Annotated in this window: 51 protein-coding genes (2 of these 51 cut by a window edge); 37 read left to right on the forward strand and 14 right to left on the reverse strand. The window is 45.0% G+C overall.

Annotation, left to right across the window (positions count from 1 at the left end; genetic code table 11):
• The 7 genes from ACFQ3J_RS02905 to ACFQ3J_RS02935 all read left to right on the forward strand — a co-directional run.
• Positions 1-243: the end of a 3-hydroxyacyl-CoA dehydrogenase family protein gene (locus tag ACFQ3J_RS02905; protein WP_251581070.1), read on the forward strand. The gene continues 627 nt to the left of window position 1, outside the view; 243 of the gene's 870 nt are visible here — the last part of the coding sequence; its start codon lies beyond the left edge, outside the window; its stop codon occupies positions 241-243.
• Entirely contained in the window at positions 240-1,445 is a 1,206-nt protein-coding gene (locus ACFQ3J_RS02910; RefSeq protein WP_091157981.1) for an acetate/propionate family kinase, read from the forward strand. Before ACFQ3J_RS02905 ends, ACFQ3J_RS02910 begins: the two co-directional genes overlap by 4 nt.
• Positions 1,446-1,486: 41 nt before the next feature.
• Positions 1,487-2,782: an asparagine--tRNA ligase gene (gene asnS / locus ACFQ3J_RS02915; RefSeq protein ID WP_091157980.1), complete on the forward strand. Its 1,296-nt coding sequence runs from the start codon at positions 1,487-1,489 to the stop codon at positions 2,780-2,782.
• A 17-nt stretch (positions 2,783-2,799) separates the two neighbouring features.
• Positions 2,800-3,507, forward strand: coding sequence for a DnaD domain-containing protein (locus ACFQ3J_RS02920; protein ID WP_091157978.1), 708 nt, complete (start codon positions 2,800-2,802; stop codon positions 3,505-3,507).
• A 187-nt stretch (positions 3,508-3,694) separates the two neighbouring features.
• A complete protein-coding gene (locus ACFQ3J_RS02925) occupies positions 3,695-4,231 on the forward strand; it encodes an RNA polymerase sigma factor (protein ID WP_251581072.1) in 537 nt (178 codons plus the stop codon).
• Positions 4,224-4,676, forward strand: a complete 453-nt coding sequence (locus ACFQ3J_RS02930; RefSeq protein WP_251581073.1) for a hypothetical protein — start codon at positions 4,224-4,226, stop codon at positions 4,674-4,676. The genes ACFQ3J_RS02925 and ACFQ3J_RS02930 overlap by 8 nt, the downstream gene beginning before the upstream one ends.
• 20 nt (positions 4,677-4,696) lie before the next feature.
• Positions 4,697-5,974: a multi-tm2 domain protein gene (locus tag ACFQ3J_RS02935; protein WP_244533213.1), complete on the forward strand. Its 1,278-nt coding sequence runs from the start codon at positions 4,697-4,699 to the stop codon at positions 5,972-5,974.
• Between the two features lie 140 nt (positions 5,975-6,114).
• On the opposite strand, the gene proC is transcribed toward ACFQ3J_RS02935, so the two are convergent.
• The 3 genes from proC to proB all read right to left on the reverse strand — a co-directional run bounded on the left by proC (position 6,115) and on the right by proB (position 9,490).
• Positions 6,115-6,975 (reverse strand): pyrroline-5-carboxylate reductase, encoded by an 861-nt coding sequence (gene proC, locus ACFQ3J_RS02940; protein ID WP_251581074.1) that lies wholly within the window; start codon positions 6,973-6,975, stop codon positions 6,115-6,117.
• Positions 6,976-7,065: 90 nt separating this feature from the next.
• On the reverse strand, positions 7,066-8,313 hold the full coding sequence (locus tag ACFQ3J_RS02945) for a glutamate-5-semialdehyde dehydrogenase (protein ID WP_251581075.1): 1,248 nt from the start codon (positions 8,311-8,313) through the stop codon (positions 7,066-7,068).
• Positions 8,314-8,383: 70 nt separating this feature from the next.
• A complete protein-coding gene (gene proB / locus ACFQ3J_RS02950) occupies positions 8,384-9,490 on the reverse strand; it encodes a glutamate 5-kinase (protein ID WP_251581076.1) in 1,107 nt (368 codons plus the stop codon).
• A gap of 536 nt (positions 9,491-10,026) precedes the next feature.
• Here proB and ACFQ3J_RS02955 point away from each other — a divergent pair.
• Positions 10,027-10,872 carry a carbon-nitrogen family hydrolase gene (locus ACFQ3J_RS02955; protein ID WP_091157970.1) on the forward strand — a complete coding sequence of 282 codons (846 nt, stop codon included), beginning with the start codon at positions 10,027-10,029 and terminating at the stop codon, positions 10,870-10,872.
• Between the two features lie 248 nt (positions 10,873-11,120).
• Here the strand turns inward: ACFQ3J_RS02955 and ACFQ3J_RS02960 are convergent, their stop codons facing one another.
• Positions 11,121-11,273 carry a hypothetical protein gene (locus ACFQ3J_RS02960; RefSeq protein ID WP_251581077.1) on the reverse strand — a complete coding sequence of 51 codons (153 nt, stop codon included), beginning with the start codon at positions 11,271-11,273 and terminating at the stop codon, positions 11,121-11,123.
• 26 nt (positions 11,274-11,299) lie between these two features.
• Positions 11,300-12,214 carry a LysR family transcriptional regulator gene (locus tag ACFQ3J_RS02965; RefSeq protein ID WP_251581078.1) on the reverse strand — a complete coding sequence of 305 codons (915 nt, stop codon included), beginning with the start codon at positions 12,212-12,214 and terminating at the stop codon, positions 11,300-11,302.
• 188 nt (positions 12,215-12,402) lie between these two features.
• Here ACFQ3J_RS02965 and ACFQ3J_RS02970 point away from each other — a divergent pair, with 188 nt between their 5' ends.
• The 22 genes from ACFQ3J_RS02970 (at position 12,403) to ACFQ3J_RS03075 (ending at position 42,686) form a co-directional block, all read left to right on the forward strand.
• The gene (locus ACFQ3J_RS02970) at positions 12,403-12,735 is read left to right on the forward strand and encodes a DUF3889 domain-containing protein (RefSeq protein WP_251581080.1); all 333 of its coding nucleotides are present in this window, start codon (positions 12,403-12,405) and stop codon (positions 12,733-12,735) included.
• Positions 12,736-12,912: 177 nt separating this feature from the next.
• A complete protein-coding gene (gene leuC, locus ACFQ3J_RS02975) occupies positions 12,913-14,334 on the forward strand; it encodes a 3-isopropylmalate dehydratase large subunit (protein ID WP_091157966.1) in 1,422 nt (473 codons plus the stop codon).
• A gap of 59 nt (positions 14,335-14,393) precedes the next feature.
• Entirely contained in the window at positions 14,394-14,996 is a 603-nt protein-coding gene (gene leuD, locus ACFQ3J_RS02980) for a 3-isopropylmalate dehydratase small subunit (RefSeq protein WP_091157964.1), read from the forward strand.
• 320 nt (positions 14,997-15,316) lie between these two features.
• Positions 15,317-16,708, forward strand: a complete 1,392-nt coding sequence (locus ACFQ3J_RS02985) for an N-acetylmuramoyl-L-alanine amidase family protein (RefSeq protein ID WP_251581082.1) — start codon at positions 15,317-15,319, stop codon at positions 16,706-16,708.
• Positions 16,709-16,852: 144 nt separating this feature from the next.
• Positions 16,853-17,521, forward strand: coding sequence for a GerMN domain-containing protein (locus ACFQ3J_RS02990; RefSeq protein ID WP_244533212.1), 669 nt, complete (start codon positions 16,853-16,855; stop codon positions 17,519-17,521).
• Between the two features lie 30 nt (positions 17,522-17,551).
• Complete coding sequence (locus tag ACFQ3J_RS02995) at positions 17,552-20,275, forward strand: S-layer homology domain-containing protein (protein WP_251581083.1); 2,724 nt, start codon at positions 17,552-17,554, stop codon at positions 20,273-20,275.
• A gap of 89 nt (positions 20,276-20,364) precedes the next feature.
• Positions 20,365-21,069 (forward strand): endonuclease III, encoded by a 705-nt coding sequence (gene nth / locus ACFQ3J_RS03000; protein WP_379292278.1) that lies wholly within the window; start codon positions 20,365-20,367, stop codon positions 21,067-21,069.
• A gap of 17 nt (positions 21,070-21,086) precedes the next feature.
• Positions 21,087-21,356 carry a hypothetical protein gene (locus ACFQ3J_RS03005; protein ID WP_047911189.1) on the forward strand — a complete coding sequence of 90 codons (270 nt, stop codon included), beginning with the start codon at positions 21,087-21,089 and terminating at the stop codon, positions 21,354-21,356.
• Positions 21,357-21,550: 194 nt separating this feature from the next.
• The gene (locus tag ACFQ3J_RS03010; RefSeq protein ID WP_251581084.1) at positions 21,551-25,261 is read left to right on the forward strand and encodes a dynamin family protein; all 3,711 of its coding nucleotides are present in this window, start codon (positions 21,551-21,553) and stop codon (positions 25,259-25,261) included.
• A gap of 263 nt (positions 25,262-25,524) precedes the next feature.
• On the forward strand, positions 25,525-27,300 hold the full coding sequence (locus ACFQ3J_RS03015) for an ABC transporter ATP-binding protein (protein ID WP_251581085.1): 1,776 nt from the start codon (positions 25,525-25,527) through the stop codon (positions 27,298-27,300).
• Positions 27,293-29,146 (forward strand): ABC transporter ATP-binding protein, encoded by a 1,854-nt coding sequence (locus ACFQ3J_RS03020; RefSeq protein WP_251581086.1) that lies wholly within the window; start codon positions 27,293-27,295, stop codon positions 29,144-29,146. The genes ACFQ3J_RS03015 and ACFQ3J_RS03020 overlap by 8 nt, the downstream gene beginning before the upstream one ends.
• A 134-nt stretch (positions 29,147-29,280) precedes the next feature.
• Positions 29,281-30,468 carry a formate-dependent phosphoribosylglycinamide formyltransferase gene (gene purT / locus ACFQ3J_RS03025; protein WP_251581087.1) on the forward strand — a complete coding sequence of 396 codons (1,188 nt, stop codon included), beginning with the start codon at positions 29,281-29,283 and terminating at the stop codon, positions 30,466-30,468.
• The gene (locus tag ACFQ3J_RS03030) at positions 30,458-30,922 is read left to right on the forward strand and encodes a GNAT family N-acetyltransferase (protein ID WP_091157951.1); all 465 of its coding nucleotides are present in this window, start codon (positions 30,458-30,460) and stop codon (positions 30,920-30,922) included. The genes purT and ACFQ3J_RS03030 overlap by 11 nt, the downstream gene beginning before the upstream one ends.
• Positions 30,923-31,238: 316 nt before the next feature.
• Positions 31,239-31,991, forward strand: a complete 753-nt coding sequence (locus ACFQ3J_RS03035; protein WP_251581088.1) for a CAP domain-containing protein — start codon at positions 31,239-31,241, stop codon at positions 31,989-31,991.
• A 390-nt stretch (positions 31,992-32,381) separates the two neighbouring features.
• Positions 32,382-33,242 carry a GDSL-type esterase/lipase family protein gene (locus ACFQ3J_RS03040; RefSeq protein ID WP_091157948.1) on the forward strand — a complete coding sequence of 287 codons (861 nt, stop codon included), beginning with the start codon at positions 32,382-32,384 and terminating at the stop codon, positions 33,240-33,242.
• Positions 33,232-34,197 carry an ABC transporter ATP-binding protein gene (locus tag ACFQ3J_RS03045; RefSeq protein ID WP_251581089.1) on the forward strand — a complete coding sequence of 322 codons (966 nt, stop codon included), beginning with the start codon at positions 33,232-33,234 and terminating at the stop codon, positions 34,195-34,197. The genes ACFQ3J_RS03040 and ACFQ3J_RS03045 overlap by 11 nt, the downstream gene beginning before the upstream one ends.
• Positions 34,190-35,179 carry an ABC transporter permease gene (locus ACFQ3J_RS03050; RefSeq protein WP_091157814.1) on the forward strand — a complete coding sequence of 330 codons (990 nt, stop codon included), beginning with the start codon at positions 34,190-34,192 and terminating at the stop codon, positions 35,177-35,179. The genes ACFQ3J_RS03045 and ACFQ3J_RS03050 overlap by 8 nt, the downstream gene beginning before the upstream one ends.
• A gap of 273 nt (positions 35,180-35,452) precedes the next feature.
• Complete coding sequence (gene parE / locus ACFQ3J_RS03055; protein ID WP_091157812.1) at positions 35,453-37,420, forward strand: DNA topoisomerase IV subunit B; 1,968 nt, start codon at positions 35,453-35,455, stop codon at positions 37,418-37,420.
• A 12-nt stretch (positions 37,421-37,432) separates the two neighbouring features.
• On the forward strand, positions 37,433-39,886 hold the full coding sequence (gyrA, locus tag ACFQ3J_RS03060) for a DNA gyrase subunit A (RefSeq protein WP_251581090.1): 2,454 nt from the start codon (positions 37,433-37,435) through the stop codon (positions 39,884-39,886).
• A gap of 205 nt (positions 39,887-40,091) precedes the next feature.
• Positions 40,092-40,523, forward strand: coding sequence for a MarR family winged helix-turn-helix transcriptional regulator (locus ACFQ3J_RS03065; RefSeq protein WP_091157807.1), 432 nt, complete (start codon positions 40,092-40,094; stop codon positions 40,521-40,523).
• A 204-nt stretch (positions 40,524-40,727) separates the two neighbouring features.
• Positions 40,728-41,162, forward strand: coding sequence for a MarR family winged helix-turn-helix transcriptional regulator (locus ACFQ3J_RS03070; RefSeq protein WP_091157805.1), 435 nt, complete (start codon positions 40,728-40,730; stop codon positions 41,160-41,162).
• A gap of 9 nt (positions 41,163-41,171) precedes the next feature.
• The gene (locus ACFQ3J_RS03075) at positions 41,172-42,686 is read left to right on the forward strand and encodes a DHA2 family efflux MFS transporter permease subunit (protein WP_091157802.1); all 1,515 of its coding nucleotides are present in this window, start codon (positions 41,172-41,174) and stop codon (positions 42,684-42,686) included.
• A 63-nt stretch (positions 42,687-42,749) separates the two neighbouring features.
• On the opposite strand, the gene ACFQ3J_RS03080 is transcribed toward ACFQ3J_RS03075, so the two are convergent.
• On the reverse strand, positions 42,750-43,472 hold the full coding sequence (locus ACFQ3J_RS03080) for an RluA family pseudouridine synthase (protein ID WP_251581092.1): 723 nt from the start codon (positions 43,470-43,472) through the stop codon (positions 42,750-42,752).
• 4 nt (positions 43,473-43,476) lie between these two features.
• Positions 43,477-44,340: a class I SAM-dependent methyltransferase gene (locus tag ACFQ3J_RS03085; RefSeq protein WP_251581094.1), complete on the reverse strand. Its 864-nt coding sequence runs from the start codon at positions 44,338-44,340 to the stop codon at positions 43,477-43,479.
• A gap of 196 nt (positions 44,341-44,536) precedes the next feature.
• Here ACFQ3J_RS03085 and ACFQ3J_RS03090 point away from each other — a divergent pair, with 196 nt between their 5' ends.
• Together ACFQ3J_RS03090 and ACFQ3J_RS03095 are read left to right on the forward strand one after the other, a co-directional pair.
• Positions 44,537-44,953 carry a hypothetical protein gene (locus ACFQ3J_RS03090; RefSeq protein WP_139236982.1) on the forward strand — a complete coding sequence of 139 codons (417 nt, stop codon included), beginning with the start codon at positions 44,537-44,539 and terminating at the stop codon, positions 44,951-44,953.
• Between the two features lie 394 nt (positions 44,954-45,347).
• A complete protein-coding gene (locus ACFQ3J_RS03095; RefSeq protein ID WP_251581096.1) occupies positions 45,348-45,947 on the forward strand; it encodes a hypothetical protein in 600 nt (199 codons plus the stop codon).
• A gap of 11 nt (positions 45,948-45,958) precedes the next feature.
• On the opposite strand, the gene ACFQ3J_RS03100 is transcribed toward ACFQ3J_RS03095, so the two are convergent.
• Entirely contained in the window at positions 45,959-47,416 is a 1,458-nt protein-coding gene (locus ACFQ3J_RS03100) for a 4-hydroxyphenylacetate 3-hydroxylase family protein (protein WP_091157791.1), read from the reverse strand.
• A 198-nt stretch (positions 47,417-47,614) separates the two neighbouring features.
• Here ACFQ3J_RS03100 and ACFQ3J_RS03105 point away from each other — a divergent pair, with 198 nt between their 5' ends.
• Complete coding sequence (locus ACFQ3J_RS03105; protein ID WP_251581663.1) at positions 47,615-48,310, forward strand: Crp/Fnr family transcriptional regulator; 696 nt, start codon at positions 47,615-47,617, stop codon at positions 48,308-48,310.
• A gap of 143 nt (positions 48,311-48,453) precedes the next feature.
• On the opposite strand, the gene ACFQ3J_RS03110 is transcribed toward ACFQ3J_RS03105, so the two are convergent.
• On the reverse strand, positions 48,454-49,248 hold the full coding sequence (locus ACFQ3J_RS03110; protein ID WP_251581098.1) for a hypothetical protein: 795 nt from the start codon (positions 49,246-49,248) through the stop codon (positions 48,454-48,456).
• 548 nt (positions 49,249-49,796) lie between these two features.
• Here ACFQ3J_RS03110 and ACFQ3J_RS03115 point away from each other — a divergent pair.
• A complete protein-coding gene (locus ACFQ3J_RS03115; protein WP_251581100.1) occupies positions 49,797-51,401 on the forward strand; it encodes a thioredoxin domain-containing protein in 1,605 nt (534 codons plus the stop codon).
• 74 nt (positions 51,402-51,475) lie between these two features.
• On the opposite strand, the gene ACFQ3J_RS03120 is transcribed toward ACFQ3J_RS03115, so the two are convergent.
• The 5 genes from ACFQ3J_RS03120 to ACFQ3J_RS03140 all read right to left on the reverse strand — a co-directional run bounded on the left by ACFQ3J_RS03120 (position 51,476) and on the right by ACFQ3J_RS03140 (position 54,051).
• Positions 51,476-51,754 (reverse strand): YxcD family protein, encoded by a 279-nt coding sequence (locus tag ACFQ3J_RS03120; protein WP_091157782.1) that lies wholly within the window; start codon positions 51,752-51,754, stop codon positions 51,476-51,478.
• Positions 51,755-51,759: 5 nt separating this feature from the next.
• A complete protein-coding gene (locus ACFQ3J_RS03125; RefSeq protein WP_091157779.1) occupies positions 51,760-52,239 on the reverse strand; it encodes a hypothetical protein in 480 nt (159 codons plus the stop codon).
• A 96-nt stretch (positions 52,240-52,335) separates the two neighbouring features.
• Positions 52,336-52,893 (reverse strand): PadR family transcriptional regulator, encoded by a 558-nt coding sequence (locus tag ACFQ3J_RS03130; protein ID WP_251581102.1) that lies wholly within the window; start codon positions 52,891-52,893, stop codon positions 52,336-52,338.
• 206 nt (positions 52,894-53,099) lie between these two features.
• A complete protein-coding gene (locus ACFQ3J_RS03135) occupies positions 53,100-53,675 on the reverse strand; it encodes a beta-class carbonic anhydrase (protein ID WP_091157775.1) in 576 nt (191 codons plus the stop codon).
• Positions 53,676-53,709: 34 nt separating this feature from the next.
• The gene (locus ACFQ3J_RS03140; protein ID WP_251581104.1) at positions 53,710-54,051 is read right to left on the reverse strand and encodes an iron-sulfur cluster biosynthesis family protein; all 342 of its coding nucleotides are present in this window, start codon (positions 54,049-54,051) and stop codon (positions 53,710-53,712) included.
• A gap of 162 nt (positions 54,052-54,213) precedes the next feature.
• Here ACFQ3J_RS03140 and ACFQ3J_RS03145 point away from each other — a divergent pair, with 162 nt between their 5' ends.
• The 3 genes from ACFQ3J_RS03145 to ACFQ3J_RS03155 form a co-directional block, all read left to right on the forward strand.
• Complete coding sequence (locus ACFQ3J_RS03145; RefSeq protein ID WP_251581106.1) at positions 54,214-55,731, forward strand: carboxypeptidase M32; 1,518 nt, start codon at positions 54,214-54,216, stop codon at positions 55,729-55,731.
• 187 nt (positions 55,732-55,918) lie between these two features.
• Complete coding sequence (locus ACFQ3J_RS03150; RefSeq protein WP_251581108.1) at positions 55,919-56,923, forward strand: ABC transporter substrate-binding protein; 1,005 nt, start codon at positions 55,919-55,921, stop codon at positions 56,921-56,923.
• Between the two features lie 31 nt (positions 56,924-56,954).
• Positions 56,955-57,671 carry the 5' portion of an ABC transporter ATP-binding protein gene (locus tag ACFQ3J_RS03155; RefSeq protein ID WP_251581110.1) on the forward strand. 57 nt of this gene lie beyond the right edge of the window, so 717 of the gene's 774 nt are visible here — the first part of the coding sequence; the start codon lies at positions 56,955-56,957; the stop codon falls past the right edge of the window.

Genomic DNA, 57,671 nt, shown 5'->3' on the forward strand with positions numbered 1-57,671 from the left:
TCGGCTGAGGATATCGATCAAGCAGTTCGGATTGGATACAAATTCCAACACGGTCCATTTGAAATGGCTGACCGCTTTGGCCTCGATTCCGTTCATGCAGCCCTTGACAGCATGTTCCGTGAATTTGGTGAACTGAAATACAGACCTTCCACTATACTTAAGAAAATGGTTCGCGCTGGGCAACTGGGTGTTAAGACGGGCGAAGGCTTCTTCAAGTACGACAAGGATGGTGACCGGATATGAAAGTACTAGTTATTAATGCGGGAAGTTCTTCCCTGAAGTATCAAGTGTATGACATGACTGACGAGTCTGTTCTTGCAAAAGGTTTGGTTGAGCGGATCGGTATGGATTCTTCCATCCTTACACATAAGCCGACAGGCAAAGAAGAAGTGACCGAAGTAAGCGAGATTCTTGAACATACGACAGCGATCCGCAAAGTATTGGACAAGCTCGTACATGCTGAGCATGGAGTATTGTCTTCAATTGAAGAGATTCAAGCTGTTGGACATCGTGTTGTACATGGCGGCGAATTCTTTAATGAGTCTGCCCTCGTAACAGATGAAGTCAAAGCTAAAATCCGTCAATTGATTGATCTGGCACCGCTTCACAATCCGGCTGCGATCATGGGTATCAATGCCGCTGAATCTAATATGCCTGGTGTACCGCAAGTGGTCGTATTTGATACAGCATTCCATCAAACCATGCCAGAATCTGCGTATCTATATGCGATTCCACGTGTACTGTATAACAAGTACAAGGTTCGTCGTTACGGAGCACATGGTACGTCCCATTACTATGTTAGCCAAATCGCTGCAGAATTCTTGGAGCGTCCGATCGAAGACATGAAGATCATTACCTGCCATGTAGGTAACGGGGGAAGTCTTACAGCAGTTCAAAATGGCGTGTCTGTCGATACATCAATGGGAATGACCCCATTGGAAGGGCTTATGATGGGTACGCGCAGTGGAGATCTTGACCCTGCGATAGTTCCATATGTTATGAACAAAGAGGATTTGACGCTGAACGAAGTGAATTCGATGCTTAACAAGCATAGCGGACTGCTTGCCATCTCTGGAATCAGCAGTGACATGCGTGAAATTACAGAGGGTATGGAGAACGGAGATCCGAATTCTACACTTGCATTCAACATGTATGAATATCGTCTCCGCAAATACATCGGTTCCTATGCTGCGGCAATGAATGGAGTAGATGTTATTGTCTTCACAGCAGGGGTTGGAGAGAACTCTGTAATCCTTCGTCAAAGAGTTCTGGAGCAATTGACTTATCTGGGTGTAGAGCTTGACGAGGAGCTGAACAAGATTCGTTCTGGAGAGCCTCGCCGTATTTCTACTGCGAATTCCAAAGTCGAAGTCTTGATCATTCCGACGAATGAAGAGCTTGTTATTGCTCGCGACACGAATCGTATTGTAGAAGCTTCCAAGTAACATCGAAATTAGAATTTTAATAGAACGGGGAGAGATAAGACATGAGCACAAAGAGCGACATTCGCCATGTCAGTCAGCACGTTGGAGAAGCGGTAACGATCGGTGCTTGGATTAACAATAAGCGCTCCAGCGGCAAAATACAGTTTTTGCAACTTCGGGACGGTACGGGCTATATCCAAGGGGTTGTCGTAAAAAGCGAAGTTTCTGAGGAAATCTGGAATAACGCGAAGAGCCTGACTCAGGAAAGCTCACTATATGTAACAGGTGTGATTCGCGAGGAGCCACGAAGTCAATCCGGATATGAGATGACCGTGACGGATATTGAAATCATTCATCTAACGGAGAACTATCCGATTACTCCAAAAGAGCATGGGGTTGACTTCCTTATGGATCATCGCCATCTGTGGCTTCGTTCTTCCAAGCAGCGTGCGATTATGATTATCCGTGCGGAGATCATTCGTGCGGTTCAGGAGTATTTTGATACGAACGGATTTACGATCGTCGATCCTCCGATTCTGACGCCTTCTTCTGCAGAAGGAACAACGAATCTATTTCATATCAAATATTTCGATGAGGATGCATATTTAACGCAGAGCGGTCAGCTCTACATGGAAGCTGCAGCGATGGCGCTTGGTAAAGTGTATTCCTTCGGACCGACATTCCGTGCAGAGAAATCCAAGACACGCCGTCATTTGATTGAATTTTGGATGATTGAACCGGAGATGGCCTTCGTAGATCATGAAGAAAGTTTGCGTATCCAGGAGCAATTCATTTCCCATGTAGTTCAGTCCGTAGTGAAGAACTGCCGTACAGAGCTGGAAAGTATTGGACGTGATGTTTCCAAGCTGGAGAATGTTACAGCTCCATTCCCGCGGATCACATATGATGATGCAATTCATTTCCTTCAAGGAGAAGGCTTTGATATTCCTTGGGGTGAAGACTTTGGTGCACCGCATGAGACTGCGATTGCAGAGAAGTATGACAAGCCTGTATTTATTACGCATTATCCGGCTGGAATCAAAGCATTCTATATGAAGCCAGATCCAAATCGGCCTGAGGTTGTTCTATGCGCCGATATGATTGCTCCTGAAGGTTATGGAGAGATCATTGGGGGCTCCCAGCGGATTGATGATCCGAAGCTGATGGAAGAGCGCTTTGAGGAGCATAATCTCTCCCGGGAAGCCTATCAGTGGTACTTGGATCTTCGCACGTACGGCTCAGTGCCTCACTCCGGATTCGGTCTTGGACTTGAGCGGACGGTAGCTTGGATTTGCGGACTTGATCATGTTCGTGAAACGATTCCGTTCCCACGGATGCTGTATCGTCTATACCCTTAAGTCCAGGAGGAATGTGAATGAGCGAACCTAGCGTAGGAACTTGGGCGGACGGTGTCGCTTACGGCATGGCAATGGGAAGCGTCCAGCTTCCCTATGCACTGCTTCGTTATCATGCCCGACTGGGATTATCAGAAGGAGAAATGCTGCTTATACAGCATTTGCTTGGATTTCAGCAGGTGGAAGGAAATGAATTTCCAACACTTCAAGAGCTGGCCGATCGAATGGGCATCATGCCCGATGAAGTAGCTAAACGGCTTCAGCGGCTCATGAAGGAAGGATTTATCCGGATTGATGAGGGCATGGATGCGGTGCAAGACATTCAGTATGAACGATATAATCTGATTGGATTATATACCATATTGGCTCAGTGTTTGTCAGATGATCGAACAGCTGCTCTTCCGAAGTCATCTGTTCGCAGCCGCTCTATGGAGAATGCCTTGAATCCGTCTGCTGAAGAACATGAGGAGAAGAACATCTTCCGTATTTTTGAGAAGGAATTCGGTAGACCCTTATCTCCAATGGAGCTTGAACGGATTTCCAGCTGGTTGGATCAAGATCGTTATCCTGATGAATTAATTCTGCTGGCGTTAAAAGAAGCGGTGTTTGCCGGCAAAGTCCACTTTACGTATATCGACCGTATATTGCTTGAATGGAGCCGCAACCGGGTTAGAACTCCACAGGATGTTAAGGCTTATGCAGCTCGTTTCCGCAATGGAGGCCGTTAATCAAGTTGTTTATAGAGATAGGCATTCCTTATTTTGAGGGGTGTCTATTTTTGTTGCAATACTTCAGAATAACAACCATAGAGAAATAAATGGTATAAATCATTTTTCTTAATACATGCAGGGTTAAATAAATAGCGGTCGTCTATTAAAGTGGGGAAGGAGGAGAGAAGCCATTGATGAAGCAAGTTTGATCGATCAAATATTGAAGGGCGACCATGCCAAGTTTCGCGAAATTATTGACCGCTATGGCAGGCATGTATATCAGGTAACTTACTCCGTGCTTCACCAGGCACAGGATGCGGAGGACGCAGCACAAGAAGCGTTTATTCAAGTCTTTAAATCTCTCCCCCAGTACCGATCAGAAGGATTCAAGACATGGATCACCCGCATTGCTCTACATAAGGCAATTGATGCAAAAAGAAAATTGAATCGTAGGGAGGCGGAAGTGATCGTCCGTGAGAATGAGGTTGGTCAAATTATTGATCACCAGGCAGATATTATACATCAGCTGTTAAAGAAGGAGAGAAGAGAAACTCTTCTTCATAAGATATCTTCTCTTCCGCCTCAGCATCGTGATATTATTGTTGATTTCTATCTGAAAGAAAAAAATTATGAACAAATTGCAGAAGAATCACAAATCGCAATAAAAACAGTAGAATCCAGACTGTATCGGGCACGTCAGTGGATTAGATCGCATTGGAAGGAGGGATCATGGCGTGAATAAACAAGAACATCAGGACTGGAAACGATATATTCAAGGCGAATTGCCGGACTACGAGCGTGAAGCCATGGACAAACGGCTGCTTGAGGATAGTGAAGCTCTTGAGGCTTATATGGCAGTCCTTGAACAAATCTCAGACGCAAGGCTTCATGATGCAGAAGTTTTTGAGAAGCAAGTGATGAGTCATATTGAGCGTGAGTACAAGAAAGTACAAACAAGTTCTAGTCGCAAAACCATCCAGTTTAGAAAATGGTTGAATAACAAGCTGGTCCATTATACCCTTGCCGCCTCCATTACGATGCTGTTCTTATCTACAGGCATATTTGACCGATTGTTACCCGGACAGCTAAACGTAGATTCAAGCGTTAAACCGCCATACAGCGAACAAATGGTGAAGAAAGCAACCCATTGGCTTGATGAAATTAAACCTGACCCATACAAAAATTAGATGTGAAAGGAATGAAGGATGTGCAGCAAGATCGCAGCAAGCTGCTGGCTTTTCTGCTTAACATGGTACCTGGCTTGGGGTATTACTACTACAGAAGCCGGGTGAAGGGATTTATTTATGGATTTATATTTTTCGGGCTGTTAGGGATCGGTTTTCTTTCGCTCGTTGGGGGTGAAGAGGGGATTTCTTTCTTCTTTATTTTTGCAGCAGCGATGATATGGTTAATTAGTATGTTTGATCTTGTCATCAAGCTCATCCGAGAGCCGGACCCGTCGGCGCATTATGCTCATTATCCTGGATACCAGGGGCATATCCCGCATGAGAAAATGTTCTACGGACATGCAGGAGCACAAGGTGAACCAGATCTTCCATTTCATAATCCAGAAGATCCGGAAGCCTCAGCACCATACGGATTTCCGCCGCGTGAAGGATATGTATACCCGGATCAAGGAAGGGGACGCGGCAAGGAAAGTGAGCGGTTCTACACCATTCTCCTATCCTTTGTTCCAGGCTTAGGTCATTTGCATCTCGGTCTGCTGCAGAGGGGGTTATCCTTCCTCATCGGGTTCTTTGGACTAGGAATTATGCTGTTTTTTGTCACTGCTATTACGAGACAGGAAATCTTTCTTCTCTTCCTGCTGCTGCTGCCGATCATGTGGCTGTACTGTATGTTTGATGCGGTCCAGCATGTGAACCGGAAGCAGGCCGGTGAGATTCTGGAGGATAAGACGTTGTTTGAACAGCTTGAACATGGCAGAAGCACAGGTAAGAAGAGCAAAGTCATTGCAAATCTGCTGGCAGCATTTCCAGGAGCAGGGCATATGTATCTTGGACTGCAAAAAAGAGGACTGCAGCTGATGCTGATCTTCCTGGGAAGCATCTATGTTTTAGACTTACTAGGTTTGTCCTTGTTTCTCTTTCTCATCCCAATCATATGGTTCTATAGCTTTTTTGATGGACTTCAGCAATCGAGCAAGTACGGAAGAGAGCCTCTGTATGATAAACCGGTTATTGAGAGCTGGACCAGGTATCAGAGATGGATCGGGATCGCACTCTTGTTCCTGGGTGTCTACTATATACTAATTCGGCTTGTCGTTCCTGAGTTCGGAGATCAGTTTGGATTTTACATTGATCGTATCCAGTCGCATATGAACACGATTATCGTCTCCTTGCTGCTGATTGGAGGAGGTATAAAGCTGTTGTTTAAGCCAAGCAGAAGAGAGTATGATGGGGAACAGCTGCTTAGAGATTTGGAACGTGATCTGGAAGCATCGCCATTCTCTGATGATCGCAAATAAGAGAGAAATAAAAAAGACCGGAGGAAATATCACCTTGTGTTATGGTGATGCTTCCTCCGGTCTTCCATTTATTCAGGCCAGAAAAGGGGTAGCCTTCAAGTAATGATTCATGAAGATGATCTGTTTATTTATTCTGCATCTTACCTTGCGGCTTCCTTCAATTCTTCTCCCATTTCACGTGAACGGTCTGCACATCGATGGACTGCTGCAATAACCGTTTCACTAAAATGACCCTTTGCCAGAACTTCAATGGCAGCCTGGGTCGAACCATTAGGTGATGTCACATTCCTCCGCAGTGTAGCAGGTGCCTCGCCTGTCTGCTGTACCATGCGAGCCGCTCCAAGCACGGTCTGAACCGTGAGGTCATGCGCTTGTTCTGCTGTCAGGCCGCCCTTTACGCCTGCTTCCACCATCGCCTCCATCATATAGTAGATATAGGCTGGGCCGCTGCCCGAAATTCCGGTTAAGGTTTCAAAGTGTTCTTCTTCAATTAAGGTAATCGTTCCGATCGCTTCAAATACAGTGTTTACAATTTGGCGATCCTCCTCCGTAACTTCAGGAGAGAAGGCAATCCCTGTAGCACCGAGTCCGATGGAACTGGATGTATTGGGCATCGTACGAACGACTGCTGCTGTACGTCCAAGCAGGTTCTGAATTGTTTCTATGGTAAGCCCGGCTATTACAGAAACAACAACCTGTTTATTCGATAGCAAAGGTCCCAAATATCGAAGCGATTCAGCCGCATCCTTAGGCTTCATGGACAAGATGATTAGATCAGCTTGTGTAAGCGCAGTTTCTTTGCTTGCGGCATCTTCCGCCGTTGTGACGTTATATTTACGATGCAGCTCCACAAGTCTGTCTTGGTTGCTGCGATTGAACATCGTTATTTTCTCAGGAGAGACCACTTTTCGCGCGATGAGACCTCTTGCTATGGCTTCAGCCATAGCTCCTGCACCAAAAAAAGTAATCTTACGATTGATCAAAGATTGGGTTCCACTCATATTAATTCCTCCAGCATAAATTCGATATTTTGGGCAAGTGTTCTAGCTGCCGTATCTAGTGGGTATCCATTTCATCTGAATCCCTTATGTTTAATGTTTGATTTGCCCGGAACCGTAGATTCGATATTTCGTAGATGTCAGTGCCGGAAGACCCATTGGACCTCGTGCATGCAGCTTCTGAGTACTGATGCCGATTTCTGCACCAAAGCCAAATTCGAACCCATCTGTAAAACGAGTGGAGGCGTTATGGTACACTGCAGCGGCATCCACTTCCTGCATGAACCTAGCTGCTGCATCAGGATCACTAGTCACAATGCATTCGGAGTGCATCGTCCCATATTTTCGGATATGATGAATCGCCTCTTCCATATGATCGACGATTCGAACATTTAAGATATAGTCGTTATACTCGGTAGCATAGTCCTCCTCGGTTGCAGCTACTGCCCAAGGCACCATTTTAACGAAAGATTCACAGCCTCGGAGCTCGACAGAGGCGTTTTTGAATCGCTCCGCAAGCTCTATGATAGAGTTATTACCATAATCGCTATGAATCAACAGTGTCTCCATAGCGTTGCACACAGAGGGCCGCTGAACTTTTGCGTTAAGTGCAATTTGCAATGCCATTTCTGGATCAGCTGCAGCATCGATATAGGTGTGGCAAATACCAGCACCGGTTTCGATGACAGGAACTGTCGAATTCTGCACGACACTTTGTATTAAGGAGGCTCCACCTCTTGGAATGATGACATCAAGATATTTATTACATTTCAACATCTCATCCACGGAAGATCGATTCGCATCCTCAATTAACTGTATTGCATCAGAAGGCAGATCTGTTTTAACCAAGGCTTGCTTAAGCACTTTGATGATCTGCTTATTGGATGACAAGGCAGAGGAGCCGCCGCGCAGCAGAACAGCATTTCCCGTCTTGAGCGATAAACCGACAGCGTCAACCGTCACGTTGGGACGGGCTTCATAGATGATGCCGATGAGTCCCAGAGGAACACGTTCCTTCTCAATGCGAAGCCCGTTAGGCCGTTTGATGACTTCCAGAACGTCACCTATCGGATCTGGCAAATCAATGATTTGACGCAGTCCTGATGCAATTCCTTCGATGCGCTCATCTGTGAGGGAGAGCCGATCCAGCATCGGTACAGCAGTTCCGTTCTGTCTGCCTCGTTCAAGATCTTCTGCATTCGCTTCTATTATGGATGCCTTTTCAGCAATCAAAGCATCGGCCATCACCGACAGAGCGGCGTTCTTCTTGTCTGAGCTCAAGCGGCCAAGCACCAGAGAAGCTTCTTTGGCAAGTCTTGCTTTATCATTTACTTCACTCATCACATTTACACTCCTAACTGTATTAAATGAATATAATCATTTTGTAGATATTAGTACCTAAGCAGTACGGTCACTTCAAAGTAATCCACTCATCTCTATGAACGACCTCAAGCCTGTGAAGAGTTCCCTCCAGTTTTTTAAGCACATCAGGACTTGGCAGCCCGAGGATGCTCCGCAGCTGTTCCGCATCATAATTGACGATACCACGTCCAATCAGCGAACCTTGGAGATTAACGACCTCGATAACATCACCTGCATGAAATTGTCCTTCGACCCGTCTGACACCCACCGGAAGCAGACTGTGTCCGCCATAGATGAGAGCTTCTTCAGCACCTTGGTCGACGTGAATTGATCCTAATGGTGAGGAAATGAACCCAAGCCATTGTTTTTTTCGAGAAAGTGAGTTCAGGCGCGTGTCAAAATAAGTACCCTTGCCATGGGCCGCTGTAGCGGCGAGAAGATCGCCGGGCTCGCTTACGCGTCCTACGAATACAGGGACACCGCCCCGGGTAGCGACTTTGGCTGCATCCACTTTGGAACGCATACCGCCAGTGCCTACCACAGAGCCGCTTCCTCCGGCCATTTCGTAAATTTCAGCAGTTATTTCATCAATGCGATCGTAGCGCTTCGCATCAGCTTGATATCTTGGATCTGCTGTGTACAATCCGTCCGTATCGGTTAATATGATCAGTTTCTTGGCTTTGGTTAGGCCCGCAACCAGGGCAGACAGCATGTCATTATCCCCGAATTTGAGCTCGTCGACGGACACGGTATCATTCTCATTAATAACCGGAATCACGTTCTGTTTGAGAAGCTCATCTATCGTCATTCCGGCATTACCCATTCGTTTTCGATTCGTAAAATCAGTACGTGTAAGCAAAATCTGTGCCGTTTTGATGTGGTGATGCGCAAAAGCCTGTTGATATGCCTGCATAAGCAGTGCCTGACCGACAGCGGCCGCGGCTTGTTTCTCATGAAGCAGCTTAGGTCGGCTCTCATATCCGATATGTCCAAATCCTGCAGCAACCGCGCCGGAGGTGACAAGCAAAACTTCATGCCCGGCTTGATGAAGAGCCGCGATTTCGGAAGCGTAAAATGACACGGCCTTGTGATTCAGTGATCCGGACTCGGTGGTGAGTGAGCTGCTGCCGATCTTGACGACAATTCTAGATGACAAGAAGCATCAACATCCTTTCTGTATTATAAAAAAAACTCCCATCCTTGGCTGCTTAGCAAAGGACGAAAGTTTATTCTTCCGCGGTACCACCTTTATTGATGAGGGTATCATCCGACTCTTAGACCTTATAACGTTAAGGCAACGTCCTGTATAATGAGGCCGCTCAAGGGGTAGGTTTCAGAAAAATCCGTGGTAAATTCTCTCAGCCTACTGGAATTTACTCTCTGCATTCACGAAATTCGTTTTTCTTACTGGTCCCTGTCAACACGTTTTCGCAATATAAATTAATGATAGAATACCATGGAACCTTACATGATGCAAAAAAAATCTGAATTAATGATATCGTGTCCTGCAGAAATTTCTTGGTTGACTTTTTGAACGAGCGCAGCAAAAAATTGAGTAGGCAAGTTCTTCATTACCCTTGAGGCTCGATATGAAATGAATGAAATGCTGAGGCAGTGAAGGATTCTTGGGCAGAATTCATTTCATCACTCCGGTACACGAAGAGTTTTCAGGGAGCTGGGAAGGGGTGCAAGATGAATATTCTAAGTTTGGATACAGAAACAGCACAGACCGCACAGCAGGATGACAAAATAAAACTGGCATTGCTGCAGTGTGATATTACGATCGGAGATACCTCAGCTAATCGGGAACGAATGCAGCATCTGATTCATGAAACGATGCAAAAGCAACCTGATGTGAATGTTATCCTTCTGCCTGAAATGTGGAATACCGGCTATGCCTTGACCGAAATTCGTGAAATCGTCGATGATGAGGGACGAATCGAACGTAAATGGCTTAGCGAATATGCTGCAAGCTACAAAGTGAACATTGTCGCAGGCTCCATTGCGGAGAAAAAGGATGGGAATATATATAACACCATGTACGTGTTTGACAAGAATGGAGAACAGATTGCACGTTATGCAAAGCTTCATTTGTTCCGACTAATGGATGAGGAGAAGTATCTTGCTGCAGGAGATGAACACGTTACCTTTACCTTAGATGAAAAATGGTCCTGCGGAGCATCGATCTGCTACGATATTCGTTTTCCTGAACTTATAAGGTCGCTCGCTCTTAAAGGGGCGAAAATGCTGTTTGTACCGGCTGAGTGGCCTCAGCCAAGACTGCATCACTGGCGGACTCTGCTTATGGCGAGAGCTATCGAAAACCAGATGTATGTTATTTCCTGCAACCGGGTTGGATCAAGCGGCAGCACTTCCTTTTTCGGCCATTCTATGATTATTGACCCGTGGGGAGAAATTGTTATTGAAGGAAATGAGGATGAAGAGATTTTGGTGGGAAGCATAGATCCGGCTATGGTAGACGAAGTGAGAGAACGCATTCCCGTATTTGAGGATAGAAGACCAGAACTCTATTTCTAAAATGAGGATTTTGTATAAAAAAGTTTGATTGAAGCTGTTTCGTTTCCTAGGGAGAGGTTAATGAATAGTATCCCGTCACCAAAGGAGGATGATCACCATGGATTACCGCAAGGCTAACCATCTGGAAGACAAACTCAGGCGACAGGTTCACAAATTCGTAAGAGATGATAGGCACAGGCCTTTCTTAGAGAGCCGTGAGGGAGATTTATCACCCCCGTGAATACTTTGAACCGCCGGATTCGAATCAATCAAACTGATTGGATTCCGGTAAAAGATTTCAAACCTACAAATGATGATTGACGCTCTTCGTCCTTAGTAAGTAAATATGCTGTAACAAAATAGACAGGCGGCTCGGGAATGTATCCCGGGCCGCCTGTGCTGATTTCATGCTGCAATTTCATATCACATCATCTTAAAGTACGGAGCGTTAGTCCAACAGCTCCTGCATTGTCTCCTTAAAAGTCTGAATGAACGCTTCTGCAGCACCTGATAAGTAGCGGCCTTGTCGATAAGCAATAACGAGTGTACGGCTTGGTGCTGGTGCGGTTAGAGGGAGATAGACTGGAACAAATTCACTTCGGGGCGCTCTTGCGATAAAGCGAGGGACGAGCGTAATGCCCATTCCGGTAGCGACCAGTGATTTAACAGTTTCCATATTATTGCTCTCGAACACGACTTTGGGTTCAAAGCCCGCTTGCTGACACAGATCAAAGGTCAGCTTGCGAAAGCCTTGTCCTTTCTTAAGTACAATGAACGATTCATCTATGAGCTCCGCGATGTCGACCGTTAAGTCAGGATGTTCCTTCCATTTACGTGCAAGCGGATGATCCTTCGGAACGGCAAGGTCAATCTGTTCTTCCGCGATTTCCACATAAGAGAGGGAGGGCTCCTGAAGCGGGAGAGACAGGAGGCTAAGATCGGTTTTGCCGATCGCCGTTAATTTTTCCAGATTCATGGAAGAGTCCTCCAGCAGCGTAATTTCAATATCCGGATAACTCTCGCGAAAAGCCGGGAGAACATAAGGTAATAGATGAGACCCTGTAATCGGCATGCTGCCAAAGATGACTTTGCCTTTTCTAACTTGGGAAATGTCAGCCATCTCTTGTTTGAGCAGCTCCACAGCATCTAAAATATCGCTTGCCTTGGATACAAAAGAAGCTCCCGCATGCGTCAGCTCCACCGAGCTTGTATTGCGCTGAAATAAGAGTACGCCAAGCTCCTTCTCCAGCTTAGACAGCTGCTGACTAAGTGAAGGCTGGGCAATATGCAGCTTCTCAGCCGCTCTTGAGAAGTTTTTTTCGGATGCGATTTGCAAGGCGTATTGTAATTGTCGAAGTTCCATGGGAAGGTCACGTCCTTAATGAAATTTCCGAATTTCTAATACCATCAAGTCTATTATATAGGAATTTCCTCTAAAGCGATAATCAACTAATCACTGTAATCAATAAGGCATAATATCTTCATCCTTGCAGAACAATAAGTAGATTATTTCCAGATAATCTGATTAAGCTGACAAAGGGGTTATATAGTATGAAAATGATCTTTTCCTGCATGGTAACGGTGAACTTGATTATAAGTCTGTTTACTGCCTATTCGGACGTTATGATCAGTCCCTCAACCGCAGAAGCATCCGTACCTGAGTACGCGAAGTGGGGTAACATAGCCGTTCTGGAGGCAAAGAAGCATTATAATGCTTCGATTACCGAATATCAGCATCTAGGGCGCACGGTACTGACTGACCAAATGGCGGAAGAAAGGTTCCGTTTAATAGTAAAAAAGGACGGCACAAAGTTTCCAGTTACGGTTATCGTAAAATTTAATTCGAACAGTAATGAGCTTATCGATGTACAATTCAGCGAATAAGGAAATGATATGGAATTAGTGCATGGATCTGGAATTTGTCTATAGGGAAATCCTATCACATCTATAGTTTTTATATCTTGGAACAATATGTCTTGCTCATGTTATATTGGGTCTAATAAAGAACGGCATGACATTGCCGTCACAAATAGATCGAATAATAACTTTGAGGTGAGAATAATGAGCAAAAAGACGATGTTCGAGAAAATCTGGGATCATCACGTCATTACGCAGGAGGAAGGAAAACCAAGCATCCTCTATATTGATTTGCACCTTGTACATGAAGTAACTTCCCCGCAAGCATTTGAGGGCCTTCGTCTCAGCGGGCGCAAGGTTCGCCGCCCAGAGCTCACTTTTGCAACAATGGATCATAACGTGCCAACACAAGACCGCTTCAACATCAAGGATCCGATCTCTAAGCAGCAGATTGATACTCTGTCCAAGAACTGCCGTGATTTTGGGGTAACGTTGTTTGACCTTGATACGATTGATCAAGGGGTTGTGCACGTAATGGGACCGGAGCTTGGACTTACTCATCCGGGCAAGACAATCGTGTGCGGTGACAGTCATACATCTACACACGGCGCTTTTGGAGCACTTGCATTCGGTATCGGTACCAGTGAGGTTGAGCATGTGCTGGCAACGCAGTGCCTTCAGCAGTCCAAAGCCAAAACGATGGAAGTGCGCTTTGTAGGCAATCGTAAGCCTGGAGTAACGGCTAAAGATATGATTCTGGGCGTTATCGCTAAGTACGGTACGGATTTCGCTACAGGTTATGTCATTGAATATACGGGAGAAGCCATTCGAAGTCTCAGCATGGAAGAGAGAATGACCGTTTGCAACATGTCCATTGAAGGCGGCGCTAGAGCAGGGATGATCGCTCCCGATGAAACAACCTATGCTTATCTTCAGGGCAAGCAGTATGTTCCTCAAGGTGAAAGCTTCGAAGAAGCAAAACAAAGATGGAGCGCTCTAACAACAGACGAAGGCGCTGAATTTGATTTAGTTGTAGAGTTTGATGTTGAATCCCTTATCCCTCAGGTTACTTGGGGAACCAGCCCAGGTATGGGTACGGATATTACTTCCCGTGTGCCTGTTCCAGCGGAGCTTCCGACGGAGAATGAACGCAAAGCAGCGGAGAAGGCAATTGAATATATGGGTCTAGTGCCAGGCACGCCGATGTCTGAAATTGAAATCGACTATGTATTCATCGGATCATGCACGAATGGACGGATCGAGGATTTACGGGCTGCTGCAGAAGTCGCACGCGGCTACAAAGTATCTGAACGGGTAACGGCAATTGTTGTTCCAGGCTCTGGGCGAGTTAAGCTTCAAGCAGAGAGTGAAGGACTTGATGTTATATTTAAAGAAGCCGGATTTGAATGGCGGGAAGCGGGTTGCAGTATGTGCCTTGCGATGAATCCGGATGTACTTCAACCGGGTCAGCGATGTGCATCAACTTCCAATCGGAACTTTGAAGGCCGTCAAGGGCGCGGAGGAAGAACACATCTGGTATCTCCTGCAATGGCTGCAGCTGCGGCTGTTGAGGGACGGTTTGTCGATGTTCGTGACTGGAAGATCAAAGAAGAAGTAACGAGCTAGTGATCAGCAGTTAAATCGGATGGAATTGCTATCTTTTGAATCGAGAGGAGAATACAAGCATGGAGGCTTTTACGAAATTAACAGGCAGTGTTGCACCTGTAGACCGAGTGAATGTGGATACGGATGCGATCATTCCGAAGCAATTTCTAAAACGAATTGAGCGTACGGGATTTGGACAGTTTTTGTTCTATGAGTGGAGATTTGATGAACAGGGAAATGAAATTCCCAGCTTCTCCTTGAACCAAGATCAGTATAAGGGGGCGTCCGTTCTCATTTCCAGAGCCAACTTTGGCTGCGGATCGTCTCGTGAGCACGCTCCATGGGCAATTCTGGACTACGGATTCCGCTGTGTCATCGCACCTTCCTTCGCGGATATCTTCTATAATAACTGCTTCAAGAACGGCATCCTTCCTATTAAGCTGTCTGAGGAGCAAGTAGAGGATTTATTCCAGCGTACAAATGCGAACCCGGGTTATGAACTGAATGTAGATTTGGAGAACAAGACCATTACAGATCAACAAGGCTTGTCGATCTCATTTGATTTGGATGAGCACCGCAGACAATTCCTGCTGCAAGGACTTGATGATATCGGCTTGACGCTCCAGCATGAGGACGCAATCTCCGCATACGAGCAGAAACATGCTGCCAAATTGTTTGCATAATAGAATCCATTTCATAACTACCTTAATAGAATAATCATTTCAGTAAGCAGGTCTGGGTAGAGATATCCGGACTTGTTTTTTTATACACATCTGAACAATATTTCTCGTTAATGTCATATCAAAGTAACATAGTTGATAGCTGGCATACTAAAATATGACAAATTCGTAGCACCACAGTGGATACTTTTTTGATATGATGAGATAGATCCGCAACTTTTATCCATTTCTGTCGTCTAATATTTTGTTAATAGCTGGATTCTTTCTATATTTGATAGAGAGCAGGCTAAATTCAAAAAAATGCAGAATTGGAAGGGTGACGGATGAAAAAGTTAAAAGTATGGGTCGCTTTGCTATGCTTCATGTGGATCTTCCCTGGTCTAGGACAAGCAGCGACAGACATCAAGATCGTTCTCGATGGCAGTCAGTTGAGTCTTCCCTCTGGCGTAAAGGCAGAGAATATTAACAGCAAAGTAATGATACCCATTCGTGTCGTCTCAGAAAAGTTAGGTTACAGTGTCGGTTGGGAGCAGAAGACGAAGACGGTTACTATAAAGCAAGATCAAACAGTAATTAAAATGGTAGCTGGCAAGAAGTCGGCGACCGTCAATGGTTCTACCGTCAATCTTGACGCTGCGCCAATCATCAAAAATGGTACAACACTTGTACCCATCCGCTTCGTCGGCGAGACCATGGGATTACAGGTGAGCTGGAACAATCAAACCAAAACTGTATACCTCAATTCAAACAGCGGCTCAGGCGGGAGTGAAATACCTCCTGCAGGCGGTAATGGCAGTAATACGGACTTGATTCAGGTCAACGGTATCAGCTTTACGGACAGCAAGCTCATGATCGCGACTAGTGGAGGAGCAGCTCCTACTGCATTCAAAATGTCTTCACCAGACCGCATTGTCGTAGACATACCAAATGCTGAATTCAGCAGCTTGTTCGCAGATACTCAAGCGCTCGACATTACCAAGAGTATCGCTGGTCAAATTATTGTCGACGGTTATGAAGGGGTAGAGAAAGTAAGATATGCGCTCTTCAGCAATGATCCTTCTACCGTTCGAGTTGTCATCGATATTGGCTACGCTATGAATTACAAGATGACATCTTCGAATGCGGGTATGATTACCGTCTCACTTGATACGGACAGTGGTACAACGACACCACCGACAACGAAGAAGAAAACGGTCGTCATTGATGCAGGACATGGTGATCAGGATCCAGGTGCAATCGGCGTAACGGGCAAAAGAGAGAAGGATTTCAACTTGTCGATGGCATTAAAAATTGAACAGCTGCTCAAGAAGGAATCCGGCATCAACGTCATTATGACACGTGATGATGATACGTTCCTTGAGCTGTCAGAGCGAGTCAAAGTAGCGAACAATGCGAAGGCTGATCTATTCCTGTCTATCCATGCGAACGCTGGACCGGCCGCTGCTACCGGCTCAGAAACATTCTATAACCGTTCCAACAGCAAGTCACTGGCGAATACGGTGCACAAGTACATGGTACAGGCGGCTGGTCTTAAAGACCGGGGAGTGAAAACGGGGAACTTTGCAGTCATCAGAGATACGACCATGCCGGCAATATTGCTGGAGGTCGGATTCCTCAGCAACAAGAACGATGAAGCGGCACTTTTTAATACGACCTTCCAGAATCGTGTATCTGAAGGTGTAGTGAAAGGTATTAAAGAATACTTGGGGTTGTAGTATTCACAGTAGATAGTAATCAAATGTATGTAGTAACTAGATCGAATGAATGGATGAAATGAAACTCCTTATACGTCTCTACAATAAGCAGACAGTAAATTTTCGTTCAAACTATTTAATAGCTGACAAAAAAGGGTGATAGAGATGATGAGAAAAAAATGGTGGATGGTCGCATTACTGGCTGTATCACTGACTACACTTGCAGCCTGCGGTAACAATCCAACCGCCTCTCCACCGAATTCCGATTCGGAACAGCAAACAGGCAGTGAAACTGACCCGCAAACCGATGATACACAAGGGGAAACCGAGCCGTCTGATAATCAAACGCCTCCCGAAGAGAGCAATACCCCTGGAAATGGAGGGACAAGCTCTGGCGGCGCGAATGGAGGCTCTGGTGAGCAAGCTGAGGATGTAGAGACTAAGGAAGCAAGCATTCAGGTGTATTATACGGATCCGGAGCTGCTTGAGATGAAGTCTGCAACTCAAACGATCTCTTACAAAACGGATTGGAGTAAGTATGAAGCTGCATTCAAGGCACTTCAGAAGAGTGACAGCGAAGAGCTTGTTCCGTTGTGGTCTGAAGAGATTGCCATCAATAAGCTGGAAGTCGATGGAGGGAAAATTACTCTTGATCTAAAAATTCCAGCGACCGCAAATCTGGGTTCAAGTGGAGAATCCTTTGCCATTGATGCACTGAAGCAGACCTTCTTCCAGTTTGAGGAAGTGGAATCACTCGAGCTGCTTGTCGATGGTCAGCAAAAAGAAAGTTTAATGGGACATGTTGAATTAGAGCATCCCATGACAAGAGAATAGACTTAGGCGAATCAGAGAGGAGAAGTAATTTTGACTTTCAAACCTAGCGATATCAATACCAAGCACTCCAAAAAAATGGTATCTGCCATGCTCGCCAGTCTGATGGCACTTAGTGCCGGTGCGGGAGTGGCGGGAGCTGACACAGCTCCCGCTGCTGTCACGACGGCGGCTCAAGGCGCATTCAGTGATGTGAAGAGTGGATACTGGGCAGAGAAGCACATATACAAACTTGCATCCTTGGACATCTTGGTTGGAGACAGAGGTCTGTTTAGGCCAGGAGATGCGGTGACCAAGCAGGAAGCTGTAACGATAGCCATTCGATTCATGAACCAGAAATCCAGCCTCCCTGCTGGCAGCAGTGTTAAATTGCCTGCGGGCATTAGCACGAGTGAGTATGCTAAATCTTATGTATCTCTTGCTTTTGAGCTGGGCCTGTTAGAGGAAGCTGAGGAATCCCAAGGCTCATCAGAGAAAGGGATCTGGGGACAACAGGCAGCTTCAAGAGAATGGATCGCGAAGCTCGTCATAAGAGCCATTGGTAAAGAATCGGAAGCAAAAGCTGCAGGAAATGCGAGCTCAAGCTTTACCGATGACAATCTGATCACTGCAGCCAACAAGCCTTATGTCAATCTGGCAGCAGAGCTTGAAATTGCGCAAGGAACAACAGGCAATAAATTTAATCCGCAAGGAACTGTAACTCGAGCTGAAATAACGGCGTTCTTCAACCGCGGAAGTGAATACACCGATTATCAATATGACAATCAGTACAAAGGATACATAACCGAACGAACAGACAGCAAATTAACTTTGTACACAGGAAGCGAGTATGTTAGCTTTACAATTAATTCAGCTACACCATTCTATACTCATTCTTCATCATCCAAAATTGCGCCATCCGACATTAAGCTGTACACAGAATTAATGGTATCGGGTCCAAATTTCAATGCATCGTATGTAGAGAGCACAAGCGATACTCCTCAAGTCGAAGTCATTGAAGGCAGCTTTGAACGTCTATCAGGCAACAAATTATGGATGTTCACCGGAGATACGTATCAAGAGTATGCATATACGGATCGTACCGTTTTCTATGATCAGAATGGACAAGTGATCAAGCCGGAAAACATGACAGCCGGCAGCATCGTGGAACTACAGCGCGAAACCTTTACGTCAGCTAAGAGCCCGGTCGTTGTACAAGTTAAATCCGGTATGGTAAACAAATCGGCAGAGGGCACCATTCAATCCATTGATCCATCTGCCAGCACTATAACAGTGACGAACAGTACCGGTACAACGGATGTGTTAAAGATCCAAGAAGGAACGACTGTCATTCGTTATCATAACGAGATCGTAGCTTTATCTGAGCTTAAAGCAGGCACTGTCATCAAATATTCGATAAAAGACAGTGTTACCCAAACCATCGAGGTTACAGCTGGTGTTGAACGTACGGTACGTGGAACCCTATATGAGCTGGGCTCAAATCTTTCAACCATTACTTATGATCGGAACGGATCACTTGAAGTGAAGCTGCTTGCATCAGATCCGCAAATTGTAATTAGTGGGATGGACGCTCCTAAGCTTACAGATTTACTCGCTGACAAAACCTCTGGCGATGAAGTAGAGCTTACACTGAATGCAGAGGATCAAGTAACCAAAATAGAAGTGCTTAATCGCCAAATGGAGCCGCTGAATATGGTTACGGTCGTATCCTATAACAGCAAGACGAAATTGCTGACTGTGCTTGACTCTAGCGAGAAGCCGCATGTGTTTACACTGAACGATGCAACCAAAGTAGACTATAACAGCACCAAGCCGACATTATCCGGGATTGAGCCTTATTTGACGGATGGAAGAAAGGTGAACCTGACCACAATTGGAACTCGAGCACTTTCCATTAGCATCGTTTACAAATATGAAGGTACGGTGTCGGAGATAAATACATCCTCCAAAACAGTAAAGCTGATTCAGCCCAATGGGCAAAGCATCAGCATCCCGTATCAATCGACACCAACGGTTGAGCTATATGGCAAAGCTTCGGCATCCTTGTCTGATGTCAGTATCGGAGATCAAGTGACGGCAATGCTTAGCAGCAACCAGGATAACTTAAGCAAACTGTATGTCAAATCGGCTGCTCAGTTTGAGCTTGTATCACTGAATAGTTCAAATTACCGAGCAGAAGTAAAAAAAGACGGGGTGACCAGTTCCATTTATGTGGAAAGTCTTCCAATCACCAATGATAACGGAGCTGTTATCAAGCCTTCCGATCTCCAGAAGGGGATGCTGATTAACGTATCTTTTGATGGTACTTCACCAACTGCCGTATCTGTAGTCAAGCAAACGTGGGGTGAAATCAGTTCCATCAATGGTGGAGTTGTAACCTATAAGACGACGACCGGTTCAAGTGAGACGATAAATGCGGGCAGTAAAGTGAAAATTGTCAAGAATGGAAGCACATCGAATAGCATTAGTACACTGATTGACGGAGACCATGTGATTGTCACTAAGGATGCTGATGGAACACCTGTATTCCAAGTGCTGACTCCGCTCAGCAAAACGTTCTGGAAGTACAATGCTGCAGCAAATGAATTGCAGGTAAAGCGTGCATCCATGTCAGATAACAACTATCGCTTTAATTTGTCACCAAATGTTTACATTCATGAAGGTGACACGACTTTAAGCGTGCAATCTCTCAAAGATAATGATAATATTGTAGTGTATCTGCTCAATAACGTAGTTATCGAGATTTCTAAACAGTAGTCATTTCTTTAAACGGCAAGCGAAAGAATGACCGTCTTGATACGGACCAAACGTATCAAGACGTTTTTTTTGTGGGAGGTAAGCTCTTCATGAATGCAGCGACAGTACGTCACATTCTTGATACGATCGCAAATATGTTTCCAGACGCTCATTGTGAATTAAACCACAGCAACGCGTTTGAACTCACCATTGCTGTATTGTTATCTGCACAATGTACGGATGAGACTGTGAATAAAGTGACAGCCGATTTATTCCAGAAGTACAAAACACCGGAGGACTATGTCTCCGTCCCGCTCGAAGAGCTCGAGCAGGATATTCGGAGAATCGGATTGTACAGGAACAAGGCAAAGCATATACAAAATTTGTGCCGGATTCTGATTGAACAGTACAGAGGAGAAGTTCCAAGCAAGCATGATGAGCTGGTTCTGCTCCCGGGAGTGGGTCGCAAGACAGCGAACGTGGTCGTTTCAAACGCATTCGGAGTCCCAGCCATAGCGGTAGATACCCATGTAGAACGTGTATCTAAACGGCTTGGGTTGGTGAATTGGAAAGATTCTGTGCTTGAGGTTGAGAAGAAGCTGATGAAGAGAGTTCCAATGGATGAATGGACGATTACGCATCATCGATTGATTTTCTTCGGTCGATACCATTGCAAAGCGCAGTCTCCCAAATGCCAGGTATGCCCGCTTCTCGATGTATGTCGTGAGGGCAAGAAGCGTATGAAAACGTCCCAAATCAGGAAAGATAAGGAACGTAGTTCATCTGCTTTACCTAAAAAAATTGCAAATGAATAGTAGAGGATGAGTTAACCATGAAATGTATTTCCGTGTATACTGACCAATTTGAAGCTTTTTCTGATATTTTTGAAGAGATCGTTTCAACTGAAATGAGCGAGAATGAAGAAAAAGAGATCGAGGGCATTACGGTGAGCCACTCCGGAGATGTACCTGAGCATTATTTGGAGCGCATGTCTCAGAAGCCTGAAGTGGTTGTTATGAAAGATAAGAGTAGAAATATTACCATTCTTCAGCATGGACAAGTGTTTGAAATCTTGCTTCCTGCGATGGAAAATGCGGTATAACTTAACGATTGATGCTTAAGCTATTCTATGGCTGAGCAATTATAGGAACAGATCATATGATAGCCGGGCACCTTTCATTAGGTCCCGGTTATTTGTTATGAAGAAGATTTTGAGACGTAGAGGTTCATTTCTGCCAAGGTCAGTGATAAAATATACATATTTAACGAGATGAAGAGAAGGAGTCTTTAGAGGACATGCTGACGAGTGTAAAGAGACAGAACGATGATTTGCGTATGCGTTTACAAGATTTGCAGAAGCTCTTCCTGGACCATGAAGATTCGAAGGCTGCCGCGTCTATTGCTGATCTTCAAGGAAAGGCGGAGGCGGGTGAACTGACCCTGGCCTTTTGTGGACATTTTTCGGCAGGGAAATCGAGTCTCATTAACCGTTTATGCGGCAAAAAAGTACTGCCTTCAAGCCCGGTGCCTACAAGTGCGAATGTAGTAGTTATCCGGAATGGGCCAAGGCAAGCGAAGATTTATCGAACTGCGCCGCGTTCAAATCGCGTCGATTCTCCAGATCAGCCGAATCATCTTGGTGGAGCAAGCCTTGGTCCCATAACAGTGTCACCTGATGAGCTGGACGAGTACTGCAAGAACGGAGAGCAGTATGCTTTTATTGAAGTGTGGGAGCAGGTGAAGCTGCTTCAGGAACAGGCAGTACTGCTGGATACTCCCGGGGTTGATTCGACTGATGGTGCTCACAAGCAAGCGACCGATTCAGCACTACATTTGGCCGATGCGGTATTCTATGTCATGGACTACAACCATGTCCAATCTGAGAATAATCTTTCTTTTGCGAAAAGTCTGTCAGATTGGGGCAAGCCGCTCTATTTAATCGTAACTCAAATCGACAAGCATCGAGATGAGGAGCTGTCTTTTGGGGAGTACCGTGCTGCGGTAGAAGCTGCATTTAAAGCATGGGAAGTTTCTTACGCTGGATTGCTGTTTACAACGTTACGGAAACCTGAGCACCCATACAACCAGTTAAGTGTCCTTCCGGACGTTATAAATGAGCTGCTATCCATTCGAACTGAACTGTTGAATCACAGCCTGGCATCTTCTGCGATTCATATTTCGAAGCAGTTTCTTATGAGGTTTGAGGATCGAAGTGAGGAACGTAAAGCGGGGCTACTGACAGAGATCGGTGGAGAAGAGGGTGCTGCCAGACTTGCCGCCCGTAAGGAAGCGATTGAACAGGAAATGGAAGCAGTCAGGGAACTCCCGCAGCTTGAACTCAAGCGGATTCGCGATGAAGTAGATCGTCTTCTTCATAACGCGAATTTGACTCCTGCTGATGTAAGAGAGGCAGCTGGGAAGTATATCGAGAGCCGGCGCACTGGCTTTAAGGTGGGTTTTCTCTTTTCGGCGGGCAAGACGGAACAGGAGAAGCAGGAACGCTTCAATCACTTCTGGTCATTATTCAGCAAGCAGGCAGAAGGCCAGGCGGCATTCCATTTGAAGACATTGCTGCGTCAATTAGGAAACGCTCATGGGCTATGGAGTGAGGATTGGGATCGCAAGCTTGATGAGCAGCTATACAGCATCGAACAAGCACTAATCACCTCGAAAAGTACGCCAGACGGAGCGGTGACGGGTGAATATGTTTTGAATTATTGTAAAGAGCTTCGAGCCGAGCTATCTGCAAGGTATCGCAAGTCTGCGTTGGAGATTGCCGAACAGCTGCTAGAGGGCCTAACGTCGCGGGCTGCAGATCAACTTGAAGTGTTGAAGAGCGAGCTGGAAGCGCTTCGCAAGCAATCCGCTGCAGCTGAGGCGTTAGCGGCGATCGAGCAGGAGATCGCGGCTATGTCTGGAGCCGTGCAGGCTCTGCTGCCGGCGAAAGATCAGCTGACCGCAGGTGCGCTGCCTGCGGTCCCGGCCCCTGCTGTGCCTGAGGACCTCGGCACAGCCACTGCCGGAATAACATCAGCCTCAGTGAACATGGCTGATGTTATTCCGGCGTCAGGGCGCGAGCCCCGCACGAGGCTCGCGCATGCGCCCTTGGCCGCTCGCAGGCACGAGCGGCTAGCCGCTGCGGCAGCCGGCCTTACGCAGGCGGCTGCCCTTGCAGCCCCGTATGCCGCCATGAAATCGGCGGTACGGGGGCTCACCGCCCGCGCGGCATCTCTTGCGGGCGGTACCTTTACCCTGGCGCTGTTTGGTGCCTTCAGCGCCGGGAAGTCTTCCTTCGCCAACGCCTTGCTAGGCGAAGCTGTGCTCCCGGTATCGCCGCATCCAACGACAGCGGCGATCAACCGGATTATGGCGCCGGCCGAAGGGGCGGCACACCGGACGGCACGGGTCACAATGAAAACCCGCGATGCCTTATGGCAGGATCTGGCCTTCTCTTTTGATCTGCTTGGATTAGGGAAGGCAGAAGAGAATTCCTGGAGAGAGAAAGTCGCAGCACTGACTCCTCAGCAGGTACACCCGGCAGGAAGGCCGCATTACAGCTTCCTCAAGGCAGCGGCTGCAGGATATGATGAAGCGGAGCCTAGGCTTGGAAGTGCATGGATTGCCAGCATGGACGAATATCGTGCCTACGTGGCAGAGGAGAAGAAGTCCTGTTTCGTGGACTCAATTGATCTGTACTATAACTGTGAATTAACCGAGCAGGGAATCATATTAGTCGATACACCTGGGGCGGATTCCATCAATGCAAGACATACCGGAGTAACATTTAATTATATGAAGAATGCGGATGCTCTCGTATTTGTTACTTACTACAACCATGCTTTCTCGCAAGGTGATAGGCAGTTTCTGAACCAGCTTGGAAGAGTGAAGGATGCCAAGTCACTCGATAATATGTTCTTTGTTATCAATGCAGCAGACTTGGCATCGTCGGAAGAAGAGCTCGGAATGGTCAAGGAGCATGTAACAAACCAGCTGCAGCATAATGGTGTACGTGTTCCTAAAGTATATCCGGTATCCAGTCTGCTGGCGCTTCAGGCCAAACAACAAGGCGATGAAGCTGCGCTTGAGGCATCTCGTTTCACGGCATTTGAACGTGCCTTCAGTCATTTTGCCGGTGATGAGCTCCCTGATCTAGCGATCCATGCAGCCAGCAAGGAAGTTGGTCATGTTCGGCAGCGTGTGGAGCAGTGGATTCGTGATGCCCGTCAGGGAGAAGCGGAGCGCCTGGCCCGCAAGCAGAAGCTGACTGAAATCAAACAGCACGGACTTGAGCTGTTATCGGCATATGGCTCCTCTAACAAGGATGCGGAAATTGCCCAGGAAATGAAAGAGCTGCTATTCCATGTGGGACAGCGTATCAGCTACCGGATGTCAGAGTTTATGTCTGAAGCGTTTCATCCGTCTGTATTGAGAGAAGACCAGGGAGATCTTAAAGGGATATTCCTTGCATCGGGAAGAGAGCTTCTTCGAATGCTGTATCTCGAAATTGAGCAGGAATTGCTGGCTACAACCCTGCGGATGGAGAGCAAGGGCCAGCGGCTCACGCAAGAGGAAGCAGAACGAACAAGCAGACGACTCGCTGAAATATCGGATGGAATTCAAGTATATTCCGAAGCTTCAGGTCATTGGGACACGCCAACTCTAAGACGAACCGATGTAAGAGAACCGATTGCATGGAAAAATGTCTGGAAATATTTCAAAAATCCAAAGCATTTTTTTGAAGGACCTGGAAGAAAACAGCTGCAGGCTCTTTTAGAGCCGGAATTAAAAGCCCTTCTTCTTCAGGAGCTCGAATACAACGAAGAGCATCTGATTACTTATTTTCAGAAGTTAACTCGTGCGTCACTGCTGGATCATCAAGAACGAATGGAAGAGCAGTGGTCAGAGGAGATCGCAGGCCTTATCGGTGCACTGGAATATGCAAGTGATATTCATACACTGGAAGAGCTGGCCTCTCGATTAACTCATGTCGAGGATAGTTTAATTTAAACTGTTTATTACCTTGAACAGCATCCCTCCTTTCGGGGCAACCGAAAAGGGATGCTTTTATGTTGACATCACCTAGCTAAGCTGAGAATATCCGACTATTTAATTGAGAGTTGCCCATTATTTCCTGATATTGCCCTTTTAAACCAAAAGAAGCCTGAAAATGGGGTCTTTTTCGCTTTGCCGGGGGTTTAAGCCGGTGATAAACTTCATTAATGTTCATAAGATTTTATACAAGATGAGTAAGACTTTTGAGGAGGAGAAACATGGATGTTCTCAGGCAGCTGCAGGGCTTCTTCTGGTCAAAACGGAATTTGATGTTTATGTCTATTCTTTGTTTGGCCATTGCCACTGCACTCGGGCTCGTGTACCCGAACCTTCTACGCGTGCTGATTGATGATGTCATTACCCGAGGGAATTATGAATACGTTCCCATGCTTGCCCTATCGGTACTGGGTGTAGTGATCATCAAAGCATCATTTCAATTTTTACACGGATTTTTTGGTGCAAGACTAGGGAACTACCTGGCGTATCGTCTGCGGAATGCATGTTATGAGAAACTGCAGTTCTTGTCTTTCCGCTACTATGATACAGCCAAAACGGGAGATCTGATGTCACGCTTAACCGGAGATTTGGAGGCTATTCGCAACTTTATTGGGTTTGGATTTGCCCAGCTTCTCAATATGGTGCTTATGGTGGTCTTTGGAGCCATTATGATGATATCCATCAACTGGCAGCTGACATTACTTACCCTCATTTTTATGCCTGTGCTGGTATTCGTGGCCCTGAAATTTGAAACCCAGATTCATCCCGCATTTCAGGAAATGCGGATGGCCATGAGCTCTCTGACAACCGCTGTCCAAGAGAATATCACCGGGGTACGTACAGTTAAATCCTTTGCCCGAGAACCTCATGAAGTAGATAAGTTCTCGCTTCGCAATGAACGCTACAAATCGAATCAAATCTTTGCCTCCTCACTGTGGGCCAAGTTCTTCCCTATAATGGAGCTGCTGGCATCCCTCAGCGTTGTTCTTCTGCTTGTGATCGGAGGAAGACTCGTCATCCATCAGGAGCTGACACTAGGTGAGCTTGTTGCCTTCTTTAGTTTAATTTGGTACATAATCGGACCGATGTGGAACATCGGATTTCATATCAATAACTATACTCAGTCCAAAGCATCTGGTGAGCGCGTGCTTGAATTGCTAAACCAGCCAATCGACGTACAGGATGGAGAAGATCCTATTACACTTGTGCCGGAGCAAGTTAAAGGGCATGTTACCTTCGATCATGTCACGTTCGCCTATGGCAACAAAATTCCTGCAGTCGTTGATATCAATCTGGATGCACCACCTGGAACGGTTGTCGGTTTCTTGGGAGGCACCGGCTCAGGTAAATCGACGATTATCCAGCTGCTTATGCGGGCCTATAACATTACGAGTGGAACGATTAAGATTGATGGAATAGACATTAACGACATGAACATCAAAAGCCTGCGCAGTCAGATTGCTGCGGTATTTCAAGAAACCTTCCTGTTCTCCTCCAGTATCCGTAACAATATCGCATATGGCATGAAGGACGTGTCGATGGATGAAATTATTCGTGTATCCAAGCTGGCAAAGGCCCATGATTTCATCATGGAGATGCCATTAGGCTACGATACCGTTGTTGGTGAGCGCGGAATGGGATTGTCCGGAGGACAGAAACAGCGGATCGCCATTGCAAGAGCTCTGCTGCTGAATCCGAAGATTCTTGTCCTTGATGATGCAACCAGCGCGGTTGATATGGAGACAGAGCATGAAATTCAGTCCGGATTCCAGGAAGTGATGCGGGGAAGAACGACCTTTATTATCGCCCATCGCATATCCTCACTGCGTCATGCGGATGAGATCCTTGTCCTGAATGAAGGCCGTGTCGTTCAGCGGGGCACACATGAAGAGCTCATCAGCAGTCCTGGACAATATCAAGATGTATATCATATCCAATACGCAGATCATATTGCCCGTATTAAACGGGCGCCTGGAAAGCAGGTGACACATGAGTAACGATGTAGCTGTCGAGAAACAAAACATTCCGGGCGCGAATGAGAAAAAAGCACAGGAGCGTTTTGTTTATCAGGACGATGAAATCATTGAAAAACCGTTTAACTGGGGTCAGTTTACTCGACTCTTTTCCTACATGAAACCTTACGCCAAGCAACTGCTTCCCATCGTTATTGTCATGTTGGTATTAGGAACAATCACAAAATTGACCGTTCCGTATCTTACCAGTTTGGCGATAGACAGAGCGATCGCACCGACGGATGGAAGTAGTCCGAGTCTGACGCTGCTCTATTGGATCGCTGGAGGAATCTTACTTCTCTACATTATCCAGTGGGGAGCAGCCACAATCCGCATCAAATATACGAATATTATTGGACAGCGCGTCATTTACGATCTAAGATCGGATCTGTTTAAGCATATTCAGAAGCTTTCATTCTCGTTTTTTGATAAACGACCCGCAGGCTCGGTTATGGTTCGCATTACAAACGACATTAACTCCCTGCAGGATTTGTTTACGAATGGGGTAGTCAATCTGCTGATTGACTGTGTTCAGCTCGTCGGAATTATTGTTATTCTGATGTTCATTAACTGGAAGCTGGGTCTGGCCGTAGTTCTGACAGTACCGCTTATGTTCTTTATTTCAACCAAATTACGGGTGAAGATACGCCGGGCTTGGCAGGATGTACGGATGAAGAACTCCCGTATCAATTCGCACTTGAACGAATCCATTCAAGGAATTCGTGTGACCCAAGCTTACACACAAGAAGAAGAGAACATGAAGTTTTTTGACAAAATGAACATGACGAGCCGCAAATCCTGGAACCGTGCTTCGACGATGAACCAATCGTTTGGTCCACTGATCGAAATAACAGGTGGAGTAGGCTCCCTCATCTTGTTCTGGTTTGGTGCTTACCTCATTCAAGAAAGAGAGCTGACCATCGGACTTCTTGTGGCGTTTGCCAACTACGTCGGCAACTTCTGGGATCCGATTAACCGCTTGGGTCAAATGTACAGTCAGCTCCTTGTAGCGATGGCATCTTCTGAGCGTATCTTTGAATTCATGGATGAGGAGCCGGGCATTGCTGATAAAAAAGGCGCGAAGCCGATTCCGACGATTCAAGGAAATATCAAGTTTGAGAACGTTATATTCGAATATGAGAAGGGACGTCAGGCTCTCAAAGGTATTGACCTCGATGTCAAGGCAGGTCAGTCGATCGCTCTTGTTGGTCATACAGGATCGGGGAAGAGTACGATCATCAATCTGCTGAGTCGCTTCTATGATGTAACGGATGGTAAGCTGTCCATTGACGGTTACAATATCCGGGATATTACGATCCGCAGCCTTCGCAGTCAAATCGGTATCGTGCTGCAGGATACTTTTATATTCTCGGGCACGATCCGCGACAATATCAGGTTTGGACGACTGGATGCGACAGACAAGGAAGTCGAGGCCGCTGCCAAAGCCGTAAATGCACATGAATTCATTATGAAATTGCCTGGAGGCTATGAAACCGAGGTGGAGGAGCGAGGCAACATTCTCTCCATGGGACAGAGACAGCTGCTGTCATTCGCCAGGGCACTCCTTGCGAATCCTCGGATACTCATACTCGATGAAGCTACTGCGAGCATCGATACCGAAACGGAGCTCAAGATTCAAGATGCACTGAAGGTATTGCTCGAGGGAAGAACATCTTTCATGGTGGCCCATCGTTTGTCAACAATTCGTAATGCAGACAACATTATTGTGCTTGATCACGGTGAAATTAAAGAACAAGGAAATCATGAACAGCTTATCCAAAAACAAGGGATTTACAATGGCTTGATTGAAGCTCAATTCAGATTTTTGTAAATTTTATTCGCGAAATTTAAAATTTCCATGTAATATTCACAAGAAATAAGTCGAGCACTCTTGCATTATGTCTCAAGTTCCCCGAAAATAGAGAAATAGATATAGATTTCTCAAGTAGGGGGATTAGAGAGAAAATGTGGGGTGCTCCTTTTTCGGCAGAAACCAAAAAAATGCTGCTGCTTGGCAGCGGTGAACTGGGCAAAGAAGTCGTTATAGAGGCACAGAGACTGGGTGTAGAGACGATTGCTGTCGATCGCTATGACCATGCTCCTGCTATGCAGGTCGCCCATAGGTCCTACTGTATTGACATGCTGAATGCAGAAGCTCTTAAAGATTTGATTCGAAAGGAGCAGCCTGATTTTATCATTCCCGAGATCGAGGCGATCGCCACAGAGGCGCTCCTAGAGCTTGAACAAGAGGGATTTCGAGTTGTACCTACAGCAAGAGCTACTAGACTTACGATGGACCGTGAAGGTATTCGCAGGTTAGCAGCTGAAGAGCTGGGATTGCCTACGGCAGCCTATCGTTTTGCAAATAGTCTTCAGGAACTAGAGGAGGCATTGCAAGAACTCGGCACGCCTTGTGTTGTCAAACCACTTATGAGCTCTTCTGGCAAGGGACAAACTGTATGCCGCGCGCAAGAGGATGCATTAACAAGCTGGAATGCTGCACTGGAAGGAGCAAGGGCTGCAACAACACGAGTCATCGTGGAAGCTTTTGTCGAATTTGAAAGCGAAATAACGTTGCTTACGGTTCGTTCATCATCCGGAACTGTATTTTGTCCTCCCATTGGACACATACAGCAGGATGGAGATTACGTAGAATCATGGCAGCCCCATTTCATGAACGAGGAACAACTGGTCCAGGCACAGAGTATCGCTAAGCGAATTACAGATGAACTTGGTGGATATGGTTTGTTTGGCGTAGAACTCTTCTTGACGAAAGAAGGGGTCGTATTCAGTGAAGTTTCGCCTCGACCGCATGATACGGGGATGGTAACGATGGTTACTCAAGATTTGTCGGAATTTGCCCTTCACGTAAGAGCAGTTCTCGGGTTTCCGGTGACAGGTGTTGAACTACTGACACCAGGTGCGTCTGCAACGCTAAAGGCAGATGAAATTACAGCATCTTATACGATTCAAGGTGTTCCGGAAGCACTCTCCTTGCCTCGTACCCAGGTTCGTATTTTTGGCAAGCCTGAGACGAAGGCCGGAAGAAGAATGGCTGTTGCACTTAGTGCAGCTAGCAGTGTTGAAGAAGCACGACAAACGGCAACACAAGCCGCAAATTTGCTGAAAGTGGAGGTAAACCATGTTAAGTAATGTAGAAGCCCCAGTTCTGACCATTCGCTCATGTGAGAAGCAGGATGCAGAGTGTGTTACACATCTCATGCATGAGGTCAGCTATCCAACGACGCCGGGAGTTATGCGGGAGAGGATTGAATCTGCCCAGGTGAATGATACTACCTGTATGCTGGTGGCGGAAATGGATGGAGAGGTTGTAGGAATGCTAGGTCTGCAGTGTGTTCAAACGCATTCGGATCCAGAACAAGCGGCACAAATTACATCTTTGATTGTGTGCAAAGCGCATCGCGGAGAAGGTATTGGCCGTAGACTTTTGGAATATGCGGAATCTTGGGCAAGCGAGCGCGGCAGTCAGAAACTGCTGATTATCGAAGGCAATCGAGAACAGCATAAGCCGTCTTACAGTTTTTATGAGCATCTCGGTTTTACGAAACATGGATACCGGTTCAGCAAGAAGCTGCAATCTATATAAGTTATATTTATTTATATGCCAGGTATGCCCTAAATAGGATACTGCTAATATAACCTAACGATCTCTGATCGTTAGGTTTTTTTGATTCACAATTTTGCATATTGGAATCTATTAAGGTAGAGATATGGATCTAGTTAAATGGATGGAATTGAAACGTTCAAGCTGTCGGAATTATTACATTTTGGTTACTTAAATTTAACCTTTTCCAAAATTTATGGGTTAACAAATCTTAAAAGTGCTGTTATAATCCTAAGCGTACCAGTTACAAAATTGTAATATTTCAGATTAGGAGCTGATATTTGTGAAGAGATCGTCTATGAAGAAAACTATCATCGCTGGTAGCTTGAGTGCAGTTCTTGCAGCAGGAATGCTTCTGCCAGGCGCTGGTGTAGCTTTCGCTTCTCCAGCTAAGGATAAGCTCGAAAGCTATCAGCAATCGATTTTAGATTTTCTGAAGGAAAATGGTCATAACGTGAAGGTTGACGGTAATACCATTACGATTGGCGGGAAAGTAATCAACATTGGTGGTAACCCAACTCAAAAACCGGATACTGGATCAAACACAGGTTCAAATACAGGTTCTGAATCAGGATCTAACACAGGATCTAACACAGGATCTAACACAGGTTCAAATACGGGTTCCAACTCAGATTCCAACTCTAACTCTGGTAACACTTCTACAGATTCTAACTCTGTTGTTTCGGCATACGCGAAGGAAGTAGTTGCCTTGGTTAACAAGGAACGTGCAGCAGGTGGCCTCAAACCACTTTCCATTCATACGAATTTGACAAAAATGGCAGTAGCGAAGGCGAAGGACATGAGTGACAACAATTACTTCAGTCACACATCTCCAACTTACGGTTCTCCATTTGATATGATGAAAACTTTCGGAATCTCTTATAGCTATGCTGGTGAGAACATTGCCAAGGGACAAAAAACGCCTGCTGAGGTAGTTAAAGCATGGATGAACAGTCCTGGACACAAAGCCAACATCATGAACAAGAACTTTACACTCATTGGTGTAGGTTATGTGAATGGTTACTGGGCTCAGGAATTTATCGGAAATTAAGTTGTTGTCGAATCCATTTCATAACTCATTAATAAGGTATTATGAAATGGATTCAGTTAGTAAGGCTTTAAATGACCCTTAAGTCATCTCAAGCAAAATGCCATATTTTTTAGGTGCAAACATATTATGCTTTGTTTTGGAATCTCCGTAACCGGAGGTTCTTTTTTTTGGAGTTTAGAGAAGGGCTGATTAGTAATGACTAAAGCGGTCATTTGCAAATAGAAGCTTGAAGTTTTATGTTTATCATTATAGGGTTGTTAAATCGGAGTAAAATTTGACAATCCTAATAATCAAAATCGAATGATACAAAATCATTCTCTGACTGTTCACCTTATATAGTACTTTGTCGAGGAATTTAAATGAATAAATTGTTGTGGAGGGAATGCCTTTGTGAAATCTTCAACAAAAATATGGGCAATTGTAAGTACTGCTTCGATTATAGTGACCATCGTACTCGTTACCGGTTTTGTCCTTGCTGTGCAGGATATCATCGCTCCATCAGGGAATACCGTACTTACGGAAGTTGAAGAGGCGGATCGAGAAGTACCCTTAGCAGCGCCTATGGAGCAAACTACAGAAATAAAAGTAGCAGCCATTGGAGATTCTCTTGCTAAAGGGACGGGAGATGACGATGGCAAAGGCTTTATTCGACGTGTGGTCAGCATGCTGCAGGATGAAGAGAACGAGGTTAGAGTTACTGCCAATCTTGCCATCAATGGATTGACTACTGAAGGGCTTCTGCCTCAGCTCGATGAGACGGGAGTACAGTACGTTTTAAAACAATCAAATTTGATTCTGCTGTCCATCGGGGGCAATGACCTATTCAAGGCAGCGCAGGCATATGAACAGGGAGTGACAGAGCTTCCTGATGCCGAAGAGCTGTATGACACTTTGCCGGGGGCGACAGCTAGTCTCAAAGAAATTTTGCGAAGAATTGCGGAGATTAATCCAGAGGCTTGGATTGTATATGTAGGTTTGTATAATCCTTTCAGTGATTTGCCTGATATGAAGGTGCTTGGCAATACGGTGGTGTCTGCTTGGAATAGTCAGGCGCTGCAGCTCATTAATACGGATGATCAGATGATGATGGCTGAAACGTTTGATCTATTTGAGCATAGTGTCCCCCAATTGCTGGCTTCCGATCATTTTCATCCCAATGCACAGGGATATGAAGAAATTGCTGAACGAATCGTAGAAGTGTTGGGAATTAACGATGTACATGGTCAGAGGGTGGAAACAGATGACGAATAATATTAGAGAGATTGTGTTGTCAGTTGAGCACTTGAAGAAGAGAATCAAGAAAAAGTGGATCATCAAGGATGTTTCATTTGAAGTTCATGCTGGTGAAGTATTCGGCTTCCTAGGGCCCAATGGGGCGGGTAAGACAACAACGATCCGCATGCTGGTTGACCTGATCAAGCCCACAGACGGTGTTGTTAAAGTATGCGGATATCCTGTGCATCGACAACCGGAGCAAGCGCTGAAATATGTAGGCTCCATCGTGGAGAATCCAGAAATGTACTCCTATTTGACCGGATTTGAAAATTTAGAGCATTTTGCGAGAATGCAGCCAGGCATTACGGAAGAACGCATAAATGAAGTAGCTGAGATTGTAGGTCTTGATCAGCGAATTCACGAGAAAGTCAGTACATATTCTCTTGGCATGAGACAGAGGCTGGGAATTGCACAAGCCCTTCTTGGTGATCCGAAGCTATTAATTCTTGATGAGCCTACCAATGGCCTTGATCCGAAAGGGATAAAGGAGCTCAGAGCTTTTATACGAAAACTTGCGGATGAAGGACTTGCTGTGTTTGTCAGCAGCCATCTGCTAAGCGAAATCCAGCTCATGTGTGACAGAGTTGCAATTATAAGCAACGGTGAGATCCTCACGGTAGGCAAGGTCGATGAACTGATTGAGGATCATAGCAATATCACGATCTGGCATTTATCTCCCAAGGACGAGGGAGTCCGCTGGCTTCTCAGCCATCCGCAGGTTAGAGCGCTTGAGGATGCGAGCATGCTGGATGATACTTTGACAGCGAGTTTGGGCAATAACGCAATTATCACTGAAATGCCCGAAGGACTAATTCCGGATCTGGTAAGAACCATGGTTCGCGCAGGGATTAAGGTAGAAGGAGTACAGAAGGTGAACCCTACGCTTGAACAATTATTTTTGAAGATGACAGAAGGTGAATGGTTTGAATAGTTTGCTGCCTCTTGTTCGAAATGAAGTGATCAAAATGATCAAGAAAAAGAGGTTTTATGTCATTCTGCTGGTATTAGTCGTACTAACACCGATGTTTACGTATGCTCAGATGAGAGAATCTGAAACAAAACGTGAAAAGTTCGGTAATGACTGGCGGCTTGAAATGCAGCAGGCAATCACGGATAATCAGAATTCACTAGGCAGTGATCGCGTGCCGGAAGAGTGGAAGCAGTATCGGCGAATTTACATTCAACAGCTTCAGTACTATTTGGATCACGATATCAATCCGAATGAACCGAGCGGCGTTACATTTACGAGAGAGTTCATGAACAATTCAATCAATTTGTTTATTCCGCTGCTCGTGGTCGCTATGGCTTCTGATCTTGTATCGGGCGAGAGGACGACTGGGACAATTAAGATGCTCCTGACGAGGCCCGTCAAACGGTGGAAGATATTGCTTAGCAAACTAATAACACTGCTTATGTTTGTTTCACTTATTGTCCTTGCCGTATTTGTTATTTGTTATCTTATTGCAGGTCTGTTTTTCGGATTTAAGGGCTTTACCTTCCCTATCTTTACCGGGTTTCTGATCAATGGCTCTGATGTGGATATGAGCAGAGTTCATGTCGTGGAGCAGTGGGAGTACCTGCTTATGCAGTCCGGATTGATATGGTTTGTCAGTATCATAGTTGCGGTGCTGTCCTTTATGGTGTCTACTCTTGTGAGAAGCACTTCCGCAAGTATCGTCGTTATGATGGCGGCTCTTATCGCCGGCACCATACTGACTAATATGGCATCCTCATGGGACAGCGCAAAATATTTATTCATGGTAAATTTGAATCTGACCGGTTATTTAGCCGGGAATTTGCCGCCTATAGAAGGCATGACGCTTCTATTTTCGCTCTGTGTGCTGACCATGTGGGGCATCGTCTCGCTTGTTGTTTCATTCCTTGTCTTTACGAAACGGGATATCTTGAATTAAAATGGACAAGGATAAGAAACATCTGTTTGCATTTTTAGGATGAGAACAGCATAGCTTGAAGACAACTTTATTCGTTCTTTAGAATCAATTTCATAATACCTTTAGCTGCTTAAATCAGGGTATATAGAACAAAATGATTTTTATTTGTCTATATAGTTTCAAATTTACCTTTTTAATGAGTTATGAAATTGATTCTAGTTCATCATTTTATCTAAATAAATTTTAACAGTGTGATCATTCATGAAGAGTGAAGGCATAAGAGGGGGAGCATTCATGACCCAAGAGATGGATCTATCTGCTGACGTATCCGGTAATACCGGTTATGAAGCAGACGACATTCAAGTGCTGGAGGGACTTGTCGCTGTACGAAAAAGACCGGGTATGTACATTGGCAGCACAAGTAGCTCTGGCTTACATCATTTAGTCTGGGAAATTGTCGACAACGCTGTCGATGAGCATTTAGCAAAATACTGTGACAAGATTGAAATTACGCTACATAAAGACGCATCCGTTACGGTGCAGGATAATGGACGAGGCATTCCGACAGGAATGCACAAGACAGGTATTCCTACGCCTCAGGTCGTGTACACGATACTGCACGCAGGTGGCAAGTTTGGCGGAGGCGGTTACAAAAAATCCGGAGGCCTTCATGGTGTCGGCGCTTCGGTAACGAACGCCTTATCCGAGTTCCTGGAGGTGGAAATCTATCGGGAAGGTAAAATTCATCGGCAGCGCTTTGAATACTGGGTGGATAAGAAAGGGACCGAGCATGTTGGCGAGCCGGTTACAGGTCTTGAGGTCATCGGAAATACTCGACAAACCGGCACCAAGGTAAGATTCAAGCCGGATATTAAAGTTTTTAAATCCGGTATTTCTCTTAGCTACGATACGCTGGCTGAGCGTCTGCAGGAGATTGCATTCCTGAACTCAGGGCTTCGTATACTGCTTAAGGATGAACGCAGCGGGAATCAAGATGAGTATTACTACGAAGGAGGAGCAAGTCAATTCGTAGCCTATTTGAATGAAGGCAAGGATCTTCTGACAGATGTCATCCATTTTAATGCGGAAAAAGAGGATATCGAAGTCGAAATCGCGATCCAGTATAATGCGGGTTATACCGAAACGATTGTATCGTTCGTTAACTCTATTCCTACACGCGGCGGCGGAACACATGAAACAGGCTTCAAAACGGCGTATACGCGAATCATGAATGAATATGCACGTCGTACGAGCATGATCAAGGAAAAAGACAAAAATCTCGAAGGAAATGATCTGCGCGAGGGCATGATGGCCATAATCAGTGTTAAAATGTCCGAAGTGGAGTTTGTCGGCCAGACCAAAGATCAGCTGGGCAGTGCGTCTGCCCGCAGTACAGTGGATCAGGTCGTTACAGAGAGCATGCAGCGTTTTCTCGAAGAGAATCCACAGGTTGCACAGACCTTGATCAAAAAGGCAGTGCAGGCTTCCAAAGCGAGAGAAGCGGCACGTAAAGCCAGAGATGATATGCGATCCGGCAAGAAGCGGAGTGAAAGCTCTAACCTAGGAGGTAAACTGACACCGGCACAGTCCAAAGATTACTCTCGTAATGAGCTGTTCATCGTCGAAGGTGACTCCGCAGGCGGTTCGGCGAAGCAAGGGCGGGATTCCAAAATTCAGGCGATTCTGCCGCTCAAAGGCAAGCCCATGAATCCGGAGAAGGCGAAGCTGGCGGATATTATGAAGAACGAGGAATACCGGGCAATTATGTCCGCTATCGGTGCAGGTATTGGTACTGAGTTTGCAGTGGAAGACAGCAACTACTCCAAGATCATTATTATGACAGATGCGGATACAGACGGCGCACATATCCAGGTATTATTGCTGACGTTCTTTTATCGCTATATGAAGCCGCTCATTGATGCAGGCAAGGTGTATATAGCACAGCCGCCTCTCTATAAGATTAGCCGCAAGACAGGCAAGCTTGAAACGGTTCGTTACGCATTTACTGAGGATCAGCTGCAAATTTACTTGAAGGAATTCGGCAAAAATTACGAGTTGCAGCGTTATAAAGGTCTGGGAGAGATGAATCCGGATCAGCTGTGGGAAACAACGATGGATCCGGATACCCGGACTTTACTGCAGGTGAAGATTGAAGATGCAGCCAAAGCCGAAAGAAGAGTAACCACATTAATGGGTGATAAGGTTGATCCGCGTAAGCGCTGGATCGTTGAAAACGTAGATTTTACAGAGTACGAAGAATAGAAGGTGCTTTGAATGAGTTTATCTGAACAATTTTTACCGGCATTTCTGGAAGAAATCGTAGGCGATCGATTCGGTCGATATTCAAAATACATTATTCAGGATCGGGCGATACCTGATGTGCGTGACGGACTTAAGCCTGTTCAGCGTCGTATCTTGTATGCCATGTACGATTCAAACAATACGCCTGACAAACCGTACCGCAAATCTGCAAAAACCGTCGGTGATGTCATGGGTAATTATCATCCTCACGGAGATTCCTCCATTTATGAGGGAATGGTGCGTATGGCACAGCCTTGGAAGATGGGACATGTGCTCATTGACGGACACGGAAACTGGGGTTCACAGGATGATGATCCGGCGGCAGCGATGCGCTATACCGAAGCACGTTTGTCACCGATTGCCATGGAGATTCTGCGCGACATTGAGAAGCGTACGGTTCTATTTAAGGACAATTTTGATAATACGGCAAAAGAACCTGTAGTTCTCCCATCCCGATTCCCGAATCTACTCGTGAACGGGGCGAGCGGAATTTCGTCCGGCTTTGCAACAGAGATTCCGACACATAATTTAAGAGAAGTTATTGATGCATGTATTGCTGTAATGGAGAAGCCTTCAATCTCTCTTGAAGAGATTATGACTTTTATCAAAGGACCGGACTTTCCTACAGGCGGTATCATTATGGGCGGCAGCGGAATTCTGGACGCCTATCGTACGGGAAAAGGCCGCATATATATTCGCTCCAAAACCGATATCGAAAATTTGCGAGGCGGTAAGCAGCAGATCATTATTACCGAAATTCCTTATCAGGTCGTTAAGTCACGGCTTGTTACCGCGATGGAAACGATTCGCTTGGAGAAGAAGATCGAGGGTATCGCTGAGGTTCGAGACGAGAGCGGACGTGAAGGCTTGCGTATCGTCGTTGAACTTAAGAAAGAAGCGGACGCCCAAGGCATTCTTAACTATCTGCTCAAAAAAACCGATCTTCAAGTCACGTATAACTTCAATATGGTGGCAATTGTTAATAAAGCACCTCATCAGCTTGGACTTAAGCCGATACTTGATGCTTATATTGCACATCAGCGCGAAGTTGTAACCCATCGAACGCAGTACGATCTCGAAAAAGCCGAGGATCGGGCTCATGTTCTGGAAGGTCTTGTAAAAGCACTTAATATTCTGGATGAAGTTATTGCAGCAATTAAAGCGTCCAAGAATCGTCAGGATGCCCAGAACAATCTGGAATGGATGTTTGGCTTTACCGACCGGCAGGCAGACTCCATACTTACGTTGCAGTTGTATCGTCTAACGAACCTGGAGATCACGACACTGCAAAAAGAGCTGGATGAGATCCAGAAGAAAGTCGCCGAACTGCGGAGTATTCTCGAAAGTGATCGGAAGCTCATCAGTATCATTCGGAAGGAACTCAAAGAAATCCGGGAGAAGTACGGAATAGATCGCCGTTCTTCTATTCAGGAAGAGGTAGAAGAACTGAAGGTGAATCTTGAGGTTCTCGTCAATTCTGAAGATGTGCTCGTAACATTGTCCAATGAAGGTTACATCAAGCGCACAAGTATGCTCTCCTTTACCCGTTCAGGGGGAGACCGGAGCAGTTCGGGTGTGATTGAAGGTGATGTGATTTCTTCTTACTATGATGTAAATACTCTCGATAATTTGCTCGTGTTTACACAGCGGGGACAATACTACCTCCTGCCTGTACATCAGGTGCCGGAATTCAAATGGAAGGACCCGGGGACAGCCATCGTTAACGTCATTCCCTTATCGAAGGAAGATCGAGTCGTCAGCATCATACCGATACGCAGCTTCGATCAAGAAGAAGCAAGCCTTGTGTTCGTAACACGAAGAGGGCAGGTCAAGCGTACTGCACTGAAAGATTATATTACCAAGCGTTCCTCGGCAGTTGCCGCATGCAAGGTCGGAGCGAATGATGAAGTTATCCGTGTCCATCTCAGTACGGGAGGAAGGCACATCCTGCTTGTCTCCAAGCTGGGCCAAAGTGTAAGATTCCTAGAGGATGAAGTGAACACAATGGGCCGGGTATCCGGCGGTGTGAAAGGAATTCAATTAAAGGACGAGGATGAGCTCGTCTCTGCTCTATGGGTTGATGAGGATGAAGGAGAAATCTTTACAATATCGGACCTTGGATATGGGAAGAGATCACTTCTACTTGATTATCCACTGCAGTCCCGCGGCGGCAAAGGTGTTGCCACCTTTGAATTCAAAGAGGGCAAACGTGTCAAACCGAATGGCAGCCGTATCGTCGCTGCATACCATGTTAAAGAACCACTGCAATTGCTCGCGTTGACAGAACAAGGCAAAATGATTGGATTTTCTACAGAGTCGGCACCGATCTCTGATAAGAGAAGTATAGGCAAAGCCTTGGTCAGCATAGAGAAGAACGACTCGATTGTACGAGTAATATATAATCGGGCGGATGACTCAACATCCTAAAATACGTCATAAGAGCCTCTGATGTGCCAGGAAACGGCATCAGGGGCTTTTTTTGACGTTACAATGCAAAGTATAAGAACCTTCGTCGATACCGGTCGAGTCGCCAAAACGGGGAAGGAATTGCATCAAAAAGAGCGAAATGATTCATCAGCTAAATAGTTAATGATCCAACACTTATTCTCTACATGAGAGGGGAGAAGAACAGATGCATTCTTCTGAATTCGCCAAACTATGGGCAAGGCTTACGAAGGACTACAAAGCCCATATGGATCAAGCCCTTGCTCCTGCATTAACCGAGGCTCAGCTCACGGTGCTTGAACTGTTATCTGAGCAGCCCCGTATGAAGCCGTCCGAATTCATTCCTTATTTGTCTACAACACCTGCAGCTATAACGATGCTGCTCGACCGAATGGAAAAGAATGAACTTATACTTCGCAGCAGGGATGATCGCGATCGCCGAATTGTTTGGGTCACTTTAACAGAGAGAGGAAAGCAAGAGGCGCTGCGAGGGATGATTATCCGTGAAGATTTTATTAGCGGTACCCTTGGCAAGATTTCTTCACACAATCAACAGCTGCTCGTGTACCTGCTGACCAAGATTACTTCCCAAAGCTCCCCAACCAAGCAAACCTCTTAATAGAAATTGAACGATTTCCACCTTCTAAAGGAATACGTGCTGCGTATTCCTTTTTTGTTTGGGCAATATATGTGATACGAAAATAATTACATATAGAAGGTGTTGACTATTTTTAAAATCGGTCTATAATAATACTTTGTAGTCCTTATAGTTCGTATACGAAATATTTTGTAAAATAATCATTTTGTAGCAAAGGTGAGTACAATGCTGGAATACGATGAGATGTACCAGATATTTTCATCCTTTCGTCAAGTGAACCAGAGCTTTCATCGATTATTCTGGAAACAGGAAGAGGAGATGGAGATTACACGTATTCAAATGCTGGTATTATCCATTCTAATTGAGCATCCTAACATTGGATTGGCTGAATTAGCGGAGCTCTGCCATATGGGTAGTAGTACAACGAGTGGTGTCGTTGACCGTCTTGTCAAAGCTGAACTCGTGGAGAGAGCAAGATGCCTGCATGATCGGAGGTCGCTGGTGCTTCAGGTGACGGAGAAAGGGAGAGAAGTGCAGAAGAGAGTCTATGAGCTATGGATGTCGAAAGTATCTCATATGATGGATTTACCCAGGGAAGATATCGATAATTTGCTTCGTATTCATTCCTTGATGCTTGAGAAGATGGAGAAAGAGAGATGATTTATTAATATGAGTAGTATTGCTGCAAATCAGTCTGGGAAGACGATAGAATTCAAAAAAGGTCCAATCTTATTTGCGATGCTGCTTGGCGCGTTTGTTGCCTTTTTGAACCAAACCTTACTTAACGTTGCTCTGCCTAAGATTATGGAGGACCTCAGCGTAGGCCCAACCACCGTCCAATGGCTGTCCACTGGTTTTATGCTTGTGAACGGGGTTCTTATTCCAATTACCGCTTATTTGATGGCGAAGTTTACAACAAGACAAATTTTTATTACCGGAATGAGTTTATTTACAATAGGTACTCTTCTGTGTGCATTAAGCCCTACCTTTGCTGTGCTCATGACCGGACGTGTTATTCAGGCAGCAGGTGCAGGTGTCATCATGCCGCTATTATCGGTTGTTATCCTTAATATTTTCCCGATCGAGCAGCGTGGACGTGCAATGGGTATGATCGGTATTGCCATGATTCTGGCTCCGGCAATTGGACCTACATTATCTGGATGGGTCGTCCAAACCTTTGACAGCTGGAAATTGTTATTCTATATTATTCTCCCAATTGCTATAATCGCGGTGTTTGTTGGGATGAAGTTTGTTAAAAATGTTACAGAAGTATCTAATCCAACCTTGGACGTTACTTCGGTTATTTTATCAACTATCGGTTTTGGAGGACTGTTGTACGGCTTCAGTGATGCAGGCTCCAACGGTTGGAATGATCCGATCGTTATCACCTGCTTGGTCGTAGGTGCTATCTCCTTGCTGCTGTTTGTTCTTCGTCAATTCAAGATGGATGTTCCACTGCTGGAGTTCAGAGTGTTCAAGAACCCAATGTATACGCTGAATACAGCGGTTCTCATTGTTGTAACAATGGCGATGTTCTCAGGCATGATCCTACTGCCAATTTATTTGCAAACGATTCGTGGAATCAGTGCTCTTGATTCCGGTCTGCTGATGCTTCCAGGTGCAATTGTTATGGGTATCATGTCCCCAATCACCGGTTCCTTGTTTGATAAATTTGGAGCGAAATGGCTGAGCATTATCGGTCTGGTCATTACTATCATTACGACATGGGAATTCAGCACGTTAACGATGGATACATCTTATACACAGCTGATTATCGTGTATACGTTGCGGATGTTCGGGATGTCACTTCTCATGATGCCAGTTCAAACCGCTGCCTTGAATGATATACCTCAAAATCTGAATGCGCACGGAACGGTCATGTTAAATACACTGCGTACCGTATTTGGTGCAATCGGAACTGCTATTTTTATCACATTATTCAGCAACCGTACGACTCATTTTCTTGATACGCATATGGCAGATATTAATCCACAGGATCAAGCTGCGATGCTTCAACTGGCAAATGAGGCGCAAATCAACGGTATAAACTTCTCATTCATTATTGCGACAGGGGTTACCGTGGTGGCACTGGTTCTCGCCTTCTTTATTAAGAGATCCGTACCGAAGGATGCAAAAGGCGTGGCAATGAAAGTGGCAGAAGTCAGCACGAGCGAAAATAAATAATGAAATAATAAAAAAATCCCGGTCTGCGTAAGAAGCAGACCGGGATTTTTAATATATCGTTTTTTATACAAAAGGCTGACTAGCCGCACTTTTATACATTTTCTCAGGCCATTCACTCCAGGGAAACTGGCGTGGCGGAAGGGAAATCAGCTGCACGTGTTCCTTCGTTACCGGATGAGGGAAGCCTACGGACACCGACCAGAGTGCAAGCTGCTGTCCTGGCTTGTTTAATTCAGCTCCATATTTTTGATCACCATATAGAGGACAGCCCATAGCCATACATTGAACTCGTATTTGATGTGATCTCCCTGTATGCAGTACCACCTGAACGAGTGACAGCTTGTCTGTCTGTCCCAGTACATAATAATCCAGAATCGCATTTTTTCCGCCTGACGTACCTTCAGGAACAACGGACACCGTATTGGTTTTCTCATTCTTGAGAAGTGTATGCGTAAGTCTGCCTTGTTTTGCAGGAGGGGCTCCATGAACAATTGCCATATAGGTCTTCTCAAACTTTCGAGTTCTGACCGAGTCTGATAATCTGGATGCAGCTTTCGATGTTTTGGCAAAGATCATGGCTCCTCCAACAGGTCGATCCAGACGGTGAACGAGGCCAAGATAAACATTTCCCGGCTTCGAGAATCGGACTTTGATATCCTCTTTTAGAATGGACAGCATGTCCATATCGCCTGATGCATCAGCCTGTGTTGGCACATTGACAATTTTTTCGACACCAAGCAGGTGGTTGTCCTCGTATAATATAGATAGCGGCTGTAAATCACTCATTGGATTAAGACTCCCAGCGGCCCAAGATTCCACAAGGCAGCATCATATTGGATGCTGTAATCGGAAGCCCGATCTCACCAGCTGAAATTTTGCCGCCGTATTTGTTTTGCATCGTCATCGTTAACATATTGGATAGCACGGTTGGTGAGATTCCTGTTGTATACGAATTGATGAGGACAAACAGCGGGTTATCTGTCAGAATGCCTGTACAAGACTCCAGGAACGGATAAAGGTTCTGTTCCAGCTTCCACGTCTCACCGTTCGGTCCACGTCCATAGGACGGAGGATCCATAATGATAGCGTCGTAGCGATTACCACGGCGATGCTCGCGTTGAACGAACTTGAATACATCATCTGTAATATAACGGACATGACGGTCGCCAAGGCCCGAGAGCTGTACATTTTCTTTAGCCCATTGAACCATACCCTTCGCTGCATCAACGTGTACAACGCTGGCACCTGCATAGGCACTAGCTACAGTGGCACCACCGGTATAAGCAAACAGATTCAGAACCGAGATCGGTCTGCCGGCATTTTGAATCTTGTCGATCATCCAGCTCCAGTTCGCTGCTTGCTCAGGGAATAAACCCGTATGTTTAAAATTGGTTGGCTTAATATAGAATTTGAGCTCATCGTAAGAGATCGTCCAACGTTCAGGAATGGTTTTTTTTATATCCCAATTTCCTCCGCCAGAGGAGCTGCGATGATAGTGGCCATGGACGTTTCTCCAGGCTCCGGTTTCTTTCTCAAGAGGCCATATGATCTGTGGATCAGGTCTACGGAGAATAATATCTCCCCAGCGTTCGAGCTTCTCTCCGCCGCCTGTATCTATGAGTTCATAATCTTTCCATTGCTGTGATGCGTACATGTAATAATCCATCCTTCAAGTTCATTTGCTTTTAATAATTACAATTAGGTTCTATTGTACAACAATTACGTGTTTTCATGCCAGTATTCCCCGTTTTTTACGTTATATTAGCTTTAGATGGAATCGGATAGGATTGGATACACGGGAAATGTGCCTAATCGTCTATTTTGGGGTAAAGTAAGATAAGGGAGGTTAAATGATGAGCAATAGCAGAACATGGATCGCAGTAACTCTTGTAGCCCTTGGTTTATTCTCCATCGTGTTGTATACATACTCATTTGTTTCAATGCAATCCGGATTTGACCTCGGATTTCTCCTTTTCGGTGCTGCACCGCTTGCTTATGGCCTGTATGAGCTCTCTTCCATGAAGAAGAGACGGGAGCTTGCCCTTGAGAAGGATCTCATGAAGCTTGCCATGAAGCATGAGTATTTATTGACGATATCTGAAATATCGCTCTACACTGACCTTCACAGTAAGGAAGCAGAACAGATCATCGCCAGCTTACGAAAAAAAGGACTTGTGAAGATCAAGGTTGCCGAGAATGGAACCTGGGTATACGAATTTGAGCCTCTGCTGACGAAAGAACAAAAAATGACCGCTGAACGAGTTTAATGCTGTGGCGAATGGTATTGATATAGAGGATATAAATGGATAAATATAAATAAATTAGAAGAGGCGACGACAAATATGAGCCGTGTTCTCCGAAGAGAAAGCGGCTTATTTGGTGTCGAATATTTAAGAGACTATGCGGTAGTCATACATTTGTCGTAGAGTAGCGGATCAGGCTGTCGTTCTTTGAATGTTGACAATCAATTAGACTCTAATTAGATAGAGACAGAAATGGGAGAAGAGCTTAAGCGAGAAGGAGAGATATCAATGGAGAGACCTTCTGAAGCGATACCGTATAAAAGGATATTAACCGATTATAAGCTGGAGGAAATGCTATGGTCTGAAAGGTCCCTTAGAGACTTAAAAATTTAGCTAAGGGCAAGCAGCAGGTTCTGGAGTGGAGGCATCGTTTCAGTATGCGGTCAGTCATACGATAAACGATTACTACAGCTTGACTCCGGAGGTGCGCAGAGAAGTACCCATTCAATATTTGTTAGAAAAAAGATGGCCTAAACACCCTACAGGTTTTGAATCGAGCGATCATTTTTGGAATGTGAAATGGGGCGTAACGGATGAGCTTGTCCGGATGCTGACACAGTATACCGAGCTATTGCAGCCTGTCCTGTTGAATGAAGAGCACAAAGCCTATATATCAGACTTAGATATGGACCTGTTTGTTATCTTCCAGGTTGCATGGCAGCCTGATCGAATGGGTCAGGAAGGGCTGTATATCCAAAAGTATATCGTCAATTATCACGAAGAGGTCATTCGGGCTTACCAGAACATGATGATTGTATTTTGCTACCATGCTTTTGGACGTATTCCGGAACGAATTGAAGTCAATTGTTTGCTGGATCGGCGAAAGATAACCTTAATCCCGGATGAGCACAGATATAATGAGGCATTGGACTATGTTAAGCTCGTTATGCCTCTGTGTCTAGATACCGTTGGAGCGTCGGATATTCCGCTATACGACGCTCCAAGCAAAGTCAATTAACAGCTCAGAGATCATGTATCTTGCTGGGCTAGAAAGGTTTGAACCAGCTGGCGATAATCTTCATGATTATCATAGCTGTTGTACATACGATTATGAACCGTTTGGGCGCTTCCAAAAAAGAAGCGTTCAAATTGACTTTGTCTTCCTCCAAAGGGGCCAGCAGTAAGCTCCCAGACCATTCTGAATAATGCAATACGATCCTTGGCGTCCGATGTGTGGCCTTTTAAATATTGATTTACATATGGACCTGGTTCTGACGAAAGATCATCCTTCATAGGGGTCATAATGATGCCGCTGGATCCAAGCAATTGGAGCATATTGATTACCTCAAGATAAAATGGGGGGAATTGAACATTTGCAGCGAGTAGTGGACTGCTTGAAGGGATCAAGATGCCCTGTGCATCCAGCTCAGCAGAAGTCTCAGAAGCAAGTCGGAGAGCCTTGAAATTTTCCAGCATTGTCATGATTTTTGAGACATTTGCAATAGAAAGAGACTCCATCCCAGCATTTTGTTCGTCTGCCAAAGTTTCAAATAAACCAAGGAGAAATTCAGTTTTGGCAATGTAACGTGATATAATTTGATGTCCGATATGGGTATGGAAGTGGCCTTCATGAAAAAGCTTGAAGCTTATCGTTGCATCCCCATAATAGAACATACGGTTATGGGGTACCAGTACCCTGTCAAAAATAACTAATGTGTCCATCTCTTCAAATCTGGAGCTCAGAGGATGATCATAAGTGCATACGGAAGCATGACTTTCACGACAAATAAAGGTCATTCCTTCAAGATCATTCGGAACGGCAAATGCAAAGGCATAGGGGTTTACTTCATCTAGAGGTGCAAGGGAAGGGGTAGGAAAGACGATCATTTCGTCACAGGTTGCTCCTTGTGTAGCCATCATAAAGGCTCCGCTGACGATGTAACCCTCATCGGTAACTTCTTCAACCTTTGCAGCGATAGAATCCTCGAGCTGATCGAATTGTCCGGACCACTTGCTTGCAGGTGGTTGAATAAAGGCATGGGACAGGGTAATGTCATGGTCTCTGCAGTAGGCATAGTAGTCTCTTAAGTTTTGAGCGAATACGGGGTTATGCTCTTCCAGCGTATGTGCAGCGGTATAGAAGGACATTATGGCCGTATTCATGTAATCTGGTGATCTTCCAAGAAAACCGTGATGCTCCCTTGACCATAGCTCAATCATTTTTCTTCGTTTCTGCAAATCTTCCAAGCTGCGTGGAGGTAGATAAGATAGACTGACGGATTCTCCAGTATCAGGAGATAAATAAGTCATTTGATCTTTATATTTATTATCGCACTGCATGTCATACAATTTAGCCTGAGTCTGAATAAGTCCACTAAATACGGGATGCTTAGATAATGGACCCGTAACTCGTTCACCTTTATACCATAGATTAATGTTTTGGCGATCGATTCGTTCAATGTACTGTTTACCGTTTTTAATTGGCATATCGTTCACCTCTTTGGGTACTGTTCGTTAATACGTCCCGTTATTATTTTTAGCATAATGTACGGGAGAACGAGTTCATAAGTACCTTGTACCTAGGCTCTTTAGAGAAGAAAGGGCGTTTGTCCGGTCATGAATAACAAGCATTATGATAGTTAACCTACACATATACACGAGAGGAGCTTCTGGAATTTGAAACTTGTGCATAACGAAGAATTGCTAATGAAGTTCATCCGAACATATGAACTGGATATACTGCTGAACACCGTAAGTGTTCACGACATGAAGTTATATGAGCTTACGTATGGGGATCGGGTATGCTCGAGCGGAGACGAGATCGACCATTTGTTTTTCCTGGTACAGGGCAGGCTCAAGGTCTATACGACGATGTCGAATGGAAAGTCACTTGCTCTCCGGTTCAACGATCCGCTCAGCTTGATCGGAGACGTGGAGCTGGTTACGAAGAATAAAGCAAGTACGACAGTGGAATGTGTAAGACCCGCGATTCTGATTGGGATCAGCTATACAGCACTTAATCAGCATTACATCAGTCAGCCGGCATTTCTGCATTTCTTGTTGGAACAAATGTGTTATAAGCTGACGAGTCTGAATCGTGCGAGCAGTGTTAATTTGTTGTATCCATTAGATAAGAAATTTGCGGGGTATTTGACATCCATGATGCTGGATTCAGAGTCGGGTGTTGTCTTAAGTAAAATACCAAGCCGCAGCCTGAACGAAATTGCTGATTTGCTTGGTACAAGCTATCGGCATCTAAACAGGGTGGTCAAACATTTTACGGAGATCGGCATACTCGAACGCAGGCGAGGTGAGCTTATATTGTTGAATGAACAACAGTTGAGAGAAATCGCTCCTGATGATTTGTATTTAAAGAGGTAGGTGAATCAATTTCATAATACCTTTAGCTGCTTAAATCAAGGGTATTAATGAGTTATGAAATTGATTCAGGTGCGAAATCAAAATAAAAGATGACAGCCATCTGCTGTCATCAGTAATCATTATCTATGGCAATCGCACTTAGCTTAATAAAATGGCTGATTAAAGCATGCCGTTAGCTGAGATACGGAAGCATTTTTGCGCAAGGACTCAAATAAGTGGATTGCCTTTTTGAAATAATTGTCATTATTAAGTCTGTCAGCTGCCCATAATGTATAAACTGCTGTGCATAGCGCCTCAGAATGCTGATTGTTCAGCTGTTCATACTGAGCGAGCAAGTATTGATAAGATAAATATTGAGGCGCCATATTACGGTCTGCATAATAATTGTAACTGTTGATATTTTGCTTAAAGAGCGATAATTGTCGGTCAATACAGTATCCATGTTCAATCGCAGACTCGAGCAATGTCGAGAGACCGATCAGCAACGCATCACTTGAATTGTTCTCAAGATAAGTTTCAAATTCGGACAGCTTGCTTACATTCCCTCGTAATATTTTCAATGTTAACAAGTGAACTGCAGCAAATGATTTGAATTCCTCAATTACCGCTTCTCCCTCCTCGGTACAGTCGCTAAGCCAGCTCAAATCCGAATAGAAAGAGATATATTTAATGGACTCAGAGTACTGTTTCAGCTTTTGGTACGATATGCTGGTCATCATGTGACTATAGCTAAAATAGTAGATGATATGCTTGTTGTATATATTGGTAGGACAATTTCGATGTACCATATCAAAATGTACCTGTTCAGCAGCATGTAACAAAGCGCGGGATAAAGTGATTACTTCCTCCCAGTCCTCGTGTGCACAGCGTGCTTCGATACTTTTAATAAGAGAATCCAGATTGTTAGCTCTAACAAGTATATCAGGCTCTTCGACCATACTCACCTTCTCCTCAGTCTCACAAATTTACTTTATTTTACATTTAGGTATACCAAAGGTCAATATATTCGTGAAAATTATTAGTTAATTAGATAAGGATTTTGCATAATACCTTAGAAAAACAATTAATCAACTATATCTAGATTGAAATGGTTCAATTTAACTAGATATATACCTCTTTACTCAGCTGTTAAGCTAGTTTAGATGAATTAATTAGGCGAATGATGTTTATTGAATATCCATTTGTATATGGAATGTAAATACTATTAAACTATTAACTAGAAATAAAAACACTATGATAAAAATATATTTCTGTTCCTGCTGCATGGGATACAAAGGGTACATAAGAAGGTAAACGGCGTACCATATGATTTGAAACATCAGAAGTCATGGGTTATAGTTCCTAATTAGTACGGGAGAGCGGGATTCAAATTATGGTTGTAGTATCAATTTAAATGCTTCATGCTGTGACTTTCTGTTGAAGAATGAATAAGCGTATTAATACTCATCATAACGGGATCTAATTGTCGCAGAAATGGAGGAGCTTTATGATTAGAAAAACGCAAAGTCATCATTTAAATCGATTCTTTCACGAAAACCCAAAATTCACGGCTACAGCTGACGAAGAACTTCTGCACGAGGCCTACCGTTCGTTAGAGAATGCCTTTGATTCCGCATTTGGAGGAACCGAAGCGGTGCACCAGCTTATCTCACCTATTGAGCTCATGTTCTTAATGAACTATGCCAAGGTATATAGTCAGCCCAAAGCGATGGAAATGGTGGAACAAACGCTGCGTCGCATGTACCAGAGCAGTGTATATGATCATATCGGTTACGGTTTTTTCACATATTCGGCAGATGAGAGGGGGCATGTCCCGCATTTTGAAAAAAGGCTAAATGACAATGCCCTGCTCGCAATGGCCTACCTTGAAGCATATCAGCTGACAGAACATCAGCTGTATTCGGAAGTCGCAGAATCCATTTTCTCCTATGTGTTAAGAGATATGACTTCGTCTGAAGGTGCCTTCTATTGCGCAGAAGCTGCAAATTCGGAAGGGGAGACAGGGCAATATTATGTATTTACCCGGCAAGAGATTGCAGATGTTCTGGGTGTAGAGGGGATGCATCGATATTGTAATGTGTACGGAATTGAACCTCAGGGTGAATTCACAGGGAAGAGCATTCCTAGCCTGATGAAAGGAACTCCTGAGGAGCAAGCGGAGCGGAGAGGAATTAACCCGCTTGGCTTACGCAATTTGCTGGAGGAAGATCGACAGAAGCTGTTCCAATATCGTGAGACGAGGGTACGCCCAGTTAATGATAACCGTATACTTACAGCCTCGAATGGTCTGATGATTGCAGCTCTGGCCAAGGGTGCTAAAGCTTTGCAGCAAACTAAATATGTAGATGCTGCAGCGAATGCGGCAGATTTCATATGGACCAAGTTGCGAGATCATGAGGGCAATCTGTTCTCTGGTTATCAAGATGGAGAGTTAACGGATGCAGTGAATGCAGAAGACTATGCCTACTTGGCCTGGGGGCTAGTAGAGTTGTATGAAGCTACCGGGCAGCCATCTTATTTGGCTCAAGCGCTGGAGCTTAAGGATGTACTGTTCAGACTATACCTGGACTCCGAAAAAGCGAGCTTCCATATGTCAGGAGAAGGTCAAGAGCAGCCACAAACTCACAGTAACGGGATTGATGGTTTGCCTCCAGGTAGCAGGGGGCTCTTCCTCCTGATCACCAAATGGGCAGCTATAACTCAGGATAAAGAACTACTGCAGAGGGGAGAACAATGGCTCCATACTATAGCGGGGGCTGCGAGTTCCAATGCTGACAGTCATGCAATGTATTTGCTTGGAATATCCTATGCACGTCAAGGAGGACGCCAAATTATAATCAGTGGAAGAACGAATGATATCAAGATGCAGGAGATGATCTCCATCATCCATAAGTCATATACGCCAGATGCTTCCATTATCATTAATTATGAAGGCAAAACAGAGAATGCCTTGTCAGAACTTATTCCTGGTTTAGACGACAAACCCGCCATAAATGGTGAGGGAACCGTGTACATTGGCCAAAATTTCTCCTGGAGTGCCCCTGTAAATTCAACCGAACAACTTCGAGAAGAGTTCAAGCCTGTAAACTGATGAATAAAAATAAATAAAAATAAAACCGCCTCAAGCTTATTGCTCGAGGCGGTTTCGTTGTTATGGTTAATAATCTACGTACGAATTCTGGCTGTAATTTCTTCATCAAGCTCCAGTGTGACATCCTCACGGTATGCACGGATATTATACTCTTGATGAACATATCGCAGAATAGCTTCAATCATGTTAGATTCAATGAGATATTGGCTGCGGCCTTGAGCCCAAACCTCGGCTGAGTAGCCTGTATCTTCTTCCCAACTAAGCTCCACCTGTACATCTGTAGGTTTGATCTGCTTACGTTCGGCGATGTGAAGACATATTGCATTAACAATCTCATCCATTGTAATAACCATAAAGCTTAGTACCGTCCGTTTCCGTCATAGATGTTACGGGATTTCTCTTTCTCTTCGCGACGTTTCTTAATCGCTCTGTAGATACCAACACCTAGGCTGATTAACACGAAGATGGCAAGCAGGTTGATCGCAAGACCCAGAAGTTCTCCGAAGAAGCCCATACCTCCGAATAATCCGCCGAAGAGCATACCTGCAAGACCACCAATCATTAGACCTTTCATGAGTGATCCGCCGCTGAAAAATCCGCGGTTTTGGTTCGTTGTCGAATTTGTTGCATTGTTATTACGATTCGTAGTGGAATTAGAAACATTGCTATTATTATCAGTGGAACGATTCGGTGTATTTGTATAAGATTTAGTACCGGATTTGAAACCGCCGCCACCACGGCGTGCATCTGCGTTATCTGGAATGGCTACCGTTGAAAAGATCAAAGTAAATGCCATCATGACCATAAGAAGACGTTTTGAGCTGAACCATTTTTTCATGTGTAAAATGTTCCTCCTAAGAGTGATTTTTAGTGTTTACTAACTTACATACGCTTAAAAAATAGGTTGGTTTCATATTTTTTAAGAATTCATAAATTAATGTGAATTGGATGCTTCGTGTTCAGCAAGACCGGAACTGATCAATCCGGATACCCAATCACACCAATTCATTCCTGCCTTGGCTTTCATTGCTGCCTTCGTGTTGACAATATAATCACCGAAATAGGAATGAGTGGGCTGCACTGCTTCGTCTGGAAGAGCTTTGAGAAGATCTTCATAATACTCTTGACGAATCTGGTACCACTGTCTGCGTTCTTCAATCCATTGCCTGAGCAGCTCCGGATTCGTGATTTGAAAACAAATCAGCCGAAGACTCAGTTCGTCCCGAATAGGCGATGTGGACACGGGTGTATACATCCATTCCAGTAATACCTGGATTCCTTTATCCGTGATCGTATACATCTTCTTATCCGGCTTATCTGTCTGCTCGATCCAGCGTGAAGAGAGAAGCTCATCTTCTTCCATACGGGATAGCAGCGGATAGATCTGACTGTGTTTAGCAGGCCAGTGGGGCTGAATCTTCAGCATGAGATCATAGCCAGATGATTCATCACGTGTCAATAACCCGAGCAAACCATAAGACAGTATGTTCAAGTGGACATGTCTCCTTTACTAAACTATAGCCTTGAATAATAGCGTAAAAGCGTTTTCCAGGACTATATATGTTTAAAAGTGTACACCACAACTGTATGGTTTGACAACCGTTTTTGCCGTATGACGGATAAACTGTTGTTATAAATGTCACAGAAATTTAATAAAAAATGGCCTGGACTGCTATATAGCAATCCAGACCCAAGGGATTAGAGAGATGCCTGGTTCTCATAACCATCCACAACAAGATCGAGAGCGCCTGTCTTAGGATCAATGATCATGCCGTGAACAGGAGTACCTGGGGGCAGTAGTGGGTGATTACGAATCAACTCCACAGTTTCCATTACCCCTTCACTTACATTGTCAAACCCGCGCAGCCAGCGTTCGAGCTTAATTCCTGCGTGGTCAATCGTCTTAAGGACTTTCTCGTCGATGCCGCGTTCCACCATATGAGAGAGCATCGCTTCGCTGTTCAGCGCTGCCATACCGCATTCGTGATGGCCGACAACGACAACCTCTTCAGCACCCAGCTCATATAGGCCGACTAGTACGCTTCGCATCGCGCTTCCGAATGGATGTGAGATGATAGCGCCTGCTGTCTTAACGATCTTGACATCACCGTTTTTGAAATTCATGGCTTTGGGAAGCAGCTCGACAAGACGGGTGTCCATACAAGTTACGATCATCATTTTTTTCTGCGGGAATTTATCGGAGATATAGGCTTCATATTCTTTTTTTTCAACGAAGCTACGATTATGCTCCATAATTTGACTAATACTGTTCATGGTTTATACCCCCATAGTTAATAAGTAATTTTTTTCAGGCATTGACTGTACGTTCATCGCGTGGAAAAATGTATAAGCCATAGTGCTGACCACTGCTGGATAGACGTAAGGACAGGTCTCCCGGATCGGTTGCCAAATTCAGCTCTTCTTCAAAAAAAACAGCCTTCTGGCTGTCCAATATAAACGTTAGATCCGGAACGTTCGTATCCAGTACGATATCCGCGTCTTCTTGCTCATCTACGATGCGAAATGCAGGAACTCCGCTAACCGCACAGCCGCACCCCTCGCTATCATACATCAGTCGAATGAAGCCTGGCCTGTTACCGAGAACTTTGGTCAGGAGTTCTTCAGCTGCCTTACTAAGGTTGATTTTCATAATGTAGGCCCACTCCTTTGCTTAGAATCAAAATGGAGTCAAATCTGTTTTCTTTTAGAGTTCTAAGATACGCCCTAGTTAACGTTCTTAAATGTTGATTATAATCTTAGCAAAAAGTATGATCAATAGGAAGGTGAATTATATATGGATGGGGTGACGATTATGAGCCAGCAATTACAGGCTAAGTTAGAGCAATTTCTGGATCTTAACAAAAAAATCAAAAGCTATAATGAAGCGATTGGACTCCTGCACTGGGACATGAGCACGGGTGCACCGCGTAAAGGGATTGATTCCCGTTCAGAAACGATAGGAATGCTGTCATCGGAAGCTTTTAAACTGCAGACATCAGAAGAAATGAAAGCTTTGGTCTCATATTTGAAACAAGAGAATGAATTTGCAGCTCTGTCAGATGTGCATCAGCGATTGATAAATGATTGCGAGAAAGAGCTCGACCGCACACAAACTGTTCCACCAGAGAAGGTTCGCGAATTCAGTGTTCTTACGGCCCAGTCTCAAGCTAAATGGGAAGTGGCCAAAGAGAAAGCCGACTTTGCATCCTTTGAGCCCTACTTATCTCGTATTGTTGCCATGCAGAGTGAATTTATTGATTATTACGGTGTGAAAAATACGCGTTATGACACGCTGCTGGATATGTATGAGCCTGATTTGACGGTCGAGAAGCTGGATGAAGTATTTAACCGATTAAAAGCTCGAATTGTTCCCTTGCAGGAAGCAATTAGTCAATCTATACATAAGCCGGATACTTCCTTCCTTAATCAATCCTTTGATGTTAAGCAGCAGTCAGAGTTCAGTAAATATATATTGAAGGAAATGGGATATGATTTTGAGGCAGGTCGATTGGACGAGAGTGTACATCCTTTTGCGATGGGATTGAATCCCGGTGATGTTCGTATTACAACACATTATTATGACAAAGATGTGGCAAGCGCCATCTTCAGCTCTCTGCACGAAGGCGGTCATGCTCTTTATGAGCAAAATATTGATTCGAACTTGGCAGGTACACTGCTTGCTGAAGGAACATCCATGGGAATTCATGAGTCGCAGTCGAGATTGTGGGAGAATATGATTGGCAGAAGCCGGGCTTTCTGGGAACATTATTATCCGGTATTACAGAATTATTTCCCTGCTCAGCTGGAGAACGTTTCACTGGATCAATTCTATGAAGCCATTAATAAGGTGGAAAGCTCGCTTATTCGTATTGAAGCCGATGAGCTCACTTATAATCTTCATATTATTATCCGCTATGAGATCGAGAAAATGCTTTTTAACGAACAGCTGGACGTGAAGGACCTTCCTCAGGTATGGAATGAGAAATATAAAGAGTATTTAGGTGTTACCCCTCCTGATGATGGAGCAGGAGTTCTCCAGGATGTTCATTGGTCAGGAGGAGACTTTGGTTATTTTGGCTCCTACTCGCTTGGAAATATGTATGCAGCCCAAATGATGAATACACTGGCCAAGGAGCTTCCGGAATACGAGAATTATATAAAGGAAGGGAACCTGGCTCCACTCAAAGAGTGGTTGACCGATAAGGTATACCGATATGGCAAATCTCGTAAGCCTTCCGAATTGATTGTTGCTATTACGGGTGAAGAGCTGAATCCGGATTACCTTGCAGATTATCTAGAGAATAAATATAAAGAAATCTATAAACTATAAAGAGATGACAAGATATCGCTCAATATATCTTGTCAAGCTGAAGGACTCTACAAGAGTCCTTCAGCTTTTTTTTGCGTGAATAATAGGGTGATTTACGAGAGTCCTTATCGAGCTGATTAACCAAATGTCGATTGATTGCATAAATATGGTTTCATACATTCTTTATTTTTAAGGGGAGGGCTATTCAATGAAAGGAAAGGCTTGGTGGATGCCTGCTGCAGTTCTTCTGCTGTTATTCAGCGTAGTCCTAAGCGGCTGCAGTTCAAGCAGCAGCGGTAACGTTAAGGTTAACGTTGGCGAAGTGACCCGCTCTGTATTTTATGCACCCGAGTATGTCGCTCACGCGCAAGGCTTCTTCGAGGAAGAAGGTCTGGATGTGGAGATTCAAACGACAGCAGGCGGAGACAAGACGATGGCAGCACTGCTTGCAGGCTCCATTGATATTGCACTTGTAGGTTCAGAAACGTCAATCTATGTGTATCAGCAGGGGGCAGAGGATCCGGTCATTAACTTTGCACAGCTGACGCAAACGGATGGCACCTTCTTATTTGCCAGAGATCAATCGGCCGATTTCGATTGGAGCCAGCTGAAGGGGAGTGAATTCCTTGGCCAAAGAAAAGGTGGCATGCCGCAAATGGCTGGTGAGTTCGCACTAGGTAAGAAGGGGATCGATCCACATAAGGATCTGACACTGATTCAGAACATTGATTTTGCCAATATTACTTCTGCGTTTGCATCGGGTACAGGCGATTATGTACAGCTGTTCGAGCCGCAAGCATCTATCTTTGAAAAAGAGGGCAGAGGCAAGGTCGTTGCTTCATTTGGAGTAGAGAGCGGCAAGCTTCCGTATACCGTATTTATGACCAAACAGAGCTTCATCAAAGACAATAAAGACGTGGTCAGCAAATTTACTAGAAGTATTCACAAGGCGCAATTGTGGGTGGAAGAGCATACAGCACAAGAAATAGCCGACGTGATCATGCCGTATTTCAAAGACGCAGATCGTGACATTGTTGTGAGCAGTGTACAGCGCTATAAGGATCAAGGTACGTATGCATTGGACCCGATTATTGATGATAACGAATGGAATAACCTGCTCGATGTAATGGAGAATGCTGGCGAGCTGCAGGAGAGAGTTCCTGCGTCAGCGATTGTAGACAATACTTTTGCTGAAGAAGCTGCTGGAAAGTAAGGTTCGCCCTTCAGAAAAAGGAAGTGAACAAATGACACGGATTGAACTGGATCAAATTACACATGTGTATGTAACGGAGCGGGAGGCAAAACTGGCCCTTGATTCCATTAGTCTGGAAGTTGCGACTGGCGAATTTGTCAGCCTGGTAGGTCCAAGCGGATGCGGCAAAACAACCATTCTGTCCATGATTGCAGGCCTGCTGCAGCCGACGAAGGGAGAGGTGCGTCTGGCCGGAGAAAAGGTAACGTCACCTTCTTCCCAAGTCGGCTATATGCTGCAGCAGGACTACTTGTATCCATGGTGTACGATTATGGCAAATGCATCCATTGGACTTGAGCTTACCGGTCAGCTTAGCGAAGCTTCGCTGAAAGCAACACGTAATCTGCTAGCTGAAATGGGTCTTTCAGGCACAGAGGATGCATATCCGCAGGCATTGTCAGGCGGGATGCGTCAGCGTGTGGCCCTCGTAAGGACACTCGCAACGAACCCCGATTTGCTGCTGCTTGATGAACCCTTCTCAGCCCTTGATTATCAGACGAAACTGCAGCTTGAGGATCTGATCTCAGAAACGCTGAAGAAGCAGGGAAAGACAGCCATTCTGGTTACACATGATCTGTCAGAGGCTATTGCGGTAAGCGACAGAGTTATCGTGCTGGACAAAAATCCTGGGCGAATCCGCAAGACCTTTGAAGTTCCTGCACCGATCAGGGATGCGAAGCCGTTTCATGCAAGGGAGCAGGTAGGATTC

Origin of the sequence: Paenibacillus provencensis, from assembly GCF_042678545.1 — a bacterium.
GTDB lineage: Bacteria > Bacillota > Bacilli > Paenibacillales > Paenibacillaceae > Paenibacillus > Paenibacillus provencensis.

Coding starts and splice junctions, on each gene's coding strand:
- ACFQ3J_RS02910 (WP_091157981.1), top strand. CDS start 240: ATGAAAGTACTAGTTATTAATGCGGGAAGTTCTTCCCTGAAGTATCAA.
- asnS (WP_091157980.1), top strand. CDS start 1,487: ATGAGCACAAAGAGCGACATTCGCCATGTCAGTCAGCACGTTGGAGAA.
- ACFQ3J_RS02920 (WP_091157978.1), top strand. CDS start 2,800: ATGAGCGAACCTAGCGTAGGAACTTGGGCGGACGGTGTCGCTTACGGC.
- proC (WP_251581074.1), bottom strand. CDS start 6,975: ATGAGTGGAACCCAATCTTTGATCAATCGTAAGATTACTTTTTTTGGT.
- ACFQ3J_RS02945 (WP_251581075.1), bottom strand. CDS start 8,313: ATGAGTGAAGTAAATGATAAAGCAAGACTTGCCAAAGAAGCTTCTCTG.
- ACFQ3J_RS02955 (WP_091157970.1), top strand. CDS start 10,027: ATGAATATTCTAAGTTTGGATACAGAAACAGCACAGACCGCACAGCAG.
- ACFQ3J_RS02960 (WP_251581077.1), bottom strand. CDS start 11,273: ATGAAATTGCAGCATGAAATCAGCACAGGCGGCCCGGGATACATTCCC.
- ACFQ3J_RS02965 (WP_251581078.1), bottom strand. CDS start 12,214: ATGGAACTTCGACAATTACAATACGCCTTGCAAATCGCATCCGAAAAA.
- ACFQ3J_RS02970 (WP_251581080.1), top strand. CDS start 12,403: ATGAAAATGATCTTTTCCTGCATGGTAACGGTGAACTTGATTATAAGT.
- leuC (WP_091157966.1), top strand. CDS start 12,913: ATGAGCAAAAAGACGATGTTCGAGAAAATCTGGGATCATCACGTCATT.
- leuD (WP_091157964.1), top strand. CDS start 14,394: ATGGAGGCTTTTACGAAATTAACAGGCAGTGTTGCACCTGTAGACCGA.
- ACFQ3J_RS02985 (WP_251581082.1), top strand. CDS start 15,317: ATGAAAAAGTTAAAAGTATGGGTCGCTTTGCTATGCTTCATGTGGATC.
- ACFQ3J_RS02990 (WP_244533212.1), top strand. CDS start 16,853: ATGATGAGAAAAAAATGGTGGATGGTCGCATTACTGGCTGTATCACTG.
- nth (WP_379292278.1), top strand. CDS start 20,365: ATGAATGCAGCGACAGTACGTCACATTCTTGATACGATCGCAAATATG.
- ACFQ3J_RS03005 (WP_047911189.1), top strand. CDS start 21,087: ATGAAATGTATTTCCGTGTATACTGACCAATTTGAAGCTTTTTCTGAT.
- ACFQ3J_RS03010 (WP_251581084.1), top strand. CDS start 21,551: ATGCTGACGAGTGTAAAGAGACAGAACGATGATTTGCGTATGCGTTTA.
- ACFQ3J_RS03015 (WP_251581085.1), top strand. CDS start 25,525: ATGGATGTTCTCAGGCAGCTGCAGGGCTTCTTCTGGTCAAAACGGAAT.
- ACFQ3J_RS03020 (WP_251581086.1), top strand. CDS start 27,293: ATGAGTAACGATGTAGCTGTCGAGAAACAAAACATTCCGGGCGCGAAT.
- purT (WP_251581087.1), top strand. CDS start 29,281: ATGTGGGGTGCTCCTTTTTCGGCAGAAACCAAAAAAATGCTGCTGCTT.
- ACFQ3J_RS03030 (WP_091157951.1), top strand. CDS start 30,458: ATGTTAAGTAATGTAGAAGCCCCAGTTCTGACCATTCGCTCATGTGAG.
- ACFQ3J_RS03035 (WP_251581088.1), top strand. CDS start 31,239: ATGAAGAAAACTATCATCGCTGGTAGCTTGAGTGCAGTTCTTGCAGCA.
- ACFQ3J_RS03045 (WP_251581089.1), top strand. CDS start 33,232: ATGACGAATAATATTAGAGAGATTGTGTTGTCAGTTGAGCACTTGAAG.
- parE (WP_091157812.1), top strand. CDS start 35,453: ATGACCCAAGAGATGGATCTATCTGCTGACGTATCCGGTAATACCGGT.
- gyrA (WP_251581090.1), top strand. CDS start 37,433: ATGAGTTTATCTGAACAATTTTTACCGGCATTTCTGGAAGAAATCGTA.
- ACFQ3J_RS03065 (WP_091157807.1), top strand. CDS start 40,092: ATGCATTCTTCTGAATTCGCCAAACTATGGGCAAGGCTTACGAAGGAC.
- ACFQ3J_RS03070 (WP_091157805.1), top strand. CDS start 40,728: ATGCTGGAATACGATGAGATGTACCAGATATTTTCATCCTTTCGTCAA.
- ACFQ3J_RS03075 (WP_091157802.1), top strand. CDS start 41,172: ATGAGTAGTATTGCTGCAAATCAGTCTGGGAAGACGATAGAATTCAAA.
- ACFQ3J_RS03080 (WP_251581092.1), bottom strand. CDS start 43,472: ATGAGTGATTTACAGCCGCTATCTATATTATACGAGGACAACCACCTG.
- ACFQ3J_RS03085 (WP_251581094.1), bottom strand. CDS start 44,340: ATGTACGCATCACAGCAATGGAAAGATTATGAACTCATAGATACAGGC.
- ACFQ3J_RS03090 (WP_139236982.1), top strand. CDS start 44,537: ATGATGAGCAATAGCAGAACATGGATCGCAGTAACTCTTGTAGCCCTT.
- ACFQ3J_RS03100 (WP_091157791.1), bottom strand. CDS start 47,416: ATGCCAATTAAAAACGGTAAACAGTACATTGAACGAATCGATCGCCAA.
- ACFQ3J_RS03110 (WP_251581098.1), bottom strand. CDS start 49,248: ATGGTCGAAGAGCCTGATATACTTGTTAGAGCTAACAATCTGGATTCT.
- ACFQ3J_RS03115 (WP_251581100.1), top strand. CDS start 49,797: ATGATTAGAAAAACGCAAAGTCATCATTTAAATCGATTCTTTCACGAA.
- ACFQ3J_RS03120 (WP_091157782.1), bottom strand. CDS start 51,754: ATGGTTATTACAATGGATGAGATTGTTAATGCAATATGTCTTCACATC.
- ACFQ3J_RS03125 (WP_091157779.1), bottom strand. CDS start 52,239: ATGAAAAAATGGTTCAGCTCAAAACGTCTTCTTATGGTCATGATGGCA.
- ACFQ3J_RS03135 (WP_091157775.1), bottom strand. CDS start 53,675: ATGAACAGTATTAGTCAAATTATGGAGCATAATCGTAGCTTCGTTGAA.
- ACFQ3J_RS03140 (WP_251581104.1), bottom strand. CDS start 54,051: ATGAAAATCAACCTTAGTAAGGCAGCTGAAGAACTCCTGACCAAAGTT.
- ACFQ3J_RS03145 (WP_251581106.1), top strand. CDS start 54,214: ATGAGCCAGCAATTACAGGCTAAGTTAGAGCAATTTCTGGATCTTAAC.
- ACFQ3J_RS03150 (WP_251581108.1), top strand. CDS start 55,919: ATGAAAGGAAAGGCTTGGTGGATGCCTGCTGCAGTTCTTCTGCTGTTA.